The 57,230-nt window shown below is 60.5% G+C and carries 52 protein-coding genes and 1 pseudogene (2 of these 53 cut by a window edge); 35 read left to right on the forward strand and 18 right to left on the reverse strand.

Annotated elements, in window-relative coordinates:
• The 9 genes in view from QLG10_RS00270 to QLG10_RS00310 are tightly spaced (at most 56 nt apart) and all read left to right on the forward strand, a layout consistent with a single transcriptional unit that may run on beyond the window.
• Positions 1-1,562, forward strand: the 3' portion of a protein-coding gene (locus QLG10_RS00270; RefSeq protein ID WP_282485236.1) for a virulence factor SrfC family protein. 1,150 nt of this gene lie to the left of the window's left edge; 1,562 of the gene's 2,712 nt are visible here — the last part of the coding sequence; the start codon falls outside the window, past its left edge; the stop codon is at positions 1,560-1,562.
• A 3-nt stretch (positions 1,563-1,565) separates the two neighbouring features.
• A complete protein-coding gene (locus QLG10_RS00275) occupies positions 1,566-2,600 on the forward strand; it encodes a hypothetical protein (protein ID WP_282485237.1) in 1,035 nt (344 codons plus the stop codon).
• On the forward strand, positions 2,600-4,591 hold the full coding sequence (locus QLG10_RS00280) for a vWA domain-containing protein (protein ID WP_177411574.1): 1,992 nt from the start codon (positions 2,600-2,602) through the stop codon (positions 4,589-4,591). Before QLG10_RS00275 ends, QLG10_RS00280 begins: the two co-directional genes overlap by 1 nt.
• Positions 4,592-4,601: 10 nt before the next feature.
• Entirely contained in the window at positions 4,602-5,303 is a 702-nt protein-coding gene (locus tag QLG10_RS00285) for an ABC transporter ATP-binding protein (protein ID WP_282485238.1), read from the forward strand.
• Complete coding sequence (locus QLG10_RS00290) at positions 5,287-6,510, forward strand: FtsX-like permease family protein (protein WP_110748130.1); 1,224 nt, start codon at positions 5,287-5,289, stop codon at positions 6,508-6,510. Before QLG10_RS00285 ends, QLG10_RS00290 begins: the two co-directional genes overlap by 17 nt.
• On the forward strand, positions 6,500-8,044 hold the full coding sequence (locus QLG10_RS00295; RefSeq protein ID WP_282485239.1) for an SUMF1/EgtB/PvdO family nonheme iron enzyme: 1,545 nt from the start codon (positions 6,500-6,502) through the stop codon (positions 8,042-8,044). Before QLG10_RS00290 ends, QLG10_RS00295 begins: the two co-directional genes overlap by 11 nt.
• A gap of 34 nt (positions 8,045-8,078) precedes the next feature.
• Positions 8,079-8,816, forward strand: coding sequence for a hypothetical protein (locus QLG10_RS00300; RefSeq protein ID WP_110748136.1), 738 nt, complete (start codon positions 8,079-8,081; stop codon positions 8,814-8,816).
• Positions 8,817-8,820: 4 nt separating this feature from the next.
• Entirely contained in the window at positions 8,821-9,327 is a 507-nt protein-coding gene (locus QLG10_RS00305) for a hypothetical protein (protein ID WP_110748139.1), read from the forward strand.
• 56 nt (positions 9,328-9,383) lie between these two features.
• A complete protein-coding gene (locus QLG10_RS00310; RefSeq protein WP_282485240.1) occupies positions 9,384-10,880 on the forward strand; it encodes a VWA domain-containing protein in 1,497 nt (498 codons plus the stop codon).
• Between the two features lie 40 nt (positions 10,881-10,920).
• Here the strand turns inward: QLG10_RS00310 and QLG10_RS00315 are convergent, their stop codons facing one another.
• On the reverse strand, positions 10,921-11,841 hold the full coding sequence (locus QLG10_RS00315; protein WP_110748145.1) for a LysR substrate-binding domain-containing protein: 921 nt from the start codon (positions 11,839-11,841) through the stop codon (positions 10,921-10,923).
• Between the two features lie 157 nt (positions 11,842-11,998).
• Between QLG10_RS00315 and QLG10_RS00320 the strand changes: the two genes are divergently transcribed.
• Positions 11,999-13,393, forward strand: a complete 1,395-nt coding sequence (locus QLG10_RS00320; protein WP_188263379.1) for a NorM family multidrug efflux MATE transporter — start codon at positions 11,999-12,001, stop codon at positions 13,391-13,393.
• A gap of 105 nt (positions 13,394-13,498) precedes the next feature.
• On the opposite strand, the gene QLG10_RS00325 is transcribed toward QLG10_RS00320, so the two are convergent.
• Positions 13,499-15,172, reverse strand: coding sequence for a bifunctional diguanylate cyclase/phosphodiesterase (locus tag QLG10_RS00325; RefSeq protein ID WP_110748147.1), 1,674 nt, complete (start codon positions 15,170-15,172; stop codon positions 13,499-13,501).
• Positions 15,173-15,426: 254 nt separating this feature from the next.
• On the opposite strand from QLG10_RS00325, the gene rep reads away from it, so the two are divergent.
• Together rep and QLG10_RS00335 are read left to right on the forward strand one after the other, a co-directional pair.
• Positions 15,427-17,436: a DNA helicase Rep gene (rep, locus tag QLG10_RS00330; protein WP_282485241.1), complete on the forward strand. Its 2,010-nt coding sequence runs from the start codon at positions 15,427-15,429 to the stop codon at positions 17,434-17,436.
• Positions 17,437-17,493: 57 nt separating this feature from the next.
• Positions 17,494-18,066, forward strand: coding sequence for a xanthine phosphoribosyltransferase (locus QLG10_RS00335; RefSeq protein WP_110748153.1), 573 nt, complete (start codon positions 17,494-17,496; stop codon positions 18,064-18,066).
• Positions 18,067-18,196: 130 nt separating this feature from the next.
• Here QLG10_RS00335 and QLG10_RS00340 read toward each other — a convergent pair whose 3' ends face one another.
• The 5 genes from QLG10_RS00340 to dadA form a co-directional block, all read right to left on the reverse strand.
• Positions 18,197-20,119, reverse strand: a complete 1,923-nt coding sequence (locus QLG10_RS00340; RefSeq protein ID WP_188263377.1) for an acetyl-CoA hydrolase/transferase family protein — start codon at positions 20,117-20,119, stop codon at positions 18,197-18,199.
• Between the two features lie 257 nt (positions 20,120-20,376).
• Complete coding sequence (locus QLG10_RS00345) at positions 20,377-20,790, reverse strand: c-type cytochrome (protein ID WP_110748166.1); 414 nt, start codon at positions 20,788-20,790, stop codon at positions 20,377-20,379.
• 182 nt (positions 20,791-20,972) lie between these two features.
• Positions 20,973-21,521, reverse strand: coding sequence for a cupin domain-containing protein (locus tag QLG10_RS00350; RefSeq protein ID WP_020797889.1), 549 nt, complete (start codon positions 21,519-21,521; stop codon positions 20,973-20,975).
• A gap of 127 nt (positions 21,522-21,648) precedes the next feature.
• Positions 21,649-22,722, reverse strand: coding sequence for an alanine racemase (gene alr / locus QLG10_RS00355; protein ID WP_248677963.1), 1,074 nt, complete (start codon positions 22,720-22,722; stop codon positions 21,649-21,651).
• 119 nt (positions 22,723-22,841) lie between these two features.
• Positions 22,842-24,146 carry a D-amino acid dehydrogenase gene (gene dadA / locus QLG10_RS00360; RefSeq protein ID WP_282485242.1) on the reverse strand — a complete coding sequence of 435 codons (1,305 nt, stop codon included), beginning with the start codon at positions 24,144-24,146 and terminating at the stop codon, positions 22,842-22,844.
• Positions 24,147-24,303: 157 nt separating this feature from the next.
• On the opposite strand from dadA, the gene QLG10_RS00365 reads away from it, so the two are divergent.
• Entirely contained in the window at positions 24,304-24,792 is a 489-nt protein-coding gene (locus QLG10_RS00365; protein ID WP_003206849.1) for an Lrp/AsnC ligand binding domain-containing protein, read from the forward strand.
• 38 nt (positions 24,793-24,830) lie between these two features.
• Here QLG10_RS00365 and QLG10_RS00370 read toward each other — a convergent pair whose 3' ends face one another.
• Positions 24,831-25,184: a YkgJ family cysteine cluster protein gene (locus tag QLG10_RS00370; RefSeq protein ID WP_282485243.1), complete on the reverse strand. Its 354-nt coding sequence runs from the start codon at positions 25,182-25,184 to the stop codon at positions 24,831-24,833.
• Positions 25,185-25,330: 146 nt separating this feature from the next.
• On the opposite strand from QLG10_RS00370, the gene QLG10_RS00375 reads away from it, so the two are divergent.
• Positions 25,331-26,644 carry an FAD-binding oxidoreductase gene (locus tag QLG10_RS00375; RefSeq protein ID WP_282485244.1) on the forward strand — a complete coding sequence of 438 codons (1,314 nt, stop codon included), beginning with the start codon at positions 25,331-25,333 and terminating at the stop codon, positions 26,642-26,644.
• A 140-nt stretch (positions 26,645-26,784) separates the two neighbouring features.
• Here QLG10_RS00375 and QLG10_RS00380 read toward each other — a convergent pair whose 3' ends face one another.
• Positions 26,785-27,030, reverse strand: a complete 246-nt coding sequence (locus tag QLG10_RS00380; protein WP_110748177.1) for a DUF1127 domain-containing protein — start codon at positions 27,028-27,030, stop codon at positions 26,785-26,787.
• Positions 27,031-27,209: 179 nt separating this feature from the next.
• On the opposite strand from QLG10_RS00380, the gene QLG10_RS00385 reads away from it, so the two are divergent.
• Both QLG10_RS00385 and QLG10_RS00390 read left to right on the forward strand, forming a co-directional pair.
• On the forward strand, positions 27,210-28,643 hold the full coding sequence (locus QLG10_RS00385; RefSeq protein ID WP_282485245.1) for a PLP-dependent aminotransferase family protein: 1,434 nt from the start codon (positions 27,210-27,212) through the stop codon (positions 28,641-28,643).
• Positions 28,644-28,703: 60 nt separating this feature from the next.
• Positions 28,704-30,272 (forward strand): phospholipase D family protein, encoded by a 1,569-nt coding sequence (locus QLG10_RS00390; protein WP_282485246.1) that lies wholly within the window; start codon positions 28,704-28,706, stop codon positions 30,270-30,272.
• Positions 30,273-30,351: 79 nt separating this feature from the next.
• On the opposite strand, the gene QLG10_RS00395 is transcribed toward QLG10_RS00390, so the two are convergent.
• A complete protein-coding gene (locus QLG10_RS00395) occupies positions 30,352-31,494 on the reverse strand; it encodes an MFS transporter (RefSeq protein ID WP_033044259.1) in 1,143 nt (380 codons plus the stop codon).
• A gap of 251 nt (positions 31,495-31,745) precedes the next feature.
• Positions 31,746-33,239: an aldehyde dehydrogenase gene (locus QLG10_RS00400; protein ID WP_188263375.1), complete on the reverse strand. Its 1,494-nt coding sequence runs from the start codon at positions 33,237-33,239 to the stop codon at positions 31,746-31,748.
• 233 nt (positions 33,240-33,472) lie between these two features.
• Here QLG10_RS00400 and QLG10_RS00405 point away from each other — a divergent pair, with 233 nt between their 5' ends.
• Positions 33,473-33,835 carry a cupin domain-containing protein gene (locus tag QLG10_RS00405; protein ID WP_008054608.1) on the forward strand — a complete coding sequence of 121 codons (363 nt, stop codon included), beginning with the start codon at positions 33,473-33,475 and terminating at the stop codon, positions 33,833-33,835.
• Positions 33,836-33,905: 70 nt separating this feature from the next.
• On the opposite strand, the gene rpmG is transcribed toward QLG10_RS00405, so the two are convergent.
• Positions 33,906-34,061, reverse strand: a complete 156-nt coding sequence (gene rpmG / locus QLG10_RS00410; RefSeq protein ID WP_007894709.1) for a 50S ribosomal protein L33 — start codon at positions 34,059-34,061, stop codon at positions 33,906-33,908.
• Positions 34,062-34,072: 11 nt separating this feature from the next.
• Positions 34,073-34,306 carry a 50S ribosomal protein L28 gene (gene rpmB, locus QLG10_RS00415; RefSeq protein ID WP_003176907.1) on the reverse strand — a complete coding sequence of 78 codons (234 nt, stop codon included), beginning with the start codon at positions 34,304-34,306 and terminating at the stop codon, positions 34,073-34,075.
• A gap of 445 nt (positions 34,307-34,751) precedes the next feature.
• On the opposite strand from rpmB, the gene QLG10_RS00420 reads away from it, so the two are divergent.
• The gene (locus QLG10_RS00420; RefSeq protein ID WP_110748186.1) at positions 34,752-36,338 is read left to right on the forward strand and encodes an ABC transporter substrate-binding protein; all 1,587 of its coding nucleotides are present in this window, start codon (positions 34,752-34,754) and stop codon (positions 36,336-36,338) included.
• Between the two features lie 114 nt (positions 36,339-36,452).
• On the opposite strand, the gene radC is transcribed toward QLG10_RS00420, so the two are convergent.
• Entirely contained in the window at positions 36,453-37,127 is a 675-nt protein-coding gene (radC, locus tag QLG10_RS00425) for a DNA repair protein RadC (RefSeq protein WP_110748189.1), read from the reverse strand.
• Between the two features lie 136 nt (positions 37,128-37,263).
• Here radC and coaBC point away from each other — a divergent pair, with 136 nt between their 5' ends.
• From coaBC to argB, 4 genes and pseudogenes are all read left to right on the forward strand, one after another.
• Positions 37,264-38,472: a bifunctional phosphopantothenoylcysteine decarboxylase/phosphopantothenate--cysteine ligase CoaBC gene (gene coaBC / locus QLG10_RS00430; protein ID WP_110748192.1), complete on the forward strand. Its 1,209-nt coding sequence runs from the start codon at positions 37,264-37,266 to the stop codon at positions 38,470-38,472.
• Positions 38,473-38,477: 5 nt separating this feature from the next.
• Positions 38,478-38,933 (forward strand): dUTP diphosphatase, encoded by a 456-nt coding sequence (dut, locus tag QLG10_RS00435; RefSeq protein WP_008054604.1) that lies wholly within the window; start codon positions 38,478-38,480, stop codon positions 38,931-38,933.
• A gap of 203 nt (positions 38,934-39,136) precedes the next feature.
• Positions 39,137-40,513, forward strand: a pseudogene (locus tag QLG10_RS00440) (phosphomannomutase/phosphoglucomutase); the annotation flags it as partial.
• A 17-nt stretch (positions 40,514-40,530) separates the two neighbouring features.
• Positions 40,531-41,436 carry an acetylglutamate kinase gene (argB, locus tag QLG10_RS00445; protein WP_020797904.1) on the forward strand — a complete coding sequence of 302 codons (906 nt, stop codon included), beginning with the start codon at positions 40,531-40,533 and terminating at the stop codon, positions 41,434-41,436.
• Between the two features lie 136 nt (positions 41,437-41,572).
• On the opposite strand, the gene pyrE is transcribed toward argB, so the two are convergent.
• Positions 41,573-42,217, reverse strand: a complete 645-nt coding sequence (gene pyrE / locus QLG10_RS00450) for an orotate phosphoribosyltransferase (RefSeq protein WP_110748197.1) — start codon at positions 42,215-42,217, stop codon at positions 41,573-41,575.
• Positions 42,218-42,299: 82 nt separating this feature from the next.
• Between pyrE and QLG10_RS00455 the strand changes: the two genes are divergently transcribed.
• Positions 42,300-43,079, forward strand: a complete 780-nt coding sequence (locus QLG10_RS00455) for an exodeoxyribonuclease III (protein WP_008062840.1) — start codon at positions 42,300-42,302, stop codon at positions 43,077-43,079.
• A 167-nt stretch (positions 43,080-43,246) separates the two neighbouring features.
• Here QLG10_RS00455 and QLG10_RS00460 read toward each other — a convergent pair whose 3' ends face one another.
• Positions 43,247-43,615 (reverse strand): DUF4870 domain-containing protein, encoded by a 369-nt coding sequence (locus QLG10_RS00460; RefSeq protein ID WP_020797906.1) that lies wholly within the window; start codon positions 43,613-43,615, stop codon positions 43,247-43,249.
• Positions 43,616-43,644: 29 nt separating this feature from the next.
• Positions 43,645-44,367, reverse strand: coding sequence for a ribonuclease PH (gene rph / locus QLG10_RS00465; protein WP_020797907.1), 723 nt, complete (start codon positions 44,365-44,367; stop codon positions 43,645-43,647).
• A gap of 267 nt (positions 44,368-44,634) precedes the next feature.
• Here rph and QLG10_RS00470 point away from each other — a divergent pair, with 267 nt between their 5' ends.
• The 6 genes from QLG10_RS00470 to QLG10_RS00495 all read left to right on the forward strand — a co-directional run bounded on the left by QLG10_RS00470 (position 44,635) and on the right by QLG10_RS00495 (position 49,939).
• Positions 44,635-45,498: a YicC/YloC family endoribonuclease gene (locus tag QLG10_RS00470; RefSeq protein ID WP_110748202.1), complete on the forward strand. Its 864-nt coding sequence runs from the start codon at positions 44,635-44,637 to the stop codon at positions 45,496-45,498.
• 10 nt (positions 45,499-45,508) lie between these two features.
• Positions 45,509-46,129 (forward strand): guanylate kinase, encoded by a 621-nt coding sequence (gene gmk, locus QLG10_RS00475; protein ID WP_008062825.1) that lies wholly within the window; start codon positions 45,509-45,511, stop codon positions 46,127-46,129.
• A gap of 167 nt (positions 46,130-46,296) precedes the next feature.
• Complete coding sequence (gene rpoZ / locus QLG10_RS00480; protein ID WP_007921129.1) at positions 46,297-46,560, forward strand: DNA-directed RNA polymerase subunit omega; 264 nt, start codon at positions 46,297-46,299, stop codon at positions 46,558-46,560.
• 57 nt (positions 46,561-46,617) lie between these two features.
• On the forward strand, positions 46,618-48,723 hold the full coding sequence (gene spoT, locus QLG10_RS00485; protein ID WP_008062824.1) for a bifunctional GTP diphosphokinase/guanosine-3',5'-bis pyrophosphate 3'-pyrophosphohydrolase: 2,106 nt from the start codon (positions 46,618-46,620) through the stop codon (positions 48,721-48,723).
• A 27-nt stretch (positions 48,724-48,750) separates the two neighbouring features.
• The gene (locus QLG10_RS00490) at positions 48,751-49,131 is read left to right on the forward strand and encodes a RidA family protein (RefSeq protein ID WP_003229509.1); all 381 of its coding nucleotides are present in this window, start codon (positions 48,751-48,753) and stop codon (positions 49,129-49,131) included.
• A 67-nt stretch (positions 49,132-49,198) separates the two neighbouring features.
• The gene (locus QLG10_RS00495; protein WP_188263372.1) at positions 49,199-49,939 is read left to right on the forward strand and encodes a hypothetical protein; all 741 of its coding nucleotides are present in this window, start codon (positions 49,199-49,201) and stop codon (positions 49,937-49,939) included.
• Between the two features lie 127 nt (positions 49,940-50,066).
• Here the strand turns inward: QLG10_RS00495 and QLG10_RS00500 are convergent, their stop codons facing one another.
• Positions 50,067-50,924 (reverse strand): SDR family oxidoreductase, encoded by an 858-nt coding sequence (locus QLG10_RS00500; RefSeq protein ID WP_282485247.1) that lies wholly within the window; start codon positions 50,922-50,924, stop codon positions 50,067-50,069.
• Positions 50,925-51,114: 190 nt separating this feature from the next.
• Between QLG10_RS00500 and exbB the strand changes: the two genes are divergently transcribed.
• From exbB to QLG10_RS00530, 6 genes are all read left to right on the forward strand, one after another.
• Positions 51,115-52,089 (forward strand): tonB-system energizer ExbB, encoded by a 975-nt coding sequence (gene exbB, locus QLG10_RS00505; RefSeq protein WP_110748211.1) that lies wholly within the window; start codon positions 51,115-51,117, stop codon positions 52,087-52,089.
• 6 nt (positions 52,090-52,095) lie between these two features.
• Positions 52,096-52,524 carry a TonB system transport protein ExbD gene (gene exbD / locus QLG10_RS00510; RefSeq protein WP_008064483.1) on the forward strand — a complete coding sequence of 143 codons (429 nt, stop codon included), beginning with the start codon at positions 52,096-52,098 and terminating at the stop codon, positions 52,522-52,524.
• Positions 52,521-53,270, forward strand: a complete 750-nt coding sequence (locus QLG10_RS00515) for an energy transducer TonB (protein WP_110748214.1) — start codon at positions 52,521-52,523, stop codon at positions 53,268-53,270. Before exbD ends, QLG10_RS00515 begins: the two co-directional genes overlap by 4 nt.
• A 174-nt stretch (positions 53,271-53,444) precedes the next feature.
• Positions 53,445-54,374, forward strand: a complete 930-nt coding sequence (locus QLG10_RS00520; RefSeq protein WP_008064487.1) for a hydrogen peroxide-inducible genes activator — start codon at positions 53,445-53,447, stop codon at positions 54,372-54,374.
• An 8-nt stretch (positions 54,375-54,382) separates the two neighbouring features.
• On the forward strand, positions 54,383-56,458 hold the full coding sequence (recG, locus tag QLG10_RS00525; protein ID WP_020797915.1) for an ATP-dependent DNA helicase RecG: 2,076 nt from the start codon (positions 54,383-54,385) through the stop codon (positions 56,456-56,458).
• A 78-nt stretch (positions 56,459-56,536) separates the two neighbouring features.
• Positions 56,537-57,230, forward strand: the start of a protein-coding gene (locus QLG10_RS00530; RefSeq protein WP_110748217.1) for an aminoacyl-tRNA deacylase and HDOD domain-containing protein. The gene runs 707 nt beyond the window's last position; the window shows 694 of its 1,401 coding nt (coding positions 1-694); the start codon lies at positions 56,537-56,539; its stop codon lies beyond the right edge, outside the window.

The following is a 57,230-nucleotide window of genomic DNA, read 5'->3' on the forward strand; positions in this document are numbered from 1 at the left end:
ATTCCGTTTCCCAGCTGATCCTGCGCGGCAAGGTCGCCTACCTGTTCGAACGCTACACCGACAACCAGGAAATGAACGCACTGGTGGTCTGCACCAGTTCGACCAAGCAGAGCGACGTCAACGACGTGGGCCCGGTGCTGACCCGCTGGATCGAAAAAACCCAGGGCGCCGACTCGGTTGCTCGCAGCAAGCGCGATACCGGCCTGATCTGGGCGCTGACCATGCTCGACCTGCGCATTACCAACTCCCTGAGCCTGACACCCGATCAGTACGACGAGAGCTGGAACGGCATGGTCAAGCTGACCATGCTGGAGCGTTTCGGCAGCCTGAGCTGGATGAACGACTGGGCCGGCACACCGTTCCAGAACACCTACCTGGTGCGCAAGCCGCGCATGGATGCGGCGTTCATCGGGCAAGACGCGACGGGTGCGGAAACCGGCCTCAATGCCATCTATCAGGAACGTGTCAGCGCGCTGGGCACCAGCTTCGCCAGCAACGCGCTGGTGTGCAAACACATCAAGAACCCGGTTAACGCCTGGACAGAAATGCTGCGCAACGACGACGGTGGCATCAGCCACTTCAGCGGTAGTTTCAAGGGCGTGGCCAATATCGAATTTAAACTGCAGCGTATCCGCGAGCAATTGAGCGAATGCCTCGAAGGCCTGACCACTCACGGCCTGAGCACCTGGTACCACGCTGACGACGACGGCGCCGCGGCAGCCAAGAAAGCCAAGGCGCAAATGATTCTGACGGGCCTGGGCCGTCGCCCCGCGGTACTTGGCGAATTGATCGATCAACTCGACATACCGAGCGAAGAGGTGCGCGACCTGTACCTCAGCGGCGTGTACGAAACCGATGACGAGCCGGCCGTGAACGACGAGCCGGTCACCCCGACACCGAGCCAGAGCCTCTATGGCAACGACGCCGGTTTCAATTTCGATTTCAGCGACGACCCGGGCCATGACGCGCCAGTCAGCAGTAAAACCGCCACCCCGGCGCCCGAACTGCAAAGCAACGAGCACCGTTTCGCCAAAGCGGCGTTCAAGGCCTGGATCGCGCACCTGCGTGAACTGACCACCCGGCAAAGCCTGCTCAACCTGCTGGGGCTGGAAAAGGCCTTGCTGGAAGCGGTGGTCGATGAACTGATCACCGCCGGCTATCGCCAGGACTTGCCGGGGCAACTGAGCCGCGCCGTCCTCAAGCGCGCACAAAGTGGCGCGCGGCGCGATCAACTGGTCGAGCGCCAGGTGCTGGAAGTGCAGCGCGTGCTGCGCGATTTCGTGTCCTGGTTCGGCTACCTGCAGAAACCGGTGAGCGAGCGTCCGAACAGCCGCGCCGGTGCAAAGGAGCCCCTGTTTTCTTTCTACACCGACATTGGCCCGGGACAAGTGCCCGTACTGCCGGCGCAACCGGCGAATCAGGCGCAACGGTACCTGGGCGACTGGCTTTCGGGCCTGGCCTACATCACGCAGGACAATGCCGGCCATGGTGCCGGACGTGAAATCACCCCTGAACAGAACGAACGGCTGGGCCAAGTGCTCACAGCCTTCGCAGCGAGATAAGCAATGCCAATTCGTGTCGACCTGCTCGCGTTAGAGCCCAATGTGCCTGGCCAGGCCCGCCTCACGGTGAAGAAATGGCAGGGTGACGAGCAACAGCTGGAGTTTTCCATTCAGCGCAACCAGGACGGTTTTTACCTTCAGGACCACAAGGCCTGGAGCAACAATCCATTCTGGTTCAAGGTCTCGCGTTTCAACCTCATGGCCAACGGCGAAGCGTTGGAAACCCAGGTCGGACCAGACGTGGTTGACCCCCTGCTGGAGGGCGGCGCCAACTCGCAATTCCAGATCGAATTGCGTGAACAGAGCCAAGGCCACGCCGACAAAGGCGTGGTTCGACCAGGCGTCGGCTTGTTGCCGTCCACGGCCGGCGGCCAGACACGTTCGACTTACGGCGCTGTCGAACTGACGGCGCCCAGCGCACCGGCACCGGCACCGGCACCGGAGATCCCGGATCTGCCTGAACTGACCCTGTCCACCGCCGAGCCAGAAATGGAGTTGGAATCGGTACTCACCGACCGCGCCTATACGCCGCCTCCCGCACCGGTGAAAAAAAGCAACAAAGGCCTGATCGGTCTGTTGATTGTGGTGTTGCTGCTGGCGGCGGGCACCGGATTCTGGTTCTACAAACGCACCCCAGCGCCTGCGGTTGCAGCCACTGCTGCCGCACCTGCCGCACCTGCGGGCGCCAATGCTCAAGCCTGCACCCTCGAGAGCATGAACAGCCTGCCCGAGTTGACCTTCGTCCAGACCTGCATCAAGGCGGCACCCGACAGTGCCAGGTTGCTGGAGATCATCGACCAGGCCAAGGCCAGTAAACACTGCGGTGTCGCCCAGCGCCTGTACGCCAATCGTGCCCAGGCCGGTGACGTGCTGATCGCCAACGCCTATGCCCGCGAATACGACCCTAAATACCTGAAGGCCAGCGAGTGCTTCCCGGCCGCGGACAACGCCACCGCCGCCTACTGGTATGAAACCATCCTCACCCAGGACCCGAACAATGCCGAAGCCAAGCAGCGTTTCGAGGAGTTGCAGAAGTGATGCGTTCACCCATGAGTCGACTCCTGCTGAGCGCTGCTACCTTGCTCGCGCTGTGCATCAGCCCGCTGTCCCAGGCCGATGACAAACCGCTGATCCAGGCCGGTAAAAAGACCCTGTTCCAACGTGTGCTGACCACACCGGGCTGCAAAATCAGCTCGACGGCGGGCGGTGCCGAAGGTGAAGCACAACCGGTCTTCAGCCGCTTCTATGTGTACGAACGTGCGCAAGCGAACAATGCCGAATGGCTGAAAGTCGGCCCCGACAGTTATGGCAAAACCATTGGCTGGCTGCCTGCCAGCTGCACCACCGACTGGAAGATGCAGCTGACGCTGGCCTTCACCAACCCGGCCAACCGCGACCGGCTGCTGTTCTTCAAGGACCGCGCCACCGTCGAAGGCATCCTTGATGCGCCGGACCCGGTCAGCAAAGTTGCGCCGCTGCGTGCCACGCTGAAAAAGGGCCAGCAGGCACCGGGCGTACTGGCTGAAGAACCTGAATACTTCGTCGACCTGCAAAAGCAGTTTTACCTGCTGCCGGTGCTCAGTGGCGAAGAAGTCATGACCGAAAGCGGTTTTCGCACGCGCCTGCTCAACGTCGCCTCCGTCAGCAAGCCGGATGACAAAAACGCCAAGGGCGGTGCTGCAAACAGCGCTGCCGGCAGCAAGGAAGCCGAAGATAAAAAAGCCAACCAGCTGAAGGAATTCAGTGCGGCCGTGGTATTTGTCATCGACTCGACGATCTCGATGGACCCCTACATCGACCGCACCCGCGAGGCGATCCGCAAGGTTTACCAGAAGATCGAAGCGCAGAACCTCGGCAAGCAGGTCAAGTTCGGCCTGGTGGCTTTCCGCTCCAACACCCAGGCGGTGCCAGGGCTGGAATACACCACCAAGATGTACGCCGACCCTACCAAGGTGAAAGACAGCGCCGACTTTTTCGCGAAGATCAAAGACCTCAAACAGGCCACCGTGTCGAGCAGCAGCTTCGATGAAGACTCGTTTGCCGGCGTCATGGAGAGCATCGACAAGGTCGACTGGAACCAGTTCGGCGCACGCTACGTAGTGCTGATCACCGACGCGGGCGCCATCGAAGGCGACGACAAGCTGTCGAAGACCGGCTTGAGCGCCGCACAGGTGCGTATGGAAGCCGCCAACCCGGGCGTGGCGATTTACACCCTGCACCTGAAAACCCCGGCGGGCGCCAAGGACCATGCCAAGGCCGAGGCGCAATACCAGAACCTGTCGACCTACCCGGGCACCAACACTTCGCTGTACTACCCGGTGAACGCTGGCGATGTGCAGGAATTCGGGCGCAAGGTCGACGCACTGGCCGGGGCGATCACTACACAAGTGAAAGCCGCCTACATGGGCGAAGACGCCATCGGCAGCGCGGCGAACGCCAAGCAGGACCCGGCCGACAAAAAGATGCTCGAAGACGCGGCGCTGATCGGCCACGCCATGCAACTGGCCTATCTCGGCGAGAAGACCAACAGCAAAGCCCCGCCAGTGTTCAAGGCATGGATCACCGACCGTGACCTGATCAAGCAGAACATCCCGACCACCGACGTACGGGTGCTGCTGACCAAGTCGCAGCTCAGCGACTTGAGCGATGTGATGAAGCAGATTCTCGATGCCGCCAACGAAGGCCTGATTTCGCCGACGGACATGTTCAATCGCCTGCGTTCGGTGGCGGCGACCATGGGCGCCGATCCCAATCAGCTCAAGCAGAACAGCAATGCCAAACTGGCGGACATGGGCGTCCTCGGTGAATACCTCGAAGACCTGCCCTATCAAAGCGAAGTGCTGAACCTGGATGAAGAAACCTGGAAGAGCTGGGATGGCCTGGCCCAGGAAAAATTCATCCGCACGCTGAACACCAAACTGCGGCATTACCAGCGTTACAACGCCGATGTCGACCGTTGGGTCGCTTTAGCCAAAGACAGCGATGCGCGGGACAACGTCTACCCCGTGCCGCTGGAAATGATGCCCTGACGAGACGCCGATGCTCGATATCAAGAACCTGCTGGTGCGCCGCGGTGAAGGCGCACAAGCCCATCAGGTGCGACTGCCGCACTTGCAGGTCGGCGCCGGGGAAATCCTCGCCATCACCGGCGAGAGCGGCAGTGGCAAAAGCACATTGCTCGAAGCCATCGGCCTGTTGCTCGCGCCGGTGGAACTCGAGCGCTTCCGGCTGGGCCCGACGCACGCTCAGGATATCGCCCAACTGCTGGCCACTGACGACCAGCCCGCGCTAGCCGCGGTGCGTTCACGGCACTTGGGATTCATTTTGCAGAGTGGCGGCTTGCTGCCGTTCCTGAGCGTGCGCGACAACATCAGCCTGCCGCGACGTTTGCTCGGGATGCCGGTGAAGAGCGATCACATCGACCACGCCGTTGACGTATTGCGTCTGCAAGGGTTGCTGGATAAACAACCCCAGGCCTTGTCGATCGGCGAACGCCAGCGCGTTGCCTGCGTTCGGGCAATTGCCCATGAACCGCTGCTGTTGTTGGCCGACGAGCCGACCGCCGCGCTCGACCCTCACAGTGCCCGGCGATTGTTCGAGTTGCTCCTGAGTCTGGTATCGAGCATGGGCCTGAGTGCACTCGTGGTATCCCATGACTGGGCCTTGCTGAAAAATTTCGGCCTGCCGCGACTCGGCGCTATCAGCCATCAGGGAGAGACTCAGTTTGAACCGGTGGACTGATCGCTTGCGCCTGCTGGGCTCGCTGGCACTGCAAGACCTCTGGCACGACCGCAAGGTCTCGCTGTGTATCGCCGCTTCCCTGGTGGCGGTGATCGCGCCGTTGTTGTTGCTGTTCGGGCTCAAACACGGGGTGGTCAGCCAACTGCAGGACGAACTGCTGCGCGACCCGCGCAACCTTGAAGTGAAGATGCTCAGCAACGGTAACTACGACGCAGCCTGGATCGAACGTTTGCGCCTGCGCCCCGAAACCGGTTTTGCCCTCGGCCAGACCCGCTCGCTCAATACCCAGGCGGACCTGCTGATCGGCATGCAACGCTTTGTGGAAGGCGCGGAAATCATCGCCACTGAGCCCGGCGACCCACAGCTGAACCTGGGGTCCCTCAACCCCGTCGGCAATCAGGTGATCCTCAGCGCCAGTGCCGCGCAGCGCTTGCAGGCCAAGGCCGGCGACAACGTGCAGCTGCGCGCCTTACGCCGCCTGGAAGGTGTCAATGAACGCGGCGAAATGACGCTGACGGTACTGGCCGTGCTCGACGGTGCCCGCTTCGGTCGCGCTGCCGGGTTTGTCGCCCCGCCGCTATTACTGGATCTGGAGCGTTTTCGCGACGGTTATCAGGTCAGTGAATTTGGCGTTACCACCGGCAAGCCTCAGGATAATCTACAACCGCTGTATGCCCGCGCCCGCGTGTATGCGCGCGATATCGATCAAGTCGCGCCACTGGAACACTGGCTAAACGAACAACACATCGAGACGTCGAGCCGACTGGCCGACATCGACAACGTCAAAGCCATCAACCATGTGCTGGGGCTGATCTTCGGTGTGATTGCCATGGCGGCACTGATCGGCTGCGTGGCGTCCATGGTTGGCGCGTTCCTGGCCAACATCGATCGTAAACGCAAAAGCCTGGCGGTGCTGCGCCTGCTGGGGTTCAAGCGCAGGTCCGTCGGCGGCTTCGTGGTCCTGCAAGCGCTGGTGCTGGGTCTGGCCGGCTACGTGGGCGGGCTGGGGTTTTATGCGGTGGGCAGTCATTTGTTCGACTCCCTGCTCGGCAGCAGCCAGACCACCGGAACGTTCGTTTGCCACATCACTGTCTGGCACGGCGTTGCCGCCCTGTTCCTGACCTTCCTGGTCGCCGCCTTGGTGGCCATGATTGGCGCGCTGAGAGCCATCAACATCCAACCTGCGGAGAGTCTGCGTGAGCTATAAACGTTTTGGCTTGCTGTTAACCCTGGGCCTCGGCTACTTGCTCGACGCCTCGGCGGCGGGCTGGGAAGAGAAGTATTACAACCCGATGCCCCAGGCTGGCGACGTCGTGCTGCCAATGCCCTGCGAAGGTTCGATGGTGTTTCGCAAGGTGTTCATTCCGGTCGCAGGTCCCCTGGATGACTACCCTATCAGCATCGGTCAGGACGGCGCAGAATACGGCTATGTCGAACAAACCCGTCCGACCTTCATCGCCGGCAGCTTTACCGGAGCCAAGAACGACAAGTCCCGCTACTACCTGATGGCCAAATACGAGATGAGTCAGTTGCAGTACGCCGCGCTGACCGAAGCAACCTGCCCCACCGCTGCCACCAAGATGCGCCTGCCGCAAACGGCGGTCAGCTGGGTGCAAGCCATCGATGCCGCCGACAAGTACAACCTGTGGCTGCGCAAAAACGCCGCTGGCAAGCTGCCCAAGGAAGACGGCGCCCAAGGCTTCCTGCGCCTACCAACCGAGGTCGAATGGGAGTTTGCTGCGCGCGGCGGGCTGGAAGTCGGTGCTGCTGAATTCCGCGACACGCACTACCCGATGCCAGAAGGCATCAACGCCTACGAGTGGTTCGCCGGGGCGCAATCGTCCAACGGCAAAGTGCAATTGACCGGTCTGCAAAAGCCCAACCCGCTGGGCCTGCATGACATGCTCGGTAACGTCGACGAAATGATGTTCGAGCCGTTTCGCCTGAACAAGCTCGACCGCCAGCACGGCCAGGCCGGCGGCTATGTCGTGCGTGGCGGAAATTACCTGACCGCGCAGGCCGACCTGCATACGGCAATACGTAGGGAAGAGCCGTATTACAACGCCGAAGGCCAAGTGAAAAACAAGACCACCGGCCTGCGACTGGTGCTGGTCTCCCCGACCCTCACCTCCCGCGAACGGGTCGCCAGCATCGAAAGCAGCTGGAAGAAACTCGGCACCGGCAGCAAGGAATCCGAATCCGCCGACAAAGGCACCGTACAATCGCTGAACAACCTCGCCTCGGGGGTCGAAGACAAAGCGCTCAAGGAAAAGCTCCAGGCTTTGGAGAACCAGCTGCGTGCCAGCAACCAGCAGCAGGAAGAAACCCGCGACCAGGCGATCCGCGCCAGCCTCAACCTGGGTGCGTTCCTGTGCACCAAGATGCTCGACGACGGCCAGTACGTGGACTTCCTGCAAAAGAACTACAAGCTCAACTGCGAAAGCGCAGACAAAGATGCCAGTTGCGACATGCGTAAAACCAAGCTCGAGGAGCAGAAGGACCGCCTGCACAAACTCAGCCGTTACTACGCCAGCAGCCTGGTGGAATCGGCTACGTTGTACGGCCAGCCACTGCTTGAAACGCAAGTCCCGGTGATGGAGGAAATCATCACCCGCAACAAACAGCTGCAAGACCTGAAACCTTACTTGCGCACCCACTGGGCCAATCAGAAGGCGTTCCTGCAAAAGCAGAAAATCGATACTGAAGCCTGGCTGACCAGTTGCAAAACCGTCTCTCAATAACAACGCGTCAACACCGTTACGTAGGAGTTTCACCATGTCGCGCAGCCTTTGGACTCGCTTCAAGCTACAGATCGCTTTCGTAGTCGCCGGCAGCCTGCTAATGACCGGTTGCGCCAACACCGGCAGCTCCATGCTCGGCGAAGGCGAAGGCGACGGTACCGACCCTCGCCTGACCCAGGGTAACGACGCAGAGTTCTTCAGCAAGTCCGGATACCAGGCCTGCGCTGTCGGCGCCGGTGTCGGCATCCTTGCTTGCGCGCTGTCCAACAGCAACAACAAGACCGTGTGCGTCATCGCCGCCGGTATTACCGCGTGTGGCGTGGCCATGGGCGCCAACTATTACCTGGATCAACGTCGCGCCGAATACGCCGACACCACCACCCGCCTGGCGAAGATGAACAGCGACGTAGAACAAGATACGCAAAAGGTGATCGCCCGCACTGCGACCGCTCAGCAAGTGATCAATGATGATCATGCGCAAATTGCCCAGATCAAAAAGGACATCGCCAACAAGAGAGTCGACAGGAACAGGGCCCAGGCGCAAATCGCAGGGATCGATTCGGACATCGCGCGCCTGCGCAAAGACCTTGCCAACATGCGTACCAAAGTCACCGAGTACCGCAAGGTGGCAGACGCCGAGCGTTCACAAGGCAGCAGCGCCGAGATCAGGCAAGTGGAGATGAACATTCAGAGAATGAACCAGAAAGTCGTCAGCCTGCAGAAGGAAGTCGACGCCCTGTACAGCCAACGCTCCGCAATTACCCTGGGCTAAACACATGACACCAAGACAACTGATGGTCATCACTGCCGTCCTGGCCCTGAGCGGATGCGCGACCCAGCCCGGCGAATGCGATGCGACCAATCGCGACAGCAGCATGCTGACCAAGATGAACTGCGACTACTCCGGTGGTTACAGCGATCAGGTCAAGCAGAAGGAACTGGCCCTGAGCGAGTCCCGACGGCAAAACGCAATGTTCCGTCAGGTGTACGAGAACATTCAGGCGCAGCAGCTCAGCACCAAGGCCGATCTGGCCAGCCAGCAGAAATCCCAGGCGGCGCTGAATCAATCGCTGGCGCAACTGCTGAGCTCGCTCAAGGCCCGGCGTGGCAATGAAGCCCAGGTGCAGAAGCAGATTGCCGACCTCGAGAAGCAGCTCAAGGCTTCGCAAGCGGCGCCACCGACCAAATCAACACCCGCGGCACTGGCGGCCAAGCAGCAAGAGCTGAAAACATTGCAGAAAAAGGTCAACCAGCTGCAGTTCAGCCTCGGCTACGAAGAGTAACTTTTCACCCCGCAAGCATCCCGAGGGATGCCTGCACTTTTTCAGGAATCGTCGTCATGCAGCGGGTCATCAGGGATGCGCAAGCCACATCGGAGGGGATGAGTGCGCTGCAAGCCAAAGTCGCCCTCATCCAGAAACACTTTCCGCCGACCGTCGCCAGTCTGTTTGCCATCCCGCGGATGGGCAGCGGCGACGTGCTGGAATGGTGGACTGAACTGGGTGGCCAACCCACGCCTTATGCCGATCTCAACGAAGACGCGCAACGACGCTTGCTGGAAACCTATGAGGTGCGTCAGACGTCCCTCGCACAGCTGGCGGATGAACTGCAAAAACGCGGTCAACCGACCGAAGCGCAAGACCTGCGCAGCCTGCTCGGCACGCCTGAGCTGGACAAGCTCTACAGCCTCAACGGTGAGCCTTTGGTGGTGCGCTGGAACCAGCGCCCGCCTAAACCGATCGTGCCGCCAGTGATTCCGGTGGCCCCGGTCGTACCGCCGTCGCGGCGTGGCTGGTGGATCGCGGCGGCCTTGCTCGCGCTGCTGTTGCTGCTTCTGGCGCTCTGGCTCTGGTGGTTCCTGCACCGTGAGCCGGTGGTCGTGGTTCCGCCTGTAGCGCCTGTAGCGCCGGTGGTTACGCCGGCTGAGAAACCGCTTGAGAAACCGGTTGAGCCCGCCCCCGCGCCTGTCGTGGAACCGGAACCGAAACCTGTTCCGGCCCCCGAACCCACGCCAGAACCGGTGCCGGAACCCAAGCCGGTCCCACCACCAAAACCGGCACCGGCACCGGCACCCGTACCGGAACCCAAGCCGGCCCCGCCACCCAAGCCGGTTCCACCACCAAAACCGGTAGTGGCTGCCCCGCCACCAGCCCCGACGCTGGACAACTTCGCATGCCGCAAAACAGCGCCGAAGTCAGAGGTCCCGCAGTTCGTGGTGGTGCTCGACACCTCGGGTTCGATGGATTTGAACATCAAGGCAGTGAGAGCCGACGAGGACTGGTTCTACGGTCCTGACATCAACAAGCTGCTGGACCCGAACCGCACCATGCGGCTTACCGCCAAACCCAGCCGCATGGACGTCGCCAAGGAGTCGCTGGCCGGCATGATCAACGGGCTGGACCCGAAGATTGATACACGCCTGATCACCTTTGCCGGCTGCGAAAGAACACCGGACCGGGGTTTGTTCAAGTTCGGCGATCGCCCGCGGCTGATCAACGGGATTCGAGGCCTGGTTCCCGACGAAGGCACACCGCTGGCCGACAGCCTGGCCCACGCGGCGAGCACGGTCGACGGGCGCAATAACGATGCCGTGATCGTGATGTTCGTCGACGGCGAAGACGGTTGCGGACAGGATGTTTGCGCGGTATCCCGTCGAATCGCCAGGGAACAACCACGCCTGCGGGTCAACGTGGTGAAAATCGGTGCGGGCGGCCCGTCACGCTGTATCGCTGAAAATACCGGAGGTCGGATTTACAACAGCACCAACGCAGCTGAGTTGGGTAACCTGTTAAAACAGGCGAGCAAGGAAGTATCCAGCAATGCCAAGTGTGACTAGCCTGGCGACGGATCCGCCATTGAGGCTTGCCGGCGATGATTCAGCTCAAGTGCTCGACCGCCGGTAACTCCATGGCCCGAACCTCGCCCAACAGAAAAACGCTGAGGCGGCGCAAACGCTCACCTCCGGGGCGGGTTTTCGGCCAGACCAGGTAATAATTCTCACCGCTGGCGACCGCCGTCGGCCACGGCAAACTCAGGCGTCCCTGCGCAACATCTTCAGCCACCATCAACAAATCGCCCATGGACACGCCATAGCCTCGGGCGGCGGCGATCATCCCCAACTCCAGCGTGTCGAACACCTGGCCGCCCTTGAGTGAGACCTGGTCGGTCAGGCCCATGCGCTCCAGCCAACTGCGCCAGTCGCGACGGTCGGGCGTTGGGTGTAGCAGTTCGGTGCTGGCCAGTCGTGCGACGTCCCACGGCTGATCGTTCAGAAGATTAGGCGCCCCCACCGGAATCAGTTCCTCTGGAAATAACAAAGTAGCCTCCCAGTCCGGCGGGAAATGCCCGTTGCTGAGGATCACGGCGCAATCGAACGGTTCCTGATTGAAGTCCACCGAGTCGATGTCCATCCAGGCGCTGGTCAGCTGTACTTCATTGCCCGGTTGAAGGTGCCGAAAACGGCTGAGCCGCGCCAGCAACCAGCGCATGGTCAAGGTCGACGGGGCTTTCATACGCAGGATGTCGTCTTCGGCGCGCAAGGTATTGCAGGCTCGCTCCAGGGCAGAGAAACCGTCGCGAATGCCCGGCAGGATCAACCGCGCCGACTCAGTGAGTTGCAGATTGCGCCCGCTGCGGTGAAACAACCGACAGGCAAAATGCTCTTCGAGCGTACGAATATGCCGACTGACCGCACTTTGGGTAATCGACAACTCTTGCGCAGCCTGGGTAAACGATGTGTGACGCGCCGCTGCTTCAAATGCGCGCAGAGCATATAAAGGAGGAAGACGACGCGACATCAGGAAAGCTCCTACAGCGGTTTTGAATACCCTAGCAGAAAATCTCCAGCATGAGTTTGACTCATGCTACCCATCCTTTTTATCCCTTTGTGCAATCCCCGTAGAGCGCCGAGAATCGACGCTTTCCTGTCTCCTTTGATAATCGAGCGTGATGACCATGCAGCATCCAGCGCGTATTGAACTCTGGGCCATCCTGCGGCTGGCGGGGCCGCTGATCGCCTCGCAGTTGGCGCATATGTTGATGGTACTCACCGACACCTTGATGATGGCGCGACTGAGCCCCGAGGCCCTGGCGGGCGGCGGGCTCGGAGCGGCGACTTACTCGTTCGTGTCGATTTTCTGCATCGGCGTGATCGCGGCGGTCGGCACCCTGGTGGCGATCCGCCAGGGTGCGGGCGACATCCTCGGCGCGACCCGGTTGACCCAGGCCGGGTTATGGCTGGCCTGGTTGATGGCGCTGGTGGCGGGCTTGCTGCTGTGGAACCTCAAGCCGGTACTGCTGCTGTTCGGCCAGACTGAAAGCAACGTCCAGTCGGCCGGTCAGTTTCTGATCTTCCTGCCGTTCGCCCTGCCCGGCTACCTGAGCTTCATGGCCCTGCGCGGCTTCACCAGCGCCATCGGCCGGGCAACGCCGGTCATGGTCATCAGCCTGGGGGGCACCGTCGCCAACTTCCTGCTGAACTACGCGTTGATCACCGGGATGTTCGGTTTGCCGAAACTGGGGCTGATGGGCATTGGCCTGGTCACGGCGATTGTCGCCAACCTGATGGCGCTGGCGCTGGCGTGGCACATTCGCCGGCACCCGGCCTACGATGCCTATCCCCTGCGCCGGGGTCTGTTGCGGCTCAACCGACAGTACCTGAAGGAGCTCTGGCGCCTGGGGCTGCCGATTGGGGGCACCTATGCCGTGGAGGTTGGGCTGTTTGCCTTCGCCGCTTTGTGCATGGGCACCATGGGCAGCACGCAGCTGGGGGCGCACCAGATCGCCCTGCAAATTGTCTCGGTGGCCTTCATGGTGCCCGCGGGGATTTCCTACGCGATCACCATGCGCATCGGTCAGCACTACGGTGCCGGGCAGCTACTGGACGCACGGCTGGCCGGAAGGGTAGGCCTGGCTTTTGGCGCGGTGGCGATGCTGTGCTTTGCGATGGTCTTCTGGCTGTTGCCAAATCAGCTGGTTGGGCTGTTTCTCGATCACAACGACCCGGCGTTTCGCGATGTCATCAACCTGGCGGTGAGCCTGCTGGCAGTGGCGGCATGGTTCGAGCTGTTCGACGGCACGCAAACCATCGCCATGGGCTGCATTCGTGGGCTCAAGGACGCCAAGACCACCTTTCTGGTGGGCCTGGGCTGTTACTGGCTGATCGGCGCCCCGGCAGCCTGGTGGATGGCGTTCCACTTGCACTGGGGGCCAACAGGCGTCTGGTGGGGCTTGGCGCTGGGGCTGGCCTGCGCGGCGGTGGGCCTGACGCTGGCGTTTGAATGGAAGATGAAGCGGATGATTCAGCGGGAGCCGGTATCAGGAGATTTCGACGCCATCCAGGCCGAATGAAACCTTTGTAGGAGCTGGCTTGCCAGCGAAAGCGGTGAGTCAGTCGACAACCTTGTTGAATGACCCACCGATTCGCTGGCAAGCCAGCTCCTACAGGTTTTGTGTTCAGACCACGATTTCCAGTGGCGCCTGCTGGCTGCCGTCAAACATCAGGTACTCCACCAGCTCCGCCAACGGCAACGGCTTGCTGATCAGGTACCCCTGCACCTGATCGCAATCGAAACCGCGCAACAGATCCAGTTGCTCCGGCGTCTCCACGCCCTCGGCAACGACTTCCAGGTTGAGGTTGTGCGCCAGGTTGATCATCGCGTGCACCAGTTGACGGTTTTCTTCGCGCTGTTCCATGCCGCCGACAAAGCTCTTGTCGATCTTCAACAACGTGATCGGCAGGCTGTTGAGGTGCACAAAGGATGAAAAGCCGGTACCGAAGTCATCGAGGGAGAAGCGCACACCCAGGCGCCCAAGGGCGTCCATGGTCTGCTTGACCAGGTCGCTGCGGCGCATGACCGCGGTTTCGGTCAGTTCGAATTCCAGCCACTGCGCTTCGACTCCGCGCTCGCTGATCAGCCGACTCAGGGTCGAGAGCAACTGGCTGTCCTGAAACTGTCGGAACGACAGGTTGATCGCCATGTGCAACGGCGGCAAGCCTAGCTCAAGCAACGCCTGCATATCGCGCAATGCCCGGGAAATGACCCAGTAACCCAGCGGCACAATCAAACCGCTCTGCTCGGCCAGGGGCACGAACTCGCTCGGTGGCAGCAAACCGCGCTCGGCATGACGCCAGCGCACCAAGGCTTCGAGGCCGACGATTTGCCCGTCTTCAAGGTTCATTCGCGGCTGGTAATGCAGTTCCAGCTCATCGCGGCGCAAGGCCCGGCGCAGCTCGGTCTCGAGGTCGGCGATACTGCGGGCATTGCGGTTGATGCGTTCGTTGAAAATATGAAATGTGCAGCCCTGGGTGCTTTTCGCTTGCTGCATGGCGATATGCGCGTGCCACATCAACGGGTCGGCGCCCGCCTGCGCTCGTGCATGGGCAATGCCCAGGCTGGAGCCGATCAGCAGGCTTTCGCCGTCGACCCAATAAGGCTCGGCCAACGCTTCGGTAATGCGCTCGGCCATCCATTCGGCGCGCTCAGGAGCGCGGCGGGTGTCGATCAGCAAGGCGAACTCATCGCTGCCCAATCGCGCCAGTTGATCGCCGGCTTCGAGCTGGCCTTTGAGCCGCGCGACCACTTGCAGGATCAGGCGGTCACCGGCCTGGTGGCCGAGGGCATCATTGGCGTAACGAAAGTTATCGAGGTCAAGATGGCCGAGGGCCAGGCCACGACCCTCGTTTTCCGCCAGCCGCGCCGTCAAGAGGGTCTGGAAACCCTGGCGGTTGGCGATGCCGGTCAGCGGATCCTGCTCGGCCAGGCGTTGCAGGGTGTTTTCCAGTAAGCCGCGCTCACGCACATGGCGCAGGCAACGGCGCAACATGCCCGGGTCAAGATGGTCACGCACCAGCCAGTCGCTTACACCGTCGGGCGCGATCATGGGTTCATGCTCGAGCAGCAACACCGTCGGCAGGCAGCAACGGCCCGGCGCCGGCTGGAGAGCCGGGATCGTCAACAACACCGCGCTGCGGTTGTCATCGAACAGACTGCTGACCGACTCCCAGCTCGGCGCACTGATGAGCACGGCCGAGCTCCCCATCGGAGCCAGACACTCGCGCAACAACGCTGCCCACGCTGGCTCTTCGGCCAATAGCAGCAAACGCAAGGGTTCGACAGGCGTAGACAAGCTAGCTCCCTAGACTCTGCAAAGATGTAGGCGACGGCATTATGCCGCGCCGATCCCTGATGACCAATGGACATCCGAGGCCGTTGTATCCGGAATTACGAACATTAGACGCGAATTCGTTGTGCATCCTGCGTGAAAGTAACAAAACCGGCAAATACAGATCGCGCTGTACGTCACAAGTCGGAGAGAGCAGCACAATTCTCTGAGCCTGTTAAAATGCCGGCCCATTTCGTGACTGACTCCTGAATTTACCTATGTCCCGACTCAATCCCCGGCAGCAAGAAGCCGTGAGCTATGTCGGCGGCCCTCTTTTGGTGCTCGCCGGTGCAGGCTCCGGCAAGACCAGCGTAATCACCCGAAAGATTGCCCACTTGATCCAGAACTGCGGCATCCGCGCCCAGTACATCGTTGCCATGACCTTCACCAACAAGGCCGCGCGCGAGATGAAGGAGCGGGTCGGCACCCTGCTGCGCGCCGGTGAAGGCCGCGGCCTGACGGTCTGCACGTTCCACAACCTGGGCCTGAACATCATCCGCAAGGAACACGCGCGGTTGGGCTACAAGCCCGGTTTCTCGATTTTCGACGAGACCGATGTCAAGTCCCTGATGACCGACATCATGCAAAAGGAATACTCGGGCGACGACGGCGTCGACGAGATCAAGAACATGATCGGCGCCTGGAAAAACGACCTGATCCTGCCGGCCCAGGCGCTGGAGAACGCGCGCAATCCCAAGGAACAGACCGCCGCCATTGTCTACACCCACTACCAGCGCACGCTCAAGGCGTTCAACGCGGTGGACTTCGACGACCTGATCCTGCTGCCGGTAAAGCTGTTCGAAGAGCACGCCGACATCCTGGAAAAGTGGCAGAACAAGGTGCGTTACTTGTTGGTGGACGAATACCAGGACACCAACGCCAGCCAGTACCTGCTGGTGAAAATGCTGATCGGCAAGCGCAATCAGTTCACCGTGGTAGGTGACGACGACCAGTCGATCTACGCCTGGCGCGGCGCCCGCCCGGAAAACCTGATGCTGCTCAAGGAAGACTACCCTTCCCTGAAAGTGGTGATGCTGGAGCAGAACTACCGCTCCACCAGCCGCATCCTGCGCTGCGCCAACGTACTGATTTCGAATAACCCCCACGAATTCGAAAAGCAGCTGTGGAGTGAAATGGGCCACGGCGACGAGATCCGCGTGATCCGCTGCCGCAACGAAGACGCCGAAGCCGAGCGCGTGGCGGTGGAAATCCTCAGCCTGCACTTGCGCACCGACCGGCCTTACAGCGATTTCGCGATCCTGTACCGGGGTAACTATCAGGCCAAGTTGATCGAACTGAAGTTGCAGCATCACCAGGTTCCCTATCGCTTGTCCGGCGGCAACAGCTTCTTCGGGCGCCAGGAAGTGAAAGACCTGATGGCCTACTTCCGTCTAATCGTGAACCCGGACGACGACAATGCCTTCCTGCGCGTGATCAACGTGCCGCGCCGCGAGATCGGCTCGACTACGTTGGAGAAACTGGGCAACTACGCCACCGAGCGAAAAATCTCGATGTATGCCGCCACCGACGAAATCGGCCTGGGCGAGCATCTGGACAGCCGCTTCACCGATCGTCTGTCGCGCTTCAAGCACTTCATGGACAAGGTCCGCGAGCAATGCGCCGGCGAAGACCCGATCTCGGCCCTGCGCAGCATGGTCATGGACATCGACTACGAGAACTGGCTGCGCACCAACAGCTCCAGCGACAAGGCCGCCGACTACCGCATGGGCAACGTGTGGTTCCTTATTGAAGCGTTGAAAAACACGCTCGAGAAGGACGAAGAAGGCGAAATGACCGTCGAGGACGCGATTGGCAAACTGGTGCTGCGCGACATGCTCGAGCGCCAGCAGGAAGAGGAAGACGGTGCCGAAGGCGTGCAGATGATGACCTTGCACGCCTCCAAGGGGCTGGAATTCCCCTACGTATTCATCATGGGCATGGAAGAAGAAATCCTGCCGCACCGCTCCAGTATCGAAGCCGACACCATCGAAGAGGAGCGGCGCCTGGCCTACGTGGGCATTACCCGCGCGCGCCAGACCCTGGCCTTCACCTTTGCCGCCAAGCGCAAGCAATACGGCGAGATCATCGACTGCGCACCAAGCCGCTTCCTCGATGAACTGCCGCCGGACGACCTGGCCTGGGAAGGCAACGACGACACACCGACCGAAGTCAAAGCCGTGCGTGGCAATAGCGCATTGGCGGATATACGCGCGATGTTAAAGCGCTAGAATTGACCACATTTATTTAGACCTTCGGCGCAAAAGGCGCCAAACGAGGACAGCTTCATGGAAGCACTGCACAAGAAAATTCGCGAAGAAGGCATCGTGCTTTCCGATCAGGTCTTGAAAGTCGACGCCTTTCTGAACCACCAGATCGACCCGGTCCTGATGAAGCTGATCGGCGATGAATTCGCCTCGCTGTTCAAGGATTCGGGCATCACCAAGATCGTCACCATCGAAGCCTCGGGTATTGCGCCTGCAATCATGACCGGCCTGAACCTTGGTGTGCCGGTGATTTTTGCGCGCAAGCATCAGTCCCTGACCCTGACTGAAAACCTGCTGTCGGCGACCGTCTATTCGTTCACCAAGCAGACCGAAAGCACCGTGGCCATTTCTCCACGCCACCTGACCAGCAGCGACCGCGTGCTGATCATCGATGACTTCCTGGCTAACGGTAAGGCGTCCCAGGCGCTGATCTCGATCATCAAGCAAGCCGGTGCCACCGTGGCCGGCTTGGGGATCGTGATCGAGAAGTCGTTCCAGGGCGGTCGTGCTGAGCTGGATGCCCAGGGTTATCGTGTTGAGTCGCTGGCGCGCGTGCAATCGCTGGCTGGCGGCGTCGTGACCTTCATCGAGTAAAGCCGCCACACCGCATCTCCCCTGTGGGAGCGGGCTTGCTCGCGAAAGCGGTGGGTCAGTCGACATCAACTTTGACTGACACACCGCTTTCGCGAGCAAGCCCGCTCCCACATTTGTTTTGTGGTGTTAGTTATTGCGCGGTGACCTTCAGGCCGGTTAGCAGCAACCGCTGAAACAGGTCTTCTTTCAAGCCATCCGGGCTGGTCAGTTGCATCCGTTCCAGATGTTCCGGGTACGAAGAAGGCTCCGGCGCATCCAGCGCAGCCTTGCCCAACTCCAGCACTTCGCTGAGTTTGAATTTGCTCTTGAGCCAGTTCAGCGCCCGCAACAGGTCCCGCTCCACGTCGGTGAAATCGCACCCCAGCGGATACTCCGGAAACAACTGCGAATGCAGCGCCTCAATCCCCAGCAACCGCTGTGGTGTGTTGTCGGTAAAACGCGGGTCCAGGTGGAAATCCTTCGGTAACTTGCCGACCTTCTGTGCCTGCTCGATCAAGCCCGGCTGAAAACGCGAGTCGCTGATGTTCAACAGGGCTTCGATCACCGCCGCATCCGTCTTGCCTCGCAGATCGGCAATGCCGTACTCGGTAACCACGATGTCCCGCAGGTGCCTGGGGATGGTGCAATGACCGTACTCCCAGACAATATTGGAACTGACGTCACCCGCCGACTCACGCCAGCTACGCAGCAGCAACACCGAACGCGCACCTTGCAGCGCATGGCCCTGGACAACGAAGTTGTATTGCCCACCCACCCCGCTGACCACGCGCCCATCTTCAAGCTGATCCGCCACACCGGCGCCTAGCAGGGTTACGGTAAACGCGGTGTTGATAAATCGTGCATCGAGCCGCTGCAGGCGTTTGAGCTCTTCCTGCCCGTACAGCTCGTTGATGTAGCTGATGCGGGTCATGTTGAATTCGAGACGCTTGCTTTGCGGCAATTCTCGCAGGCGCTGATAGAAACTGCGCGGGCCGAGGAAGAAGCCGCCGTGCACCGAAATACCGTCGGTTTGCGCCGCTTCGTCGAGGGTTCCGGCATTGGCCTGGCGTTGGGTCGGCACGTCCGGGTAAACCTTGCGCCGCACGATCCCGGCGTCAGCCAGCACCAGCAGGCCGTTGACGAACATTTCGCTGCAACCGTACAAGCCTTTGGCGAACGGTTCGGTGCCACCTTCGCGCTCGATCAACTGCGCCCACGGGTCAAGATTCAGGTCGCTCAGTAAAGCCTTATAGGCGTCGTTGTCAGCCTGACGCGCCAGCAACGCAGCGGTCAGCGCATCGCCCATGGAACCGATGCCGATCTGCAGGGTGCCGCCATCACGCACTAGTGTGCTGGCGTGCAGGCCAATGAAATGATCCTGGAAACCCACCGGCATGTTCGGCGTGGAAAACAGCGTGGTGCTGTCTTTCTCGTCGATCAACAGGTCGAAGGTGTCGATGCCGACTTCAGCGTCACCGGGCATGTAGGGCAAATCGTCGTGCACCTGCCCGACCATCAGGATCGTCTCCCCTTCTGCACGGCGCCTGGCAACCATCGGCAGCAGGTCGAGGGTGATGTCCGGGTTGCAACTCAAGCTCAAGCGATCGGGGTGTTCGGGATGACTGGCCACCAATTGAGCAATCAAGTTCAAACCGGCAGCGTTAATGTCCCGGGCGGCATGGCTGTAGTTGCTGCTGACGTAATCCTGTTGCGCCGTGGCGCTGTTGAGCAGACTGCCGGGCTGCATGAAGAATTGCTGGATGTGAATGTTGCCCGGTAAATCATCGCGACGCAGGTCGGCGAGGAATTCCAGCTCCGGATAATCGCCGAAAACCCGTTCGATAAAGGGTTCAAGGAAGCGCTTTTGCAAGCCATCGCCCAAGGGCGGGCGCCCCAGGCACAACGCGGTGTAAATCGTCAGCCGTCGCTCAGGCAACTGAGCGATTCGTTGATACAGCGCGTTGGCGAAGTTATTCGGTTTACCCAGTCCCAAGGGCAAGCCCATGTGAATATGCGCCGGCAACCTCGCCAACACTTCATCGACCGCTTGCTCGATAGAACACAGCTGTACCATCCGATCCTCCCGTACATTCCATGAATGAGGTTGGACCGAGCTTGCCGGGTCTTTGCTTCGGCCGCCACAAAAAAACATTGTAGGAGCGAGCATGCTCGCGATGGTCGTCAACGATGACGCTGGAAGCCTGATGCCCCGCGGCGTTTTCAGGTTTTTCGCGAGCATGCTCGCTCCTACAGGGGGCAGCGGCATTTAATGAAATTTCAGACACAAAAAAGCCGCTCGCAAGCGGCTTTTTCGCGAAAGAGGCGGACTGGTTACAGGCCGGACATCTCTTTGATGGCGCCCTTGAGGTCGTCGTCGGTGCAGTCGGCGCAGGTGCCTTTTGGCGGCATCGAGTTGATGCCGGTAATGGCTTTGGCCAGGATGCCATCGAGGCCGCCCTGGTGGTCGGCGCGCTCTTTCCAAGCGGCTTTGTCACCGATCTTCGGCGCGCCCAGCAGGCCGGTGCCGTGGCAAGCATTGCAATGCTTGGCAATGACATCTTTAGGTGCCTTGGCACCACCGCCGCCGCCAGCCGCAGCGGCGACTTCCATGCCCTTGCACTCTTGGCCCTGGACACAAACCTGGCCGACTGGCTCAAGGCGCTTGGCGATTTCGTCATTGGTCGCAGCTTGAGCGCTGACAGCCCAGAGGGCCAGTACGGTTGCTGGTGCGGCCAGCATTTTCATAATTAGATTCACGCGTTCACCCTCAATGGTGGCTAGTCACGCCTACGGCCACGGTTCGCAGGCGGGCGCAAGTATAGCGGTAAGCCCGCGACACTGAAACAACCCCAAAGTCGAAGGGGTCTTGTTGCGCAACGGTCAAACGGCTCGAGTGCCTCCGCCGTGCTGGCAGGACGCCTCTTTCCTTAGAAGTTGGCGGGTGTTGCTGCGCTGATTAGTCGCGCCGGCGCATCGAATGGATTACGGAAACGATGCGGCTTGGTACTTTCAAAGTAGTAGCTATCGCCAGCTTCGAGCACAAAAGTTTCAAGCCCAACCACCAGTTCCAGTCGCCCTTCCAGCAAAATCCCGGTTTCCTCGCCCTCATGGGTGAGCATCTCCTCACCGGTATCGGCGCCTGGCGGGTAGATTTCATTGAGGAATGCGATAGCGCGGCTCGGGTGAGCCCGGCCGACCAGTTTCATGGTCACTGCACCATCGGAAATATCGATCAGCTCGTTGGCTTTGTAGACGATCTGAGTCGGTATTTCCTGCAGGATTTCTTCGGAAAAGAACTCGACCATGGACATGGGAATCCCGCCCAACACCTTCCTCAGCGAACTGATCGAGGGGCTGACGCTGTTCTTCTCGATCATCGAAATCGTGCTGTTGGTGACGCCCGCGCGTTTGGCGAGCTCACGCTGGGAAAGACCTTTGAGCTTGCGGATTGATTGCAGTCGTTCACCGACGTCCAAGCTTGCGCCTCCAAGGATTCAGGTTGTTGGAATATTGAGCGTTATCATGGCGACAGCGTTCAGTATTTACAACACCTTGACCTGAATCCTGTTCGGCGAGGCGACTTCCGGTCTGGGCGGCTTTGCCCTAGCTCCCGGAATAGAGCATTGGCACCCGGCGCAGGTTGCAGAAGATCTGGTACGGAATCGTGCCGGCGGCGATGGCCACGTCGCTGGCGAGGATGTTTTTGCCCCATAACTCGACGGTCGAGCCCAGGCCTGCTCGTGGAATGTCAGTCAGATCGACGCACAGCATGTCCATCGACACCCGGCCGATCAACTGGCTGCGTTGCCCGGCGACCAATACTGGCGTACCGGTCGGCGCCAGCCGCGGATAGCCATCGGCATAACCCATGGCCACCACGCCAACGCGCATCGGCTTCTGGGTAATGAATTTGGCTCCGTAGCCGATCGGCTCTCCAGCGGGCAATTCACGGACGCTGATCACCTTCGACTCAAGGGTCATCACCGGTTGCAGGCGCGAAGCCACGGCGTTGGCTTCCTCGAACGGCGTGGCGCCGTACAGCATGATCCCCGGGCGAACCCAGTCACTGGGAATCTGCGGCCAACCCAGCACCGCCGGGGAATTTCGCAGGCTGACCTCGGCCGACAATCCCTGACGCGCCGCTTCGAAGACCGCGACCTGCTCGACACTGGCCTGGCAGTTCAATTCGTCAGCACGGGCAAAGTGACTCATCAGCACAATCTTCGCCACTTTCCCGCTGGCCAGCAGCCGTTGATAGGCTGCCTGATAGTCCTTCGGATGCAGGCCGACGCGGTGCATGCCCGAGTCGAGCTTGAGCCAGACCGTGATCGGCTTGCTCAATGCAGCTTTCTCGATCGCTTCGAGTTGCCACAGCGAATGCACCACGCACCAGAAATCATGCTCGACGATCAGCGGCAGCTCATCGGCCTCGAAAAAACCTTCAAGCAGCAACACCGGCGCGCGAATGCCCGCCGCCCGCAACTCCAGGGCCTCTTCGATGCACGCCACGGCGAACCCGTCCGCCTCGGCTTCCAGCGCCTGGGCACACCGCACCGCGCCATGGCCGTAGGCATCGGCCTTGATCACCGCAAGAGCACGGGCACCCGTGACTTCACGGGCGATCTGGTAATTGTGACGCAGGGCTTGGAGGTCGATCAGGGCACGGGCAGGACGCATGGCGGCAGACTTCTGGTCGGTCGGTTAATAAAAAACCGGCGCTGCGGGCGGCGATAACCGCCAGTAGCACCGGGAGAGAGATCTCGCATTATCGCTTTCGCAGCGCGCCTAGAGTGGACTCACTGGTGAGCCGGCGCTGGATTGACATGTTTTGCAGGCTCCTGACGGTTGCTGCCATACCGGGAGATATCCAGCCCTTCAGCACTGATCTGCGGCTTTTTCTTGGCCATCAGGTCGGCCAGCAAGCGGCCAGAGCCACACGCCATGGTCCAACCGAGGGTACCGTGACCGGTGTTCAGGAACAGGTTCTTGAACGGGGTAGCGCCGACAATCGGCGTGCCGTCCGGCGTGGTCGGACGCAGGCCGGTCCAGAAGCTGGCCTCGGCCAGATTGCCGCCCTGAGGATAAAGGTCGTTGACGATCATCTCCAGGGTTTCGCGCCGACGCGGGTTGAGCGACAGGTCAAAACCGGCGATTTCCGCCATGCCGCCAACGCGGATACGGTTGTCGAAACGGGTGATCGCGACTTTGTAGGTCTCGTCGAGAATGGTCGAAGTCGGGGCCATAGCCGGGTTGGTGATCGGCACGGTCAGGGAGTAACCCTTGAGCGGATACACCGGCGCCTTGATGCCCAGCGGCTTGAGCAATTGCGGCGAGTAGCTGCCGAGTGCCAGCACGTAGCGGTCAGCGGTTTCCAGCTTGCCATCGATCCACACACCGTTGATGCGGTCACCGGCGAAGTCGAGGCTCTGAATGTCCTGGCCAAAGCGGAATTGCACGCCAAGGTTAGTGGCCATCTCTGCCAACTTGTTAGTGAACATCTGGCAGTCGCCAGTCTGGTCATTCGGCAGGCGCAGGGCACCGGCGAGGATGTCCGTCACATTGGCCAGGGCCGGCTCGACGCGGGCAATGCCTTCGCGGTCAAGCAGTTCGAACGGCACGCCGGACTCTTTCAACACGGCGATGTCTTTTGCAGCGCCATCGAGCTGAGCCTGGGTGCGGAACAACTGCGTAGTACCCAGGCTGCGGCCTTCGTAGGCAATACCGGTTTCGGCGCGCAGTTCGTCAAGGCAGTCACGGCTGTACTCGGACAGGCGGACCATGCGCTCCTTGTTCACCGCGTAGCGGCTGGCGGTGCAGTTGCGCAGCATCTGTGCCATCCACAGGTACTGATCGATGTCGGCAGTGGCCTTGATCGCCAGGGGCGCATGGCGCTGCAGCAGCCATTTGATAGCCTTGAGCGGCACACCCGGCGCGGCCCACGGCGAGGCATAGCCCGGCGAGACCTGCCCGGCGTTGGCGAAACTGGTCTCCATGGCAGCAGCCGGCTGCCGGTCCACTACCACCACTTCAAACCCGGCGCGTGCCAGATAATAAGCACTGGTGGTACCGATGACGCCGCTACCCAAGACCATAACGCGCATTTTCATTTCCCTCATCGCGGCTAACCGCTGACGTTTGTTGTTCAAAGCTTCGGATGTGCGCAGTGTAAAAAAGATTTGCCAGTGCTTTTCACTATATAAGCGCCTATATTTGGCGACAATTCTCGGCAAAAACCCTTTTCACGGAGGCGCATCCCCTATGCGTACCAACACTCAAACCAAACGTGAGCTGGACAAGATCGACCGCAATATCCTGCGGATCCTGCAAGCGGATGGGCGCATATCGTTTACCGAGCTTGGGGAAAAGGTCGGGCTCTCGACCACGCCCTGTACCGAGCGGGTGCGGCGCCTGGAGCGCGAAGGGATCATCATGGGCTACAACGCCCGGCTCAATCCGCAGCACCTCAAGGGAAGCCTGCTGGTGTTCGTCGAGATCAGCCTCGACTACAAGTCCGGCGACACCTTCGAAGAATTCCGACGCGCCGTGCTGAAACTGCCCCACGTCCTGGAGTGCCACTTGGTATCAGGCGATTTCGACTACCTGGTAAAGGCGCGGATATCGGAGATGGCCTCGTACCGCAAACTGCTGGGCGACATCCTGCTCAAGCTGCCGCATGTGCGCGAATCAAAGAGCTATATCGTGATGGAAGAGGTGAAGGAGAGTCTGAACCTGCCGATTCCGGATTGACTCGACATGGATCGTTCCCAGGCGGAGCGTGGGAACGATCAAACAAGAACCTGCCGGGTGCTGGCCATGTATTCATGGATCTGCTTCTCGACCCGAGGGTGAATCAGCTCTACCGGCCGCCGCCCATTGGGGCATGGCAGTGTTTTAGTAGTGCCAAACAACCGACAGATCAGCGGCCGTTCGTCATACACCGTGCAGCCGTTCGGCCCCAGATGGACGCAGTTGAATTCATCCATCGCCGCATCCTGCTCGGCGCGGCTCTTGCGTGGCAGGCGGGACATTTCCTCCGGCGAGGTTGTTACCGGACCACAGCAGTCATGGCAGCCGGGGACGCACTCGAACGAGGGAATCTGCTGGCGCAACGTGCGAATTTTCTGACTGTTGCAGCTCATCCAAACTATTACCGATCTCGAAACAGAGGCAGATTCTGACTTAAAAATCCCCAACCAGACAGCACCGAGCGACCAGTGTTGCCCGCCTTCGAGGTCCGGCTTATGCTCCGTCGAATTTTCCAGACACACCCATCAGGATCACGCACATGAATGGCCGTGCCCAGCAGCCTGTCCCGAATCACCGGCACACCGCCTCCTATTACGGCGCCAGCAGCCTGCCTCAGCCTGACTATCCGGTGCTGTCTGGCGAACAGATGGCTGACGTTTGCGTGGTCGGTGGCGGTTTCTCCGGGTTGAACACAGCACTGGAACTGGCGGAACGCGGCCTGAGCGTGGTGCTGCTGGAAGCCCATAAAATCGGCTGGGGCGCCAGCGGCCGCAATGGCGGGCAGTTGATTCGCGGGGTCGGCCATGGCCTTGATCAGTTTGCCAGCGTGATCGGCGCCGACGGTGTACGTCAGATGAAGCTCATGGGCCTGGAAGCCGTAGAAATCGTCCGACAGCGGGTCGAGCGTTTTCAGATCCCCTGCGACCTGACGTGGGGTTACTGCGACCTGGCCAACAAGCCCCGTGATCTCGAAGGGTTCGCCGAAGACGCCGAAGAATTGCGCAGCCTCGGCTACGGCTACGAAACCCGTCTGCTGCAACCCCATGAAATGCACACCGTGGTGGGCTCCGACCGCTACGTCGGCGGTTTGATCGACATGGGTTCCGGGCATCTGCACCCACTGAACCTGGCGCTGGGCGAAGCCGCCGCCGCCCGGCAACTGGGCGTGAAACTGTTCGAACAGTCGGCCGTCACGCGCATCGACTACGGCCCCGAGGTCAAGGTGCACACCGCCACAGGTTTGGTCCGGGCAAAGACGCTGGTACTGGGTTGCAACGCCTACCTCAATGAGCTCAATCCCGAACTCAGCGGCAAGGTGTTACCCGCCGGCAGCTATGTCATCGCCACCGAACCCTTGAGCGAAGAACGGGCCCACGCACTGTTGCCGCAGAACATGGCGGTCTGCGATCAGCGGGTGGCGCTGGATTACTATCGACTCTCCGCGGATCGCCGCCTGCTGTTCGGCGGTGCCTGCCATTACTCAGGGCGGGACCCGAAAGATATCGCCGCCTATATGCGGCCAAAAATGCTGGACGTCTTCCCGCAATTGGCCGACGTGAGGATCGATTATCAGTGGGGCGGGATGATCGGTATCGGCGCCAACCGTCTACCGCAGATCGGGCGACTCAAGGATCAGCCGAATGTGTATTACGCCCAGGCATATTCCGGTCACGGGGTGAACGCCACGCACCTGGCGGGCAAGCTGCTGGCCGAGGCCATTAGCGGGCAGCACAGCGGTGGCTTCGATCTGTTCGCCCAGGTGCCGCACATTACTTTCCCCGGCGGTAAGCATTTGCGCTCGCCGTTGTTGGCGCTGGGGATGTTGTGGCATCGGCTCAAAGAGTTGGTCTGATCGTTTGGTTTCGGCTCACCGGGCCTCTTCGCGGGCAAGCCCGCTCCCACAGGAGCCGCGTCGTACAAAACATCTGTGACCGACGCGGTCCTCGTGGGAGCGGGCTTGCCCGCGAATGGATCGAATGAACACCGCAATGTTCAAACTCTCCAGAAAGGCTTAAGCCCCTCCTCCCGCGCCTGCTCACGCGTCAGCCCGACATCCTTGAGCTGAGCGGGTGTCAATTCCAGTAATGCCTTGCGCGTGTGCAGACGACGCCAGAACCGATCCCAGCGCTTCAGGCCTGACGGCGCGCCGCGCATGTCCGCCTCGCGCGCTCCGTGCTCCTGCCCTGCCGTCAGCTCCTGACTGTGTAACGTCAGCCGCACATCGCTCAAGCCATTCATTTTGATTGCTCCTGTTTACTTGGGTAGCCAGAGCTTTCATGATGCGTGGACGGCGAAAAGCATTACAGATTCAACCAAACTGTATTATCTCCATACAGATTTAACGCTGCAGGTACTGAATCCTGATTTTTTGCTCCATCTGTACTGGTCAATCCCACGACCTCAGACGAGACTGCACCATGACTCTCTACGTCAACCTCGCCGAACTGCTCGGCACGCGAATCGAACAAGGCTTCTATCGCCCCGGTGACCGACTGCCGTCGGTGCGCGCGCTGAGTGTTGAACACGGCGTCAGTCTGAGCACGGTGCAGCAGGCTTATCGCGTGCTGGAAGACAGCGGACTGGCCACACCAAGGCCTAAATCCGGATATTTCGTGCCGGTCAGCCGCGATCTGCCCGAACTTCCAGCGGTCGGTCGCCCGGCTCAGCGGCCGGTAGATATTTCCCAATGGGACCAGGTGCTGGAGCTGATCCGAGCGGTACCGCGCAAGGATGTGGTGCAACTGGGTCGCGGCATGCCGGACATCACAACGCCGACCCTCAAGCCACTGCTGCGCGGCCTGGCGCAGCTCAGCCGCCGACAAGACATGCCCGGCCTGTATTACGACAACATCCACGGCAATCTGGAACTGCGCGAGCAGATCGCCCGGCTGATGCTCGATTCCGGCTGCCAACTGGCCCCCGGCGACCTGGTGGTAACGACTGGCTGCCACGAGGCGCTGTCCACCAGCATTCGTTCGATCTGTGAGCCAGGCGATATCGTGGCCGTGGATTCGCCGAGCTTTCATGGCGCCATGCAAACCCTCAAGGGCCTGGGGATGAAAGCCCTGGAAATCCCCACCGACCCGCTCACCGGGATCAGCCTGGACGCACTGGAACTGGCATTGGAACAGTGGCCGATCAAGGCCATACAGTTGACCCCCAACTGCAACAACCCGCTGGGCTATATCATGCCGGAGTCGCGCAAACGCTCACTGTTGACGCTTGCACAGCGCTTTGACGTGGCGATCATCGAAGACGATGTGTATGGCGAGCTGGCCTACAGCTATCCGCGTCCGCGCACCATCAAATCCTTCGACGAAGACGGTCGTGTCCTGCTGTGCAGTTCGTTTTCCAAAACCCTCGCCCCAGGCCTGCGTATTGGCTGGGTCGCGCCGGGACGCTATCTGGAGCGCGTGCTGCACATGAAATACATCAGCACCGGTTCGACCGCGCCGCAGCCACAGATTGCCATCGCCGAGTTTCTCAAGGCCGGTCATTTCGAACCGCATTTGCGGCGCATGCGCACGCAGTACCAGCGCAATCGCGACGCGATGATCGATTGGGTCACGCGGTATTTCCCCGCAGGCACCCGCGCCAGCCGCCCGCAAGGCAGTTTCATGCTGTGGGTCGAGTTGCCGGAAGGCTTCGACACCCTGAAACTCAATCGCGCCTTGCACGATCAGGGCGTACAGATTGCCGTCGGCAGCATCTTTTCTGCCTCGGGCAAGTACCGCAATTGCCTGCGCATGAACTACGCTGCCAAACCAAGAGCACAGGTTGAAGAAGCTGTGCGCAAGGTCGGCGCCGCTGCCATTCAACTGCTGGCGCAAACCAACGGGCTGACTGACTGACCTTTCTGCGCAAACTAGCGTCCATATACCAACATCTGCCGCCAATCGGAACGGTCCCACGTGAGAATCAGACAGCCCCTGCTAGCTCTGGTGTTACTTGCTTCGTTCCTTGGCGGCTGCGCCAGCCTCGACGTGCAGCGCGAACAAAGCCAGGCGCTGCCAGCGAGCGCTTCGGCATTTGGCCGTTCGGTCCAGGCCCAGGCGGCTCCCTATGAAGGGAAATCCGGGTTTCGCCTGCTATCGGACAGCACCGAAGCCTTCACCGCCCGCGCCGAACTGATCCGCAACGCCCAAGGCAGTCTCGATTTGCAGTACTACATCGTGCATGACGGCGTCAGCACGCGAATGCTGGTGGAGGAATTGCTCAAGGCCGCCGACCGCGGGGTGCGTGTGCGCATCCTGCTCGACGACACCACCAGTGACGGCCAGGACGTCACCATCGCCACGCTTGCAGCGCATCCGCAGATCCAGATTCGAGTGTTCAACCCTTTGCACCTGGGGCGAAGCACCGGCGTAACGCGGACCATGGGCCGCTTGTTCAACTTGTCACAACAACATCGGCGCATGCACAACAAGCTGTGGCTGGCGGACAACAGCATGGCCATCGTCGGCGGGCGTAATCTGGGTGACGAGTATTTCGATGCCGAACCCAATCTGAATTTTACCGACATCGACATCCTCGGCGTCGGCCCGGTCGCGGAGCAGCTCGGGCACAGTTTCGACCAATACTGGAATAGCGCCCTGAGCAAACCGGTCGAACAGTTTCTGTCGAGCAAACCGACCGCACAGGACCTGAAAAATACCCGGACCCGATTGGAAGAATCCCTGGAACAATCACGCAAACAGAACCATGCGCTCTTTCAGCAGTTGAGGAAGTTTGCCACGGACCCGCGCCTGGATACCTGGCGCAAAGAGCTGATCTGGGCCTGGAACCAGGCGTTGTGGGATGCACCGAGCAAAGTGCTTGCGGACGGCGAGCCGGACCCGCACCTGCTGCTGACCACCCAATTGGCGCCCGAACTCGATGGCGTCAGTAAAGAACTGGTGATGATTTCCGCTTATTTCGTGCCCGGTCAGCCGGGCCTGGTGTATCTGACCGGCCGCGCCGATGCCGGCGTGTCGGTGAGGTTGCTGACCAATTCATTGGAGGCCACGGACGTACCGGCGGTGCATGGCGGCTACGCCCCGTATCGCAAAGCGTTGCTGGAGCATGGCGTACAACTCTTCGAACTGCGCCGCCAGCCCGGCGATGAAAGTGGCAGCGGACCGCGCCTGTTTTCCAGCAGGTCCTATGGCGAGTCTGACTCCAGCCTGCACAGCAAGGCGATCATCTTCGACCAACAGAAATCCTTCATCGGTTCATTCAACTTCGATCCGCGCTCGGTACTGTGGAACACCGAAGTCGGCGTGCTCGTGGACAGCCCGGAACTCGCGGCCCGCGTGCGCGCGCTGGCATTGGAAGGCATGGCACCAGCCCTGAGTTATCAGGCACGGCTGGAGAATGGCCACTTGGTATGGGTGACCGAAGACGACGGCAAGATGCACACCCTGACCGAAGAGCCGGCCAGTTGGTGGCGACGATTCAATGCCTGGCTCAGCACTACAGTGGGACTGGAGCGCATGCTTTAAAAGATCCGAGCGTTCGGCAGTCCTGCCACTGAAATGCGATCGCCTGCAGGCGCTGCCGAAAAATTTCGATCTTTTGATCTTATGCTGGCTGTACCGCGCCAAATGCCCCTTGGCGCGAGAGCAGAATCACCAGGCCAAACGCTCCCGCCGCCATCAGCAATGGCAACGCGTGCCCGCTGATCCACTGGCTGCCAGCACCGGCGATCAACGGCCCGAGCAGGCAACCGATGCCCCACAACTGTGCGATGTGGGCATTGGCTCGGACCAGCGCATCGTCGCGATAACGCTCGCCAATCAGGATCAGCGACAAGGTAAACAGCCCGCCAGCACTGGCGCCGAACAGCACCCACAGCGGCCAGATCATCAGAGTGTCGATCAGCAGCGGGATCGCCAGGCTCGACACCAACAGGACTACCGCGCACCAGGTGAACAATGCTCGGCGCGACATCCGGTCCGCCAGCGCGCCGATGGGCAATTGCAGCAAAGCATCCCCCACCACCACCGTGCTGACCATCGCCAGGGCGATTTCCGTGGTGAAGCCCTGGCGCAGGCAATACACCGGCAGTAACGTCAAGATCATCGCTTCGAACGCCGCGAACAGCGACACCGCCCAGGCAATCGCCGGCAGGCCACGGCAGAAAGTCAGCAAATCACCGAAGGTCACGCTGCAGGCCTCGCTACTGGGCGCACCACTGCGGCCCAACAACAGCAACGGTGCCGCCACCAGCAATCCGACGCCAACCCAGAAGCCATAATCGTGCTGGGTGCCCAGGACGCCCAGCAGTATCGGCCCAGCCAATTGGCTCAACGCATAACTACTGCCGTACAGCGCCACCAGCCTCCCGCGCCACTCTTCGACCACCAGTTGGTTGATCCAGCTCTCACCGAGGATGAACACCAGGGTCAGAACCACGCCGATCAACAAGCGCAGCACCAGCCAGATCGGATAGCTGGGCAACAATGCCAGCAGGCCGATGGACACAGCCCCACCCCACAAACACAAGCGCATCAGATTGGCCGTGCCCAGGCGCGCTGCCAGGTGACTGGAAATCTTCGCGCCTAATAAAACACCAATGGCCGGCATCGCGGCCATTACGCCGATGGCAAACGAGCCGTATCCCCAGCTTTCCAGGCGAAACGACACCAGCGGCATGCTGACACCCAGGGCCAGGCCGACACTCAAGACGGACGCCAATACGGCGAAATACGTCGCCCAACGCATGTTCCACGCTCCTGTGGATAATTTTTGTACAGCACAAAACATTGTGGGAGCGAACCTTTGTGGTGAGGGGATTTATCCCCGTTGGGTCGCGAAGCGGCCCCAAAACCTGCAACAGCGGCGTATCGATACACCGCTTGCACTGGCTTTGCGACTGCTTCGCAGCCGAACGGGGATAAATCCCCTCACCACAAAGGCTCGCTCCCACAGGGGATCTGCGTTGAGCCCCGGAATGCACCGGGGCTCGTGTCACATTACAACTTGATCCAGGTCGCCTTCAGCTCGGTGTACTTGTCGAACGCATGCAGCGACTTGTCGCGACCGTTGCCGGACTGCTTGAAGCCACCGAACGGCGCCGTCATGTCGCCACCATCGTACTGGTTGACCCAGACGCTACCGGCACGCAATGCGCGGGCGGTCAGGTGAGCCTTGGAAATGTCGGCAGTCCACACCGCGGCGGCCAGGCCGTAAGGCGTGTCGTTGGCGATGGCGACGGCTTCTTCGGCGCTGTCGAAGGTGATGACCGACAACACTGGCCCGAAGATTTCTTCCTGGGCGATTTTCATCGCGTTGCTTACGCCGTCGAAAATGGTTGGCTCAACGTAGGTGCCCCCCGACTCCTGAAGCGTGCGCTTGCCACCGGCCACCAGTTTGGCGCCGTCGGCATGACCAGACTCGATGTACGACAGCACGGTGTTCATCTGCTGGGTATCGACCAGCGCACCGACATTCGTCGCCGGATCCAGCGGGTTGCCTGGCTTCCAGGTCTTCAGGGCTTCGATCACCAGCGGCAGGAATTTATCCTTGATGGAGCGTTCCACCAGCAGGCGCGAACCAGCGGTGCAGACTTCGCCCTGGTTGAACGCGATGGCGCCCGCAGCAGCTTCGGCGGCTTCTTGCAGGTTCGGTGCATCGGCGAACACGATGTTGGGACTCTTGCCACCGGCTTCGAGCCAGACGCGCTTCATGTTCGATTCGCCGGAGTAGATCAGCAGTTGCTTGGCGATCTTGGTCGAACCGGTGAATACCAGGGTGTCGACATCGTTGTGCAGGGCCAAGGCCTTGCCGACGGTGTGACCGTAACCCGGCAGCACGTTAAGCACACCTTTCGGAATACCGGCTTCGACGGCCAGGGCAGCGATGCGGATGGCAGTCAGCGGGGATTTTTCCGACGGTTTGAGGATCACCGAGTTACCGGTGGACAGCGCCGGGCCGAGTTTCCAGCACGCCATCATCAACGGGAAGTTCCACGGCACGATGGCACCGACAACACCGACTGGCTCGCGAGTGACCAGACCCAGCTGATCGTGCGGGGTTGCCGCCACTTCGTCATAGATCTTGTCGATGGCTTCGCCGCTCCAGCTCAGGGCTTGCGCCGCGCCAGGAACGTCGATGTACAGGGAGTCGCTGATCGGCTTGCCCATGTCCAGGGTTTCAAGCAGGGCCAGCTCTTCGGCGTGCTGTTTCAGCAGGCCGGCGAATCGAATCATGGTGGCTTTGCGCTTGGTTGGCGCCAGGCGCGACCACACACCGGAATTAAAGGTGGCGCGGGCGTTTTCAACAGCGCGCTGGGCATCGGCGGCGTCACAGCTGGCGATCTTGCCCAGCAGGCGGCCATCGACCGGGCTGATGCACTCAAAGGTCTCGGAGGAGACGGCATCGGTGTATTCACCATTGATGTAGGCGCGGCCTTCGATCTTCAGATCGCGAGCGCGTTGCTCCCAGTCGGCACGAGTCAGGGTGGTCATGCGAGTGTCCTCCTCTTGTTGAATACGACACCCGCGTTCTTCGCGGGCGCTGTCAGGAATTCTGCCGGCCAGCCTGCTTACGGCCGAAGGCAACCACCACCCTAAACCAGCGGCAGGTGAAGTTTCAATATATTTGACACAACACCGGCAAACGGCCTTGCGATGTTCATTTTAATAAACATAGACTTTGGCTCTTTCAACCACTCGCGTCGCAATCACGGGGGAATACAACAATGAGCATCCAGAACATCGTCGACTTCAGCCAGGCCACCACTGCCGTCGAACGCTATCGCCCAGACCCGGCGAAAGTCCTCAAGGGCGATCCCGAGCAAGCCGTGTACAACCACTACAACAGCCCTTGCGGTCAGCTGAATGCCGGTGTGTGGGAAGGCGCGGTCGGCCAGTGGTTGGTGAATTTCACGGAGCACGAATACTGCGAAATCGTCCAGGGTGTGTCTGTGCTGCGTGACAACGACGGCAACAGCAAAACCGTACGCGCGGGCGATCGCTTCGTGATCCCGGCCGGCTTCCGCGGCACTTGGGAAGTGCTGGAGCCTTGCCGCAAGATCTATGTGGCGTTTGAACAGAAGGCCTGACTTTTTGCAGGCAACAAAAAAGGCCCGTATCTTGCGATACGGGCCTTTTTCGTAAGTCGGGAAAAATCAATTACTTGATTTTGCCTTCCTTGTAGATCACGTGCTTGCGAACAACCGGATCAAATTTCTTGATCTCGATTTTGTCCGGGGTAGTACGCTTGTTCTTGTCGGTAGTGTAGAAGTGACCAGTACCGGCGCTCGAAATCAAACGAATCAATTCACGCATGATTAGCTCCCTTAGATCTTGCCAGCAGCGCGGATTTCGGCCAGCACGACAGTGATGCCACGCTTGTCGATGATACGCATGCCTTTGGCAGATACGCGCAGACGCACGAAACGTTTCTCTTCTTCAACCCAGAAGCGGTGATGCTGCAGGTTCGGCAGGAAACGACGACGGGTTTTGTTGTTTGCGTGGGAAATGTTATTCCCAGTTACCGGACCCTTACCGGTAACTTGACATACTCTAGACATGCCTCAGCCCTCTAAAACCACATGCCCAACCCGGCATGGGTTGGCCGCTTAATCTCTAGTCATTGTGGCGCCAGGCGCCGCGATTCTTTAGAGGTCTTACCGGCTACACCTACAGTGAAGGAACCGGGCCCCTAGAAAAGAGCGCTGCTTTATACCAGAAAGACTGGAGAGCAACAACATTCGGTGTGCGTTGAATTGATAAAAACCCCATTTTTCAGGCGCCAGACGCCTTGGATCAAGGCTATCGTCGCTTGCGACCGCTCGTCGCAGAGAATCTTCCCGACAGGCCAATCCAGCGCTTTCCAACCAGTGCTCACCCGAATCGATCGCCTATAGTCCCCTGAAAACGAAAAAGGGGATAGTCATTTGCAATCCAGCCCACTAGGGTAAGCCTTTTCCAGACTGCACTTGCAGATGGGCCTTCGATCTGTAAAGGAACCCGACCATGCGCCTCGCTGCCCTACCGCTGTTGCTTGCCCCGCTCCTGCTGGGCCCACAGGCCTACGCCGCCGCCCTGAGCGTCTGCACCGAGGCCAGCCCCGAAGGGTTCGATGTGGTGCAATACAACTCGCTGACCACCACCAACGCCTCGGCCGACGTGCTGATGAACCGCCTGGTAGACTTCGACACGGCCAGCGGCAAAGTGGTCGCCAGCCTCGCAGACAGCTGGGAGGTCACGCCGGATGGCCTGACCTACATCTTCAAGTTGCACCCCCAGGTGAAATTTCATCGCACCGACTACTTCAGCCCCACGCGCGAACTGACTGCCGAGGACGTGAAGTTCAGCTTTGACCGCATGCTCGATCCGGCCAACCCATGGCACAAAGTCGCCCAGAGCGGCTTTCCCCATGCTCAGTCGATGCAATTGCCCGCACTGATCAAGAAGATCGACGCACTTGACCCCCTGACCATTCGTTTCACCCTGGATCACCCGGACTCCACCTTCCTCGCCACCCTGAGCATGGGCTTCGCCTCGATTTACTCGGCCGAGTACGCTGACAAGCTGATGAAAGCCGGCACGCCGGAAAAGCTCAACAGCCAACCGATCGGCACTGGCCCGTTCGTTTTCACGCGTTTCCAGAAGGACGCCACGGTTCGCTACAAAGCCAATGCCGAGTACTTCGGCGGCAAGCCCTCGGTCGACCCGCTGATCTTTGCCATCACCCCTGACGCCAACGTGCGCTTGCAGAAACTACGCCGCAATGAATGCCAGATCGCCCTGTCGCCCAAGCCTCTGGATGTCCAGGCGGCGCTGAAGGAGCCGACGCTGAAAGTCGAAAAGACTGACGCCTTCATGACCGCCTTCGTTGCCATCAACAGTCAACACCCGCCTTTGGACAAACCCGAAGTGCGCCAGGCGATCAACCTCGCCTTCGACAAGGCCAACTACGTCAAGGCCGTGTTCGAAGACACCGCCGAACCTGCCAACGGCCCCTACCCGCCCAACACCTGGAGCTATGCGAAAACATTGCCGGGGTACTCGCATGACATCGAGAAGGCCAAGGCGTTGATGGCCAAGGCCGGGCTCAAGGAGGGTTTCCAGACTACGATCTGGACCCGGCCTTCCGGCAGCCTGCTGAACCCTAACCCGAGTCTCGGCGCCCAAATGCTGCAGTCCGATCTGGCGGAAATCGGCATTCAAGCCGAAATCCGCGTGATCGAATGGGGCGAGCTGATTCGCCGCGCCAAGGCCGGCGAACACGACTTGCTGTTCATGGGCTGGGCGGGTGACAACGGTGACCCCGACAACTTCCTCACGCCGCAGTTTTCCTGCGCAGCCGTCAAGTCCGGCACCAACTTTGCGCGCTATTGCAACCAGGACCTGGACAAGTTGATCAGCGCCGGAAAGACCACCGGTGAGCAAGGCGTGCGCACCAAGCTCTACGAACAGGCACAGACGCAGATCCAGCAACAGGCGTTGTGGCTGCCCCTGGCGCATCCGACCGCCTTCGCCCTGACCAGCAAGAGTGTCGAGGGATACTCGGTCAGCCCGTTTGGGCGACAGGATTACTCGAAGGTCAACATCAAATAGGCCACTTCATCACAAAACACTGTAGGAGCAGGCTTGCTGGCGAATGAGGCCAGCAAGTTCGAAATTTGAGTGTACCGACGCTATCGCCAGCAAGCCGGCTCCTACAGATCGGGGTCACATCCAACCGTATTCGGCCATCGATAGCGGGCTGCCATCGCCAATGATGAAATGGTCGAGCACCCGCACATCGATGAGGTCCAGCGCCTTCTGCAGGCGCTTGGTCAGCATCCGGTCAGCCTGACTGGGGTCAGTATTGCCCGACGGATGGTTGTGACAGAGGATCAGTGCCGCAGCATTGTGAGCCAATGCACGCTTGACCACTTGCCGCGGGTGAACGCTGGTGTTGTCGATCGAGCCGCGAAACAGCACCTCAAACGCCAGGACCTGATGCCTGGAGTCGAGAAACAGGCACCCAAACACCTCGTGGGGCTCATGACGCAGCATCGACTTGAGGTATTCACGCACCGCCTGCGGGTTTTCCAGGGCCGATTTTTCGCGCGCACGCTCGGCCAAGTGGCGCCTGCTCATTTCCTGAGCAGCCTGCAACTGCGCGAATTTCGCCGGACCGAGCCCCAATTGCTTGCTGAACGTTTCCTGGTCGGCCTCCAACAGCAAACGCAGGCTGCCAAATTGATTCAACAGGTGTCGCGCCAGATCGACGGCACTTTTACCCACCACGCCAGTTCGTAAAAATATCGCCAGCAACTCGGCGTCCGAAAGACTTCCCGAGCCCTGTTCAAGCAACCTCTCCCGCGGCCGTTCCGAAGCCGGCCAATCGCGAATACTCATAGCACCTCCCTGTCTGTGGGCGCCGCTGTTCCGTAGCGGTCGCTGTGATATCGTAGCCCATCTTTTTTGCGGGCGATTTCACTCCTGGGGAGGGGGTATCGCAACGCAGTCATCAACGAAAATGAAAGGCAGGCCTATGCAGCGGCTGTATCGGAAACGCATTGTTCTGGGCGTCGGCGGCGGTATCGCTGCCTACAAGAGCGCCGACCTGGTTCGCCGCCTGATCGATCAGGGCGCGGAAGTGCGCGTGGTCATGACCCGTGGCGGCGCTGAATTCATTACTCCGCTGACCATGCAGGCCCTGTCCGGGCATCCAGTGCACCTGGACCTGTTGGACCCGGCGGCCGAAGCGGCGATGGGCCACATTGAGCTGGCCAAATGGGCCGATCTGGTGCTGATCGCACCCGCCACCGCGGATTTGATCGCGCGCCTGGCCCAGGGTATTGCCGATGACCTGCTGACTACGCTGGTGCTGGCCACCGACGCAGTGGTGGCCGTCGCTCCGGCGATGAACCAGGCCATGTGGCGCGACCCGGCCACCCAGGCCAACCTGCAAACTCTCGAAAGCCGTGGCATCAAGGCCTTCGGTCCAGCTTCGGGCAGCCAGGCCTGCGGCGACGTCGGCCTGGGGCGCATGCTCGAAGCGACGGAGCTGGCTCAATGCGCGGCAGACTGCTTCCAGCGCCAGGCACTGACCGGCAAGCACGTGCTGATCACCGCCGGCCCAACCCAGGAAAACATCGACCCGGTGCGCTACATCACCAACCACAGCTCCGGAAAAATGGGCTTTGCCCTGGCCGAAGCGGCGGTTGAAGCCGGCGCCCGCGTAACCCTGATCACGGGCCCGGTGCATCTGCCGACCCCGGACCGTGTTACGCGCATCGACGTAGTCAGCGCCCGCGACATGCTCGCCGCGTGCGAAGCGGCGATTCCTTGCGACCTGTTTATCGCCTCGGCAGCGGTCGCGGACTACCGCCCAGAAGTCGTCGCACCACAGAAACTCAAGAAAGATCCTACGAACGGCGACGGCTTGTTGCTACAAATGGTGCGCAACCCGGACATCCTGGCCAGCATCGCTACACGCCCCGACCGACCATTCAGTGTCGGTTTCGCCGCCGAAACCGAACACCTGCTCGACTACGCTGCCCGCAAGCTGAAAGACAAGAACCTCGATTTGATCGTCGCCAACGACGTCGCCAACCCGAGCATTGGCTTCAACAGCGAAGAAAACGCCTGCAGCGTAATCGACCGTGAACTTCACGCCACACTCTTCGCCCAGACCAGCAAGAGCAAGATTGCTCGCCAGCTGATCACTTTTATCGCCGAACGTCTGAACCAGGTTTAATTTACATGCACGCTTTGCAAGCCAAGATCCTCGACCCCCGCATCGGTACCGAATTCCCGCTGCCACAGTACGCCACGCCAGGTTCCGCCGGCCTCGACCTGCGCGCCATGCTGGAGCAGGACATCGTGATCAAGCCGGGTGAAACGGTACTGATCCCCACTGGCCTGTCGATCTACATCGGCGACCCGAACCTGGCGGCGCTGATCCTGCCGCGCTCCGGCCTGGGCCATAAACACGGCATCGTCCTGGGCAACCTGGTCGGGCTGATTGACTCCGACTACCAGGGACCGCTGATGGTCTCGTGCTGGAACCGTGGCCAGACCGACTTCACCATGGCCGTCGGCGAACGCCTGGCGCAACTGGTGCTGGTGCCGGTGGTGCAGGCGCATTTCGAGATGGTTGAAGAGTTCGTCGAAACCCAGCGTGGTACCGGCGGCTTCGGTCATTCCGGCAGCCACTGATACGTTCTCTATACGCCTGAATCAATGGATTGAACGGCCCAAAAGCCGCTCGCGTTGCTGGCATGGCCTTTTCGCACCACGAACTCTGCGCGAAAAACGCCGTCATACCTTTCAGTTTAAACCTGTCGACGACTTTTTCGCAGGCCGGGTCCAGCCACTTTCAAGATGGAGCATTTCCCCAGATGAGCACCCCTGTACGCGTTGCACCCAAGTTCCCCGACAGTATTTTCCGTGCCTATGACATACGCGGCACCGTCCCGGAATTTCTCAACGCCGAAACGGCTTACTGGCTCGGTCGCGCCATTGGCGCCCAGAGCCTGGCCCAGGATGAACCGAATGTATCCGTTGGCCGTGACGGGCGCCTGTCCGGCCCCGAGCTGGTTGAACAGCTGATTCAAGGTCTGGCCGACAGCGGTTGCCACGTCAGCGACGTCGGCCTGGTGCCAACGCCCGCGCTGTACTACGCCGCCAACGTGCTGGCCGGCAAATCCGGGGTGATGCTCACTGGCAGCCACAACCCAGCGAACTACAACGGCTTCAAGATCGTCATTGCCGGCGATACCCTGGCCAATGAACAGATCCAGGCCCTGCATGACCGCCTCAAGACCAACAACCTGAGCAGCGGCAAGGGCAGCATAACCCGGGTCGAGATCCTTGATCGCTACACCACCGAAATCGTCCAGGACATCAAACTGGCCCGCCGCCTGAAAGTCGTGGTGGACTGCGGCAACGGTGCCGCCGGCGTCATCGCCCCGCAATTGATCGAAGCGTTGAACTGCGAAGTCATCCCGCTGTTCTGCGAGGTCGATGGCAACTTCCCCAACCATCACCCGGACCCGGGCAAGCCTGAAAACCTCGTCGACCTGATCGCCAAGGTCAAGGAAACCAATGCCGATATCGGCCTGGCTTTCGACGGCGACGGCGACCGCGTCGGCGTGGTGACCAACACTGGCAGCATTGTTTTCCCGGATCGCCTGTTGATGCTGTTCGCCCGTGACGTGGTGGCGCGCAATCCGAACGCCGAAATCATCTTCGACGTTAAATGCACTCGCCGCTTGATCCCCCTGATCAAGGAGTACGGTGGTCGTCCACTCATGTGGAAAACCGGTCATTCGTTGATCAAGAAGAAAATGAAACAATCCGGCGCCCTGTTGGCCGGCGAAATGAGCGGGCATATCTTCTTCAAGGAGCGCTGGTTCGGTTTCGACGACGGCATTTACAGCGCCGCGCGGTTGCTGGAGATCCTCAGCAAGGAGAAATCTACGGCCGAAGAGTTGTTCGCGACCTTCCCGAACGATATTTCTACGCCGGAAATCAATATCCATGTGACCGAAGAGAGCAAATTCAGCATCATTGATGCATTGCACGACGCGAAGTGGGGCGAAGGCGCCGACCTGACCACCATTGACGGCGTGCGAGTCGACTATGCCAAAGGCTGGGGCCTGGTTCGCGCTTCCAACACCACACCGGTGCTGGTCCTGCGCTTCGAGGCCGATGACGAGGCAGAACTTTCGCGCATCAAGGACGTTTTCCACGTCCAGTTGAAGCGTGTTGCACCTGATCTCCAACTACCGTTCTGATTCACCCGGAGCCCTGAATGACCCTCGAACGCGAAGCCGCCGCCAACACCGCCAAGGTCCTGTCCGAAGCGCTGCCTTACATTCGCCGCTATGTCGGCAAGACACTGGTGATCAAATACGGCGGCAACGCGATGGAAAGCGAGGAGCTGAAAACCGGCTTCGCCCGCGACATCGTGTTGATGAAGGCCGTGGGCATCAACCCGGTCGTGGTTCACGGCGGCGGCCCGCAAATCGGCGATCTGCTCAAGCGCCTGTCGATCGAGAGCCACTTCGTCGACGGCATGCGCGTTACCGATGCCGCTACCATGGACGTGGTCGAGATGGTCCTCGGTGGCCAGGTCAACAAGGACATCGTCAACCTGATCAACCGTCATGGCGGCAGCGCCATTGGCCTGACCGGCAAAGACGCCGGGCTGATTCGTGCGAAAAAACTGACCGTCACCCGCCAGACTCCGGAGATGACCCAACCGGAAATCATCGACATTGGCCAGGTGGGCGAAGTGGTCGGGATCAACACCGAGTTGCTGAACCTGCTGGTCAAAGGCAACTTCATCCCGGTGATCGCGCCAATCGGCGTCGGCGAGAACGGCGAGTCGTACAACATCAATGCTGACCTGGTGGCCGGCAAGGTCGCCGAAGCACTGAAAGCCGAGAAGCTGATGCTGCTGACCAACATCGCCGGCCTGATGGACAAGGCAGGAACGGTCCTGACCGGCTTGACCACCCAGCAAGTCGACGACCTGATCGCCGACGGCACCATCTATGGCGGCATGCTGCCAAAGATCCGTTGTGCACTGGAAGCGGTTCAGGGTGGCGTGGGCAGCTCGCTGATCATTGACGGTCGGGTACCGAATGCGATTCTGCTGGAGATCTTCACCGATACCGGCGTGGGCACCCTGATCAGCAATCGCAAGCGTCCGTAATCGATAGCCACACAAAAAGACCCCTGTAGGAGCGAGCATGCTCGCGATGGACGCCAGAGCAACGCGGGCTACCAGAAAACCCCGCGTTTTCGTTGACGTTCTTCGCGAGCAGGCTCGCTCCCACAGGGTCCGGGTGTTAAACGCCGAATTGGGCGCGGTAGGCTTCCACGGCTGGCAGGTGCTGCTTGAGCTGCGGATCGTCAGCCAGGAACTCGAGCACCTGGTTCAGCGAAACGATGCTGATCACCGGAATACCGAAATCACGCTCCACTTCCTGGATCGCTGACAACTCACCGTTGCCACGCTCCTGACGGTTCAGGGCGATCAGCACGCCGGCCGCCTTGGCGCCCTCCTGGGAGGCGATGATCTGCATCACTTCACGGATCGCGGTGCCAGCGGTGATCACGTCGTCGATGATCAGCACATTGCCGGTCAGCGGCGCGCCGACCAGGCTACCGCCTTCACCATGAGCCTTGGCTTCCTTGCGATTGAAGCACCATGGCAGGTCACGACCGTGATGCTCGGCCAATGCCACTGCAGTGGTCGCCGCCAAAGGGATCCCTTTGTAGGCCGGACCGAACAGAACATCGAAGCCAATGCCGCTTTCGGCAATGGCTGCAGCGTAGAAACGACCCAGCTGCGCCAGGGCCGAACCCGAGTTGAACAGGCCCGCATTGAAGAAGTAAGGACTGGTGCGCCCGGACTTCAGGGTGAACTCACCGAAGCGCAAAACGCCGCGATCGATGGCAAAACGAATGAAATCGCGCTGATACGCTTGCATGAAAAAAACCCCAAATACCACGGATTTAGCTAATTAGGTTGACGCCGTGTATCATACACGCACGCGATTTTTGGGGCCATTTATGCGGATCATCAGTGTGAACGTCAATGGTATTCAGGCTGCAGTCGAGCGAGGTTTGCTCAGTTGGCTGCAGGCACAGAATGCCGACGTCATCTGCCTGCAGGACACCCGTGCCTCCGCCTTTGAACTGGACGATCCAGCCTTCCAACTGGATGGATACTTCCTTTATGCCTGCGACGCCGAAGTTCCCGCCCAAGGCGGCGTGGCTTTGTACTCGCGGTTGCAACCGAAGGCTGTCATCAGCGGTCTCGGTTTCGAGACGGCAGACCGCTACGGGCGCTACCTGCAAGCAGATTTCGACAAAGTTAGTATTGCAACCCTGCTGCTTCCTTCCGGGATGAACGGCGATGAGGACTTGAACCAGAAGTTCAAGCTCATGGACGACTTCGCCAAGTACCTGGACAAGCAGCGGCGCAAACGCCGCGAGTACATTTATTGTGGCTCGCTGTATGTGGCGCAACAGAAGCTGGACATCAAGAACTGGCGTGACAGCCAGCAATCCCCGGGCTTCCTGGCGCCTGAACGCGCCTGGATGGACGAGATTGTCGGCAACATGGGTTACGTCGATGCCCTGCGCGAAGTCAGCCGTGAAGGCGACCAGTACAGCTGGTGGCCGGATAACGAACAGGCCGAAATGCTCAACCTCGGCTGGCGCTTCGATTACCAGATCCTGACCCCGGGCCTGCGCCGCTTCGTACGCAGCGCGCGCCTGCCACGTCAGCCACGGTTCTCGCAACACGCGCCACTGATCGTGGACTACGACTGGACGCTGACCATCTAAGTGTCAGATGCAAAAAAGCCGACAGCGATGTCGGCTTTTTTGTGGGCGATTAGTTTTCTGTGGGAGCGAGCATGCTCGCGAAGGCGGAGTGTCAGCTAATACAAATGTCGCCTGGCACAATGCTTTCGCGAGCAGGCTCGCTCCCACAAAAAGATCTTCGCTGATCGTTATTTGATCAACCGCCAAGTGAACGGATACCGATAGGGCACCCCCTCATTGGCTTTCACACCACCGATGATGGTCAGGACCAGCGCCCCGATCGCCACCAGACCAAACAGGAAAAACCCGATAATCACCAGCATCAGCAGCAGGCAAATGGCGGAAGCAATGGCGACCGTGATCTGAAAGTTCAGCGCCTCCTTGCCCTGCGCGTCGATGAACGGGTCCATCTCGCGCTTCATTTGCCACAGAACCAGCGGGCCGATCAGCGTACCGAATGGAATCCAGATCCCCAGCAAGGCGGACAAGTGACAAAACATAGCCCACTGCCGAACCTCTTTGCTCGGGGTGGGAAGTAGCTGTTGCTCTTCACTCATGGCGCCCTCCTTGCCTACAGGTATCCAGATCAGTCGGCCAGTGCAGCCTTTTGCAGATCAAAGATTTCGTTCATGCCTTTTTTCGCCAGTTCCAGCATGGCGTTCAGCTCTTCAGGCTGGAACGGTGCGCCTTCGGCAGTGCCCTGGACTTCGATGAAGCCGCCAGTGCTGGTCATCACCACGTTCAGGTCGGTCTCGGCCGCCGAATCTTCCAGGTAGTCGAGGTCGAGCACAGGTTCGCCTTGATACATGCCCACCGACACGGCGCCGATCATTTGCTTGAGTGGGTCGCCGCCTTTCAGGCCGCCACGCTTCTTGATCACTTTCAAGGCATCGACCAGGGCAACCATGGCGCCGGTGATGGAGGCGGTGCGCGTGCCACCATCAGCCTGGATCACATCGCAGTCAACGTACAGGGTGATGTCGCCCAGCTTGGACATGTCCAGCGCAGCGCGCAGGGAACGGCCGATCAGGCGCTGGATTTCCAGGGTACGGCCGCCTTGCTTGCCGCGGCTGGCTTCACGCTGGTTACGCTCGCCGGTGGCGCGCGGCAACATGCCGTACTCGGCCGTCAACCAGCCCTGGCCCTGGCCCTTGAGGAACCGCGGCACGCCGTTTTCGACGCTGACGGTGCAGATGACCTTGGTATCACCGAACTCGACCAGTACGGATCCCTCGGCGTGTTTGGTGTAGTTGCGGGTAATGCGGATCGAGCGGAGCTGATCGGCAGCGCGACCACTTGGACGTTTCATAAGGGATACCTGTACGGGGACGGAAAACTGCGGAGCATTATAGAGCCGCCAGCCACGACTGGGCACTTCTAAAAAAATCCTCGGACGAGCGAAGGCTCTGCACAGCCCGCTGCCGACGACCTGCAGGCCTTTGTCACACCGTGTGTTTGGGCGCATCCACGCCACTGCGCTACAATCCTGCGCCTTTGCTGCCAGTCGGCTTAAATTCATTGATATCGGATTGCCGGAACGTCAGTTGCGCGCCGATCTGCATTGCGAGGTACCTCCATGGTGCACAGCATGACCGCCTTCGCCCGCGTCGAGAAAGCCGGGGGCCAGGGTACCCTGAGCTGGGAGCTGCGTTCGGTCAACAGCCGCTACCTGGAACCCCACTTGCGCCTGCCTGAGTCCTTCCGCGACCTCGAAGGCGCCGTACGCGAAGCGCTGCGCCAGGCTGTCTCGCGAGGCAAGCTCGAATGCACCCTGCGCTTCACCGAGGAAAGTACCGGTAAACCGCTGCAGGTGGACCAGGCACGCGCAGCACAACTGGTTGCGGCCGCCGAGACCATTGCCAGCCTGATCAAGAATCCGGCTGCGCTCAACCCACTCGAAGTGCTGGCCTGGCCCGGCGTATTGGTAGGCGACGCGACCGACCCGCAAGCGCTGAACGCCGAGGCACTGGCACTGTTCAACCAGGGCCTCAAAGAGCTCAAGGCCGGCCGCGAGCGCGAAGGCGCGGAGCTGGCGCGGCTGATCAACGATCGCCTGACGTCCATTGAAGAAGACGTGGTGACCCTGCGCGAACTGGTTCCGCAGATGCTCGCCACCCAGCGCCAGAAAGTGCTCGACCGCTTTGCCGACATGAAGGCCGAGATGGACCCGCAGCGCCTGGAGCAGGAAATGGTCATGCTCGCGCAAAAAAGCGACGTCGCCGAAGAACTGGATCGCCTGAGCACTCACATCATCGAAGTTCGCCGGGTGCTCAAGTCCGGCGGCGCCGCCGGTCGGCGCCTGGACTTCCTGATGCAGGAACTCAACCGCGAAGCCAACACACTGGGCTCCAAAGCCTTCGACCCGCGCAGCACCCAGGCTGCGGTCAACCTCAAGGTGTTGATCGAGCAGATGCGCGAACAAGTGCAGAATATTGAGTAAGGCAAACCCCATGACCCACAGCACCGGCACCCTCTACATCATTTCCGCGCCTTCGGGCGCCGGCAAGACCAGCCTGGTCAAGGCCTTGATCGACGCCCAGCCGCAGATCCAGGTTTCCGTTTCCCACACCACCCGCGCGATGCGTCCGGGTGAAGTGGACGGCGTGAACTACAACTTTGTCTCGCGCGAAGAGTTCGTGAAGATGATCGAGCACGGCGATTTCCTTGAGCGCGCCGAGGTGTTCGGCAATCTCTACGGCACCTCGCAGAGCCACCTGCAGCAGACGCTGGACGAAGGCCACGACCTGATCCTGGAAATCGACTGGCAAGGCGCCGAGCAGGTGCGCAAGCTGATGCCCCAGGCGCGCTCGATCTTCATCCTGCCGCCGAGCCAGGAAGCCCTGCGCCAGCGCCTGGACAACCGCGGCCAGGACAGCAACGAGATCATCGAAGGCCGCATGCGCGAAGCCGTCAGCGAAATGAGCCACTACGTCGACTACGACTACCTGATCATCAACGACGATTTCGCCCACGCACTGGACGACCTGAAGGCGATTTTCCGCGCCAATCAGCTGCAACAAAAACGCCAGCAGCAACGTTTTGGCAAATTACTGGCTGAATTACTCGGCTAAAGAGCTCTTCCCAAAACAGCTGCAAGGGCTTTACATTGGCACTTGCAGCGCGTTGAAGAGCTTGGTCAAAAAATCAGCGCTTCCCTAATCGCTGGTGATTTTTTAAACTGTTGAGTCCGCTCGCCCATCCGGGCAGCGCGCATATTGCATTTGCTACGAGGAAGACCATGGCCCGCGTAACCGTTGAAGACTGCCTAGAACACGTGGATAACCGCTTTGAGCTGGTCATGCTCTCTACCAAGCGTGCCCGTCAACTGGCCACCGGCGGCAAAGAGCCGAAAGTAGCATGGGAAAACGACAAGCCTACCGTCGTCGCCCTGCGTGAAATCGCTGAAGGCCTGATCGACTACGCAGCTATCGCCGAAGCCGAAATCGTTGAAGATGAACCGCTTTTCGCTGCATTCGAGGACGAGTCCAACGAGGCCGTCTAAGCCTATGCCTGGTCGACGTAGCACGGCGCGGGAACACAGCTTGCGGCAGGAGTCATCATGCCGAGCATAGACGCCCTCGCCGATCGCTTATCGACCTACCTCGGCAAAGACCAGGTCAACCTGGTCCGCCGAGCGTATTTCTACGCCGAACAAGCCCACGACGGCCAACGCCGCCGTAGCGGTGAGGCGTACGTCACGCACCCACTTGCGGTGGCGAATATTCTTGCCGACATGCACATGGACCATCAGAGCCTGATGGCGGCCATGCTGCATGACGTGATCGAAGACACCGGCATTGCCAAGGAAGCGCTGCAAGCGCAATTTGGCGAAACCGTGGCCGAACTGGTCGACGGGGTCAGCAAACTGACCCAGATGAACTTCGAGACCAAGGCCGAAGCCCAGGCTGAAAACTTCCAGAAAATGGCCATGGCCATGGCGCGCGACATTCGCGTGATCCTGGTCAAGCTGGCCGACCGCCTGCACAACATGCGCACGCTGGAAGTGCTGTCCGGCGAAAAGCGCCGGCGCATCGCCAAGGAAACCCTGGAAATCTATGCGCCCATCGCCAACCGGCTGGGCATGCACGCCATCCGCATAGAATTCGAAGACCTCGGCTTCAAGGCCATGCACCCGATGCGTTCCGCGCGAATCTACCAGGCGGTCAAGCGCGCCCGGGGCAACCGCAAGGAAATCGTCAACAAGATCGAAGAATCCCTGAGCCACTGCCTGGCCATCGATGGCATCCAGGGCGAGGTCAGCGGGCGCCAGAAACACCTCTACGGCATTTACAAGAAGATGCGCGGCAAGCGTCGGGCCTTCAACGAGATCATGGATGTATATGCATTCCGGATCATCGTCGACAAGGTCGATACCTGCTACCGCGTGCTGGGTGCTGTTCATAATTTGTACAAACCGTTGCCGGGGCGCTTCAAGGATTACATCGCGATCCCCAAGGCCAACGGCTATCAGTCGCTGCACACCACGCTGTTCGGCATGCACGGTGTTCCGATCGAGATCCAGATCCGCACCCGTGAAATGGAAGAGATGGCCAACAACGGCATCGCCGCCCATTGGCTGTACAAATCCAGCGGCGACGAGCAGCCAAAAGGCACGCACGCACGCGCCCGCCAGTGGGTCAAGGGCGTGCTGGAAATGCAGCAACGGGCCGGCAACTCGCTGGAATTCATCGAAAGCGTGAAGATCGACCTGTTCCCGGACGAGGTCTACGTGTTCACGCCAAAAGGCCGGATCATGGAGCTGCCCAAGGGCTCTACGGCGGTCGACTTCGCCTACGCGGTGCACACCGATGTCGGCAACAGCTGCATTGCCTGCCGGATCAACCGTCGCCTCGCGCCGCTGTCCGAACCGTTGCAAAGCGGTTCCACGGTCGAGATCGTCAGCGCTCCCGGCGCACGGCCGAACCCGGCGTGGCTCAACTTCGTAGTCACCGGCAAGGCGCGCACCCATATTCGCCATGCGCTGAAACTGCAGCGCCGCTCCGAGTCCATCAGCTTGGGCGAACGCCTGCTGAACAAGGTGCTCAACGGCTTCGACAGCTCGCTGGAAAAAATCCCGGCCGAGCGCGTGAAAGCCATGCTTGCCGAGTACCGCCTCGAACTGATCGAAGACTTGCTTGAAGACATCGGCCTGGGCAATCGCATGGCCTACGTTGTCGCCCGACGCCTGCTTGGCGAAGGCGAGCAGTTACCCAGCCCTGAAGGTCCGCTGGCGATCCGCGGCACCGAAGGTCTGGTCCTCAGCTACGCCAAGTGCTGCACACCGATTCCGGGCGACCCGATTGTCGGTCACCTGTCCGCGGGCAAGGGCATGGTCGTGCACCTGGACAACTGCCGCAACATCAGCGAAATCCGCCACAACCCGGAAAAATGCATCCAGCTCTCGTGGGCCAAGGATGTCACCGGCGAATTCAACGTCGAACTGCGCGTTGAGCTGGAACACCAGCGCGGCCTGATCGCCCTGCTGGCCAGCAGCGTCAACGCGGCCGACGGCAACATCGAAAAAATCAGCATGGATGAACGCGATGGTCGCATCAGCGTGGTCCAACTGGTGGTCAGCGTGCACGACCGCGTGCACCTGGCCCGTGTGATCAAGAAACTGCGCGCCCTGACCGGGGTGATCCGCATCACCCGCATGCGCGCGTAGCCACCCATCCATTACAAGGAGTCATTCATGACCAAGACTGTTATCACCAGCGACAAGGCCCCGGCTGCCATCGGTACTTACTCCCAGGCGATCAAGGCTGGCAACACCGTCTACATGTCGGGCCAGATCCCTCTGGACCCAAAAACCATGGAACTGGTCGAAGGCTTCGAAGCCCAGACCGTCCAGGTGTTCGAGAACCTCAAGGCCGTGGCCGAAGCCGCCGGTGGTTCGTTCAAGGACATCGTCAAACTGAACATCTTCCTCACCGACCTGAGCCATTTCGCCAAGGTCAACGAGATCATGGGCAAATACTTCGACCAGCCTTACCCAGCACGCGCCGCCATTGGCGTTGCGGCCCTGCCAAAGGGTTCGCAGGTTGAAATGGATGCCATCCTGGTCATCGAGTAATGCGTCTGGCGCAGCCCATGGCTGCGCCGACCGCTCTGCAGTAAAGAAAGTCTGAAAGGATTCCACCATGCGCAAAGCGCTTGTTCTCTCGCTGCTCGCCCTGTTTTTGGGCGGTTGTGCCAGCAACCCTGCCGACCGTGATATCAGCGGCACCTGGATCAACCAGACGGCGATCGATGCTGCAGCCAAAGGCGGCCCCCTGCGTGAAGCCCTCCAGGCCTATGGTCCGAACCTGGAGTGGGACGTCAACACCAAGGCCAGCCAGGCCCGCTACACCAATGGTTTTGAAAATGTCGAAGGCAAGTTGCTGGGCGAACAGTCCGGCGCCTGGAAAGTCGACTTTTATGGCAGCTCTGCCAGCGAGCTCAAGCGTGACGGCAAGCAACTGAGCCAGGCCGCCAGCGACAACGAACCCGAGCAGGTCTTCGACCGCGCACTGATCCCGGTTCCGGATGGCGCACCGATGGGTGCCAGTTTCGAACGCGCGCTGTACTCGGCGTACATGGGCGGCAGCTGGAAGGTCGTTAGCGGCCCCGGCGAAGGCAATAGCGTGCAGTTCCAGGCCGACGGCCAGGTCATCGGCCTGCCGGAAGCCGATCGTTATGCCCTGTGCCTGGCGGGTGATTGTGCATCGATGAGCGGTGGCAATGACAACATGTGGTTGCAGCTTAACGGACAAGGAAGCCCCTGGATCTTTGCACGCAAAGGCAAGGAACTGGAAATTTTCCAGGCGGTGAATACCGCCCAGGCAGACGAAATGCCCCAGTACACACCGGGCAATCGCAAGTGGCTGCTCGAGAAGCAGTGACCTACGCATGACCAATGTGGGAGCGGGCTTGCTCGCGAAAGCGATGTATCAGTCGACATCAACGTTGAAAGATAAATAGCCTTCGCGAGCAAGCCCGCTCCCACATTTGGTTTGTGGTGTCTTGAAGTCAGCAACGCCCTTCAATGATCGCCGCATAACCCTGGCGAAAACTCGGATACTTCGGCGTCCAACCCAACGCCTTCGCCCGCGCATTGCTGCAACGCTTGCTCCCGGTGCGGCGCACAGTGGCGTCCTCCGCCCATTCGGTCACACCCATGTACTCGCGCAACCAGCCCACCACATCCGCAAGCGCGGCGGGTTCGTCATCAACACCTATATAGACATCGTCCAGTGCCACGCCACGCCGGTCCGCTTCGAGTAGACAGGCCATCAAGCCGGCGGCGTCATCGGCATGAATTCGATTGGCGTACAGCGGCGGATCGATCGCCACGCGATACCCGCGGCGAACCTGAGTCAGCAACCATTCACGACCCGGGCCGTAGATACCGGTCAAACGCACGATACTGGCCGGGATGCCGCTATTGAGAGCAATCTGCTCCGCTTCAAGCATCACACGCCCTGAATAACCCGCCGCCACGACTGGCGAAGTCTCATCAATCCACTCGCCCTGCTGCTGGCCGTAGACACTACTACTGGAAACGAACAACAAGCGATTGGGCACCTGACCATAGTCGTCCAGCCACTCCAGCACATGCTGCAAGCCCTGGACATAAGCGGCCCGATAACCCGCTTCATCGTGATCGGTGGCGGCCGCGCAGTACACCACGTAATCCACCGCACCGACCGGCCAGGTTGCCGGGCAGTCCTTGTTGAACAGGTCGCCGGCCACTCCGACAACCCCTTCGGGCAGGCGTGAAACGTCACGGCGCAGGCCATGGACTTCCCACCCGCCAGCCAACAACTGCGTGGCCAGGCGACTGCCGACATCACCGCAACCGGCGATCAAAACAGAGGGTGCGGACATCAGAAAACTCTCCTTGAAAATGGACAAACCAGCGCTGGCAATGGACGAGCGGCTAGCAATGCAGGAAAAAAAGAGACGCTATTACTTCTGTTAACAAGAATTACTTGCAATAATGTGGACCACTTTTGTTCTCGGCCTTACGAGGCCTGGAAGAACATTAACCGTCTTTTTCCTTCAGGTCCGGCCCAGCATGACACGTATTCAACTCTCCGCTTCGCCAACCAAACGACCTCGCGCCTGGAGCGCGGTGGCCGCCCTGCTACTCAGCCTGATGCTGGCGCCAACCGCCGCCTTTGCTGACGCACAAGCCCCCGCCACCCCGACTGCCGCCGTCGCACCTGCCCAGGCCGACCACACCACCCCGGCAGCCACGCCGACCGCGAACAATCCTGCCCAGGCAGTACCGGCAGACGCGATGGGTGAAGACGCTCCCGAAGTCCTCGAGGCCGACAACACCCTGGGCATGGCCCATGACCTGTCGCCGTGGGGCATGTACCAAAACGCCGACATCATCGTGAAAATCGTGATGATCGGCCTGGCCATCGCCTCGATCATCACCTGGACCATCTGGATCGCCAAGGGTCTTGAGTTGATGGGCGCCAAGCGTCGTCTGCGCGGTGAAATCGCCCAGCTGAAAAAGTCCGCCTCCCTCAAGGAAGCCAGCGCCACTGCGGCGAAGGCAGGCACCCTGGCCAACCTGCTGGTCCATGATGCCCTCGAAGAGATGCGCCTGTCGGTCAACAGCCGTGAAAAAGAAGGCATCAAGGAGCGCGTCAGCTTCCGTCTTGAGCGCCTGGTAGCGGCTTGCGGTCGCAACATGAGCAGCGGCACCGGCGTGCTTGCCACCATCGGTTCCACTGCGCCGTTCGTCGGCCTGTTCGGTACCGTATGGGGCATCATGAACAGCTTCATCGGCATCGCCAAGACCCAGACCACCAACCTCGCCGTCGTCGCCCCCGGCATCGCCGAAGCCCTCTTGGCCACGGCTCTGGGCCTGGTGGCAGCGATCCCTGCGGTGGTGATCTACAACGTGTTCGCCCGCTCCATCGCCGGTTACAAAGCGCAGGTCTCCGACGCGTCGGCAGAGGTCCTGCTGCTGGTCAGCCGCGACCTCGACCACCAGCCTGAGCGCAGCTCACATCCGCACATGGTGAAAGTGGGGTAATCGGCCATGGGCCTGCATTTGAAAGAAGGGGCAGACGACGATCTGTCCGAAAACCACGAAATCAACGTCACGCCGTTCATCGACGTGATGTTGGTGCTGCTGATCATCTTCATGGTGGCGGCCCCGCTGGCTACCGTAGACATCAAGGTCGACCTGCCCGCGTCCACCGCCAAGCCCGCGCCACGGCCGGAGAAACCGGTGTTCCTCAGCGTCAAGGCTGACCAGCGCCTGTTCCTCGGCGAAGACGAAGTGAAGGCCGAAGCACTTGGCGCCACGCTCGACGCCAGGACCCAGGGCAAGAAAGACACAACGATCTTCTTCCAGGCCGATAAAGGTGTGGATTACGGCGACCTGATGAGCGTGATGGACAATCTGCGCGCCGCCGGTTACCTGAAGGTGGGCCTGGTCGGACTCGAGACGGCAGCCAAGAAATGATCAATACGCGCCATAAGCTGACGCGTTACAGCGGTAGCCTGGCCATCGTGCTGGGCGTTCACGCGCTGGCCATCGCGCTGGCCGTGAACTGGACTGCCCACCCGCCCATCGAATTGCCACCTCAGGCAATGATGGTCGAACTGGCACCGCTTCCCGCCCCGCCACCGCCTGCACCGCCGAAGGTCGTCACGCCACCGCAGCCGCCCACTCCGGTTGAAGAACTGCCGATACCCAAGCTTGCCGAAGCGCCGAAGGCCGAGATTGCCGTGCCCAAGCCGGTAAAACCCAAGCCGAAGCCTCAGCCGCCCAAACCGGTAGAGAAGAAGCCTGATCCGCCAAAGGAAAAGCCGTCGGAAGAGAAACCCGCCGACACGCAGCCGACCCAGGCGCCGACGGAGAAGTCCGCCCAGCCCGCACCAGGCCCTTCAGCGGCTCAAGTCGCGGCCAAGGCGAGTTGGCAAGGCGCATTGCTGGCGCACCTGCAAAAGTACAAGAAGTACCCCGCCAGTGCACAGGCACGGGGCAAGGAAGGCATGAACCGTCTGCGTTTCGTGGTCGACGGCGAAGGCAACGTCCTGTCTTTCGAGCTGGTAGGCGCTTCGGGCACAGCCGATCTGGACCGGGCGACCCTGGACATGATCCGCCGTGCCCAACCGCTGCCCAAGCCGCCGGCCGACATGCTGACCAATGGCTCCATCGAAATCGTTGCACCCTTTGTGTACTCGATCGACAAGCGCCGACGCTGATCACATCGGCCATCCAGGCCCCTGGCTCTGCAAAAGGCACCGATAAGGTGCCTTTTGCATATCTGGATACGGCAAACCGGTATTGCCCTGTGTTACACGCCACATACCTTCTGATAACGTGCGTCTATCGATTGCAGCCGGTATGCTTGGCTCGCAACTTCATGGACGCTTGCTATGACCCTCACAGAATTACGCTACATCGTTACCCTCGCCCAAGAACAACACTTCGGCCATGCCGCCGAGCGTTGTCACGTCAGCCAACCAACCCTGTCGGTGGGCGTGAAAAAGCTTGAAGACGAACTCGGTGTGCTGATTTTTGAGCGCAGCAAAAGCGCCGTGCGCTTGACCCCGGTTGGCGAAGGCATCGTCGCCCAGGCGCAAAAAGTACTCGAACAGGCCCAAGGCATTCGCGAACTGGCCCAGGCTGGCAAGAACCAGCTGACCGCGCCACTCAAGGTCGGCGCGATCTATACCGTCGGCCCGTACCTGTTTCCGCACCTGATTCCACAACTGCACCGGGTTGCCCCGCAGATGCCGTTGTACATCGAGGAAAACTTCACCCACGTGCTGCGCGACAAACTGCGCAATGGCGAACTCGACGCGATCATCATCGCCCTGCCGTTCAACGAAGCCGACGTGCTGACCTTGCAGCTCTATGACGAGCCGTTCTATGTCCTGATGCCGGCTCAGCACCCATGGACGCAGAAAGAATCCATCGACGCCAACCTGCTCAACGACAAGAGCCTGCTGCTGCTCGGCGAAGGGCATTGCTTCCGCGACCAGGTACTCGAAGCCTGCCCGACACTGGCCAAGGGCAACGACGGCGCCAAGCACACCACGGTGGAGTCCAGTTCTCTGGAAACCATCCGCCACATGGTGGCCTCCGGCCTCGGCATTTCGATCCTGCCGCTGTCGGCAGTTGATAGCCATCACTACGCCCCTGGCGTGATCGAGGTTCGACCGCTGTCGGCACCCGTGCCATTCCGCACGGTCGCCATCGCCTGGCGTGCAAGCTTCCCGCGTCCGAAGGCCATTGAAATCCTCGCTGACTCCATTCGCCTGTGCTCGGTGGCCAAGCCCGCCGCACCGGTAACGGCCGGTTAAGCCACGCCATGACCGAGTTGTCGCAAGTGTCGGTGACGGCACTCAAGGGTGTCGGCGAAGCCATGGCCGAAAAACTGGCCAAGGTCGGCCTGGAGAATCTCCAGGACGTTCTGTTTCATTTGCCATTGCGTTACCAGGATCGCACTCGCGTGGTGCCGATCGGCGCACTGCGTCCCGGACAGGACGCCGTCGTCGAAGGCACCGTCAGCGGCGCAGACGTGGTCATGGGCCGGCGCCGCAGCCTTGTCGTGCGCATGCAGGACGGCACCGGCGGCCTGAGCCTGCGCTTCTATCATTTCAGCAATGCACAGAAAGAAGGTCTCAAGCGCGGCACGCGGATTCGCTGCTACGGCGAAGTGCGGCCCGGCGCGTCGGGGCTGGAAATCTACCACCCGGAATACCGCGCCATCACCGGCGACGAACCACCGCCCGTGGACGAAACCCTGACCCCGGTGTACCCGCTCACCGAAGGCCTGACCCAACAGCGTCTTCGGCAGCTGTGCATGCAAACCCTGACGTTGCTCGGCCCCAGCAGCCTGCCCGACTGGCTGCCGAAGGAACTGGCCCGCGACTACCAATTGGCACCGCTGGCCGATGCGATACGCTACCTGCATAACCCGCCTGCCGATGCCGATGTCGACGAACTCGCCTTGGGTCATCACTGGGCCCAGCACCGACTGGCCTTCGAAGAGCTGCTGACCCATCAACTGTCCCAGCAGCGCCTGCGCGAGAGCATGCGTGCCCTGCGCGCGCCAGCGATGCCGAAAGCCACTAAGCTGCCCGGTCAATATTTAGCCAACCTCGGGTTCACCCCGACGGGGGCGCAGCAACGGGTCGGCAACGAAATCGCCTACGACCTCAGCCAGCACGAACCCATGCTGCGACTGATTCAGGGCGACGTCGGCGCAGGCAAGACCGTGGTCGCCGCGTTGGCTGCACTCCAGGCGCTGGAAGCCGGTTATCAAGTCGCCCTGATGGCGCCCACCGAAATCCTTGCCGAGCAGCACTTCATCACCTTCAAGCGCTGGCTCGAACCGTTGGGTATCGAAGTCGCGTGGCTCGCCGGCAAGCTCAAGGGCAAGAACCGTGTCGCCGCGCTTGAGCAGATCGCGGGCGGAGCGCCGATGGTGGTCGGCACCCACGCGCTGTTCCAGGACGAGGTACAGTTCAAGAATCTCGCGCTGGCGATCATCGACGAACAGCACCGCTTTGGCGTACAGCAGCGCCTGGCGCTGCGGCAGAAAGGCGTCGGCGGGCGGATGTGTCCGCACCAACTCATCATGACCGCCACGCCGATCCCCCGGACGTTGGCCATGAGCGCCTACGCCGACCTCGACACCTCGATCCTCGACGAACTGCCCCCGGGCCGTACCCCGGTGAACACGGTGCTGGTCACTGACACCCGGCGCGTCGAGGTGATCGAACGAGTGCGGGGTGCTTGTGCCGAGGGGCGTCAGGCCTATTGGGTGTGCACGCTGATCGAAGAATCGGAAGAGCTGACCTGCCAGGCCGCCGAAACTACGCACGAAGACCTCACCGCCGCCCTCGGCGAATTGAAAGTCGGCTTGATCCATGGGCGCATGAAGCCTGCCGAAAAAGCGGCGGTGATGGCCGAGTTCAAGGCCGGCAACCTGCAACTGCTGGTCGCCACCACAGTCATCGAAGTCGGCGTGGACGTACCCAACGCCAGCCTGATGATCATCGAAAACCCCGAGCGCCTGGGCCTGGCGCAACTGCACCAGTTGCGCGGCCGCGTGGGGCGGGGCAGCGCGGTCAGCCATTGCGTGCTGCTTTATCATCCACCGTTGTCCCAGATCGGACGTCAGCGACTGGGTATCATGCGCGAAACCAACGACGGTTTCGTGATTGCCGAAAAAGACCTCGAACTGCGCGGCCCGGGCGAAATGCTCGGCACGCGGCAAACCGGCCTGCTCCAATTCAAGGTCGCCGACCTGATGCGCGATGCCGACCTGCTGCCTGCCGTACGCGACGCCGCCCAGGCCCTGCTGGAACGCTGGCCTGACCATGTCAGCCCGTTACTCGACCGCTGGTTGCGCCATGGGCAGCAATACGGCCAAGTGTGAGCAGCGTCTCAGTTTCCAGGCGATGGCTTTGAACAAGCTGGTTATACTCCTGAAATTGTTTTGGAACGGATACAGACCATGACCGAAGTTGCCCTCGCACCTGCTGCCCCGCACGCTCCGTCGGTCATTCGGCTGCTGCTGGACAAAATGGGCATTTCCTTCGAAGAGGTGCTCGACCATCACGGCCTGAACGCTGCGCGCAAAGTCCAGGCCGTGCTGCTCGATGACAGTGTCGGGGCGTTGATGGTGCTGTATCCGCAGAGTCAATTGCTGGACCTCAATCGCTTGACCGAACTCACAGGCCGGCGCCTCACAGCCGTGTCGACCGAGCGCCTGCAGAAAATGCTCGGCAAACACAGCCTGAGCCTGCTGCCGGGCCTGCCATCGCTGACCAGTTCGCCCTGCCTGTATGAAGAAAGCCTGTTGCGTGAACCCATGGTGCTGGTCAATTCGGGGGAGCCGGGCGTGCTGCTGGAGATCACCAGCGAAGCCTTCAGGTCCATGCTGACCAAGGCCAGCGCCGCCAACTTCGGCGAGAACCTGAGCAGCATCCGCCCCAACCTCGATCGCCCTGACGATGACCGCGATGAGATCTCCCAAGCCGTCCAAGCGTTCACCGCGCGACGCATCCAGCAACGACTGGAAGCGACCATCGAGATCCCACCGCTGGCCGAAACGGCGCAGAAGATCATCAAGCTGCGCGTCGACCCTAACGCCACTATCGACGACATTACCGGCGTGGTCGAAACCGACCCGGCCCTTGCCGCACAAG

It is taken from the genome of Pseudomonas sp. V98_8, from assembly GCF_029967975.1.
Classification (GTDB): Bacteria; Pseudomonadota; Gammaproteobacteria; order Pseudomonadales; family Pseudomonadaceae; genus Aquipseudomonas; species Aquipseudomonas umsongensis.

Excerpts from the sequence above, each read along its gene's own strand:
- QLG10_RS00275 (WP_282485237.1), top strand. The coding sequence starts at position 1,566 with ATGCCAATTCGTGTCGACCTGCTCGCGTTAGAGCCCAATGTGCCTGGC.
- QLG10_RS00280 (WP_177411574.1), top strand. The coding sequence starts at position 2,600 with ATGCGTTCACCCATGAGTCGACTCCTGCTGAGCGCTGCTACCTTGCTC.
- QLG10_RS00285 (WP_282485238.1), top strand. The coding sequence starts at position 4,602 with ATGCTCGATATCAAGAACCTGCTGGTGCGCCGCGGTGAAGGCGCACAA.
- QLG10_RS00300 (WP_110748136.1), top strand. The coding sequence starts at position 8,079 with ATGTCGCGCAGCCTTTGGACTCGCTTCAAGCTACAGATCGCTTTCGTA.
- QLG10_RS00305 (WP_110748139.1), top strand. The coding sequence starts at position 8,821 with ATGACACCAAGACAACTGATGGTCATCACTGCCGTCCTGGCCCTGAGC.
- QLG10_RS00310 (WP_282485240.1), top strand. The coding sequence starts at position 9,384 with ATGCAGCGGGTCATCAGGGATGCGCAAGCCACATCGGAGGGGATGAGT.
- QLG10_RS00315 (WP_110748145.1), bottom strand. The coding sequence starts at position 11,841 with ATGTCGCGTCGTCTTCCTCCTTTATATGCTCTGCGCGCATTTGAAGCA.
- QLG10_RS00320 (WP_188263379.1), top strand. The coding sequence starts at position 11,999 with ATGCAGCATCCAGCGCGTATTGAACTCTGGGCCATCCTGCGGCTGGCG.
- rep (WP_282485241.1), top strand. The coding sequence starts at position 15,427 with ATGTCCCGACTCAATCCCCGGCAGCAAGAAGCCGTGAGCTATGTCGGC.
- QLG10_RS00335 (WP_110748153.1), top strand. The coding sequence starts at position 17,494 with ATGGAAGCACTGCACAAGAAAATTCGCGAAGAAGGCATCGTGCTTTCC.
- QLG10_RS00340 (WP_188263377.1), bottom strand. The coding sequence starts at position 20,119 with ATGGTACAGCTGTGTTCTATCGAGCAAGCGGTCGATGAAGTGTTGGCG.
- QLG10_RS00345 (WP_110748166.1), bottom strand. The coding sequence starts at position 20,790 with ATGAAAATGCTGGCCGCACCAGCAACCGTACTGGCCCTCTGGGCTGTC.
- alr (WP_248677963.1), bottom strand. The coding sequence starts at position 22,722 with ATGCGTCCTGCCCGTGCCCTGATCGACCTCCAAGCCCTGCGTCACAAT.
- dadA (WP_282485242.1), bottom strand. The coding sequence starts at position 24,146 with ATGCGCGTTATGGTCTTGGGTAGCGGCGTCATCGGTACCACCAGTGCT.
- QLG10_RS00365 (WP_003206849.1), top strand. The coding sequence starts at position 24,304 with ATGCGTACCAACACTCAAACCAAACGTGAGCTGGACAAGATCGACCGC.
- QLG10_RS00370 (WP_282485243.1), bottom strand. The coding sequence starts at position 25,184 with ATGAGCTGCAACAGTCAGAAAATTCGCACGTTGCGCCAGCAGATTCCC.
- QLG10_RS00375 (WP_282485244.1), top strand. The coding sequence starts at position 25,331 with ATGAATGGCCGTGCCCAGCAGCCTGTCCCGAATCACCGGCACACCGCC.
- QLG10_RS00380 (WP_110748177.1), bottom strand. The coding sequence starts at position 27,030 with ATGAATGGCTTGAGCGATGTGCGGCTGACGTTACACAGTCAGGAGCTG.
- QLG10_RS00385 (WP_282485245.1), top strand. The coding sequence starts at position 27,210 with ATGACTCTCTACGTCAACCTCGCCGAACTGCTCGGCACGCGAATCGAA.
- QLG10_RS00395 (WP_033044259.1), bottom strand. The coding sequence starts at position 31,494 with ATGCGTTGGGCGACGTATTTCGCCGTATTGGCGTCCGTCTTGAGTGTC.
- QLG10_RS00400 (WP_188263375.1), bottom strand. The coding sequence starts at position 33,239 with ATGACCACCCTGACTCGTGCCGACTGGGAGCAACGCGCTCGCGATCTG.
- QLG10_RS00405 (WP_008054608.1), top strand. The coding sequence starts at position 33,473 with ATGAGCATCCAGAACATCGTCGACTTCAGCCAGGCCACCACTGCCGTC.
- rpmG (WP_007894709.1), bottom strand. The coding sequence starts at position 34,061 with ATGCGTGAATTGATTCGTTTGATTTCGAGCGCCGGTACTGGTCACTTC.
- rpmB (WP_003176907.1), bottom strand. The coding sequence starts at position 34,306 with ATGTCTAGAGTATGTCAAGTTACCGGTAAGGGTCCGGTAACTGGGAAT.
- QLG10_RS00420 (WP_110748186.1), top strand. The coding sequence starts at position 34,752 with ATGCGCCTCGCTGCCCTACCGCTGTTGCTTGCCCCGCTCCTGCTGGGC.
- radC (WP_110748189.1), bottom strand. The coding sequence starts at position 37,127 with ATGAGTATTCGCGATTGGCCGGCTTCGGAACGGCCGCGGGAGAGGTTG.
- coaBC (WP_110748192.1), top strand. The coding sequence starts at position 37,264 with ATGCAGCGGCTGTATCGGAAACGCATTGTTCTGGGCGTCGGCGGCGGT.
- dut (WP_008054604.1), top strand. The coding sequence starts at position 38,478 with ATGCACGCTTTGCAAGCCAAGATCCTCGACCCCCGCATCGGTACCGAA.
- argB (WP_020797904.1), top strand. The coding sequence starts at position 40,531 with ATGACCCTCGAACGCGAAGCCGCCGCCAACACCGCCAAGGTCCTGTCC.
- pyrE (WP_110748197.1), bottom strand. The coding sequence starts at position 42,217 with ATGCAAGCGTATCAGCGCGATTTCATTCGTTTTGCCATCGATCGCGGC.
- QLG10_RS00455 (WP_008062840.1), top strand. The coding sequence starts at position 42,300 with ATGCGGATCATCAGTGTGAACGTCAATGGTATTCAGGCTGCAGTCGAG.
- QLG10_RS00460 (WP_020797906.1), bottom strand. The coding sequence starts at position 43,615 with ATGAGTGAAGAGCAACAGCTACTTCCCACCCCGAGCAAAGAGGTTCGG.
- rph (WP_020797907.1), bottom strand. The coding sequence starts at position 44,367 with ATGAAACGTCCAAGTGGTCGCGCTGCCGATCAGCTCCGCTCGATCCGC.
- QLG10_RS00470 (WP_110748202.1), top strand. The coding sequence starts at position 44,635 with ATGGTGCACAGCATGACCGCCTTCGCCCGCGTCGAGAAAGCCGGGGGC.
- gmk (WP_008062825.1), top strand. The coding sequence starts at position 45,509 with ATGACCCACAGCACCGGCACCCTCTACATCATTTCCGCGCCTTCGGGC.
- rpoZ (WP_007921129.1), top strand. The coding sequence starts at position 46,297 with ATGGCCCGCGTAACCGTTGAAGACTGCCTAGAACACGTGGATAACCGC.
- spoT (WP_008062824.1), top strand. The coding sequence starts at position 46,618 with ATGCCGAGCATAGACGCCCTCGCCGATCGCTTATCGACCTACCTCGGC.
- QLG10_RS00490 (WP_003229509.1), top strand. The coding sequence starts at position 48,751 with ATGACCAAGACTGTTATCACCAGCGACAAGGCCCCGGCTGCCATCGGT.
- QLG10_RS00495 (WP_188263372.1), top strand. The coding sequence starts at position 49,199 with ATGCGCAAAGCGCTTGTTCTCTCGCTGCTCGCCCTGTTTTTGGGCGGT.
- QLG10_RS00500 (WP_282485247.1), bottom strand. The coding sequence starts at position 50,924 with ATGTCCGCACCCTCTGTTTTGATCGCCGGTTGCGGTGATGTCGGCAGT.
- exbB (WP_110748211.1), top strand. The coding sequence starts at position 51,115 with ATGACACGTATTCAACTCTCCGCTTCGCCAACCAAACGACCTCGCGCC.
- exbD (WP_008064483.1), top strand. The coding sequence starts at position 52,096 with ATGGGCCTGCATTTGAAAGAAGGGGCAGACGACGATCTGTCCGAAAAC.
- QLG10_RS00515 (WP_110748214.1), top strand. The coding sequence starts at position 52,521 with ATGATCAATACGCGCCATAAGCTGACGCGTTACAGCGGTAGCCTGGCC.
- QLG10_RS00520 (WP_008064487.1), top strand. The coding sequence starts at position 53,445 with ATGACCCTCACAGAATTACGCTACATCGTTACCCTCGCCCAAGAACAA.
- recG (WP_020797915.1), top strand. The coding sequence starts at position 54,383 with ATGACCGAGTTGTCGCAAGTGTCGGTGACGGCACTCAAGGGTGTCGGC.